We start from the raw sequence: 53,668 nt of genomic DNA on the forward strand, positions 1-53,668 counted from the left end.
CCAATCGCGGCGAAGCGGCGCGAGCCCCTGCGTGATATCCGTCACCACATCCGGGTCGGTGTAGGGGCCCGAGCTGTCGTAGACCGGCAGGGGAGGCTCTCCGGCCGTGGGGTGCACCGAAATCTCCCGCATCGGCACGCGGATATCCGGGTGCAGCGCGCCCGCGACATGGATCTTCCGAGAGCCGGGCAGCTCGCCGGTGGTGATCTTTGGGTTGGGGACGTTCATATCGGCGCTCCTCAAGCGTTCCACTCAAAAAGACACAGATGAGATTGGGCCGGGAAACCGGGGGGATTACGGGGTCTGACCCCTTCGCGCCCCCTGCAGAATGCCTCTTGCCGGTCGCCTTTGCGGCGGAGGCAGGAGGCTCTTGGCTCCCTACGCCAGTATCAACTGGGTCAGGTTCAAAGGGTCGCTTCACCGGTCAATCGACCTGTCAGCCTCTCAGTCCCCTCGGCGGGACTCCCCTGCGTGGTTACGTTGGGTAATGCGTGGTCCGCGCCGCGTCAAGGAAATCGATTCCTTCTTGCGGGGCGCTCGGTCACGGCATCGGGCTGAACCCGCTTCCGTGCCCCTGTCGGAAAGGGCTGCGCCGGGATCGACGGCGGCGTGCGGCCGCCGTCGGATTTGACCCCGGACGTGGTGCGATAACGGCCTGGAAGGCGGGGTCAGACATCCCCCGCCGGCGAGGCGCCTTTTCGTCGCATCCGCAACACGATGGGCGACAGCCAGATCGCCACGGTGACGACCCCCAGAACGGCGGCGATGGGGCGCTCGAAGAAGGCGACGAGGTTGCCGTCGGCCTTGATCATCGAGGTCATGAAGCTGTCCTCCAGCAGCCCGCCCAGAACCAGCCCCAGGATCGCGGGCGCAATGGGAAAGCCGTTCTCCTCCATCACATAGGCCACCAGCCCCAGCACCATCATCACACCGACACCGAACACGGTGTTGTTGATGGCGAAGGTGCCGACGATGCAGAACATCAGGATGATCGGCATCAGCACGTCGCGCGGCACGCGCAGCAGCTGTGTCGAGGATTTGATCGCGGCATAGCCCAGTGGCAGCAGCAGCAGGTTGGCCACGAAGAAGGTGACGAACACGGCATAGATCAGCTCGGGCTGTTCCAGGAACACGGTGGGGCCCGGGTTCATGCCCTTGACGTATAGCACGCCGATCACGATCGCGGTGATCGAATCGCCCGGGATGCCGAAGACCAGCGCCGGCACCCAGGTGCCCCCCAGCCCCGCGTTGTTGCTGGAACCGGCATCGACGATGCCCTCGACATGGCCGGTGCCGAATTTCTCGGGGGTGCGCGAGAATTTCTTGGACACGGCATAGGAGATCCAGGCCGCGATGTCTGAGCCGGCGCCGGGCAGGGCGCCGACCAGCGTGCCGATCACGCTGCCGCGCAGGAGGTTCAGCTTGTATTGCTTCAGCACACCGCCAACGCCCCTGAAGACATTGCCGAAATGGCCGTTCTCGACGCGCGCGAGGGGGCTCGTCGCGGTGACCGAGCGCAGCACCTCGGCCACGGCGAACATGCCGATCATGGCGGGGATGAAATTGACCCCGCCCATCAGCTCGACGCTGCCGAAGGTGAAGCGCGGGTGGCCCGCGGTGGGGTCGATGCCCACGGTGGCGATCAGCAGCCCGACCAGCAGCGAGATCAGACCCTTCACCGGCTCGTCGGTCGAGATGAACGCGGCCGAGGTCAGGCCCAGGCAGGCCAGCCAGAAATACTCGAAGGAGCTGAATTTCAGCGCCACCTCGGCCAGGACCGGGGCGGTGAAGCTGAGAACCACCGCGCCGAACAGCCCGCCGATCACCGCGCTGGAAAGGCCCACGCCCAGCACCAGCTCGGCCTTGCCCTTGCGGGTCATGGCATAGGCTTCCTCGGTATAGGCGGCCGAGGCGGGCGTGCCGGGGATGCGCAGCAGTGCGCCCGGCAGGTCGCCCGCGAAAATCGCCATCGCGGTGGCGGTCACGATCGCGGCCAGCGCCGGCACCGGCGGCATGAAGAAGGTCACCGGCACCAGCAACGCGGTCGCCATGGTGGCCGACAGCCCCGGAATGGCGCCCATGAACAGCCCGAACGCGCCCGACAGCACGATCACCATCATCACATAAGGGTCGAAAACCAGGCCCATGGCCTGCAAGATCACGTCCATCTTCGCCTCCTTACCAGGCGTAGTCTTCGAACACGCCCCAGGGCAGGGGCACGCGCAGGAACTGGCCGAAGAACAGGTGCATGGCCACGACCGTCACAACGGCGATCAGCAGCGATGATTTCCAATGCTCCCGTCCACGCAGCCAGATCGTCAGCCCGCCCAGCACCACGGCGCCGGTGAGGAAGAAGCCCAGCGTGTCGGACAGCAGGATATAGGCCACCAGACCCGCCAGAACGGCGAGGAAATTGCCCACATGGCGCGGAGAGCGGGTCCACTCGGCAAGTTCCAGAAGGGGCGTCGAGGACCACTCCTTCAGTCCTTTGACAACCAGCAGAACCCCGCCCACGCCCATCAGCACCGCGATCAGCCGCGGGAACATGTCGGGCCCGTAGGATTGCCCCGGCATCTCGGGGTAATCTCGGGTCAGGTAGAACAGGAGCAGCGCGAACAGGATGAAGAACAGCCCGGAGACGGCGTCGTTGAACTTCAAGGGTCGATCCTCAGGCTCGGAATGGAAAAGATGGGCGGAAGGGAAAGTCCCTTCCGCCCAGCGTTGGTCCGGCGGCGGGCTTATTTCGCCAGCCCGGCCTCTTTCATGACGCGGCCCGAATCCTCGTCGGCCTTCTGCATGAACTCATAGGCCTCGGCGGCGGGGCGCCACGTCATGCCGAAGCCACGGCCATCCATGAATTCCTTGTATTCCGGGCTGTTGTAGGCTTTCTCCAGGGCCGGAACGACCTTGGCCACGACATCCTCCGGGATGCCCTTGGGGCCCACGAACATGCGCCAGGCGCCGATCGTCCAGTCCGAGCCGGTGGCCTCTTTCAGGGTCGGGACGTCGGGGAACAGGCCAAGGCGCTCTTCGCCCATGTTGGCCAGCGGGCGTACCTTGCCGGCCTCGATCAGCGCGCGACCCTCGGCCAGCGAGGAGGTGACGAAATCGACGCCGCCGGCGACCATGTCCTTGATGGCCGGGGCCGAGCCCTGGCTGGGAACCCACGGGACATTGGCCGGATCGACGCCTTCCGACAGCATCCAGCCGGCATAGCCGAGATGCCAGATGCCGCCCTGGCCGGTGCCCGATGCCTTGAAGGTGCTGGCGGGCTCGGCCTTGATCGCGGCCAGCAGGTCGGCGGCGGTCTCATAGGGCGAATCCGCGCTCACCATCAGCCCGCCCGGGTCCAGGTTGACCTGTCCGAAGACGGTGTAGTCGGCATAGGTCAGGTCGGTCAGGCCGGCCCAGTGCATCATGGCGATTTCCACCGTCGCCACGCCCAGCGTGTAGCCGTCGGGCTTGGCCGCGGCGATCGCCGCATGGCCCACCACGCCGCTGCCGCCGGTGCGGTTGACGACGTTGACCGGCGTGCCGAGTTCCTTTTCCAGCAGGCTGGCCAGGATGCGGCCCACGGCGTCGGTGCCACCGCCCGCGCCCCAGGGCACGATGATCGTGATCGGGCGCTCGGGCCATTCGGCCTGGGCCTTGGGGGCGCCGAAGGCGGCGAAGGCCGCGACGGCCATGGTCGCGAATTTCAAAACGGAACGTCGTTTCATGGGTGTCTCTCTCCCTTTGGTGTCGTCAGTTCCAGAGCCGCGCGGCTTCTTGCGTCCGCCTGGCTTCGGTGATTCCTGGTGTCGCGGGCCGGTCCGGCCCGCCGTTGCGCGCTGCGTCCGTTGAACATCCGCGCCGCACGAAAAAATGGTATACCAAAATTCTTCACGCTGTCACCCTGTTTTGACCTGCCGTCCGCGGCGACGTCCGGGGACGGGCGGCCAAAGTCGCGCACGCGGCCCTCCGCGCTCCGGCCGCAAGCGCCTGTGACCCCGAGCCGCGGTGGGGTCGGGGCAGGTCGCGTTCGAAATAGGCGGCGTCTTTAGCGGCGCGGCCCGTCGCTGCGGCGGCTTTCCGGAGCCAGGACTGGAGGCGGGGCCGTCCGCGCCACCTCGTCGGCGCTGGCGGTGTAGTGCAAGGCGTAGCGGCCGAGGGTGATCTCACCGGACGCGCCGCTGTCCCGCAGGGCCGTGGGGTCGAGATGCGCGGCCGCCGCCCGCTCCAGTGCGGCGGCGTCATAGGCCGTGGCAATCACCAGCCACGGCATCGCCCTGTCGGGGCCGCGCAGGGATTGCTCGCGGGTCATCGGCGGCGGCGGGGCGGGCTGCAACAGATGCGCGCCGACCATCCCGCGCCGCGCGGCCAGGGCCGGCAGCACATCGCGGGCGATCCAGCCGGAGAGCTGCTCCGCTGCGCCCTGCGCAGGCACGAAGCGCAGCGCCAGGGCGGCGTTGCCGAGGCCGAATCCCGCGCTTGCCGCGATGCGGCAGAAGCCGCGCGTCATGCCGCGGAAGCGCGGCATCATCTCGCTGGTCCAGGGCGTCGGATTGTTCAGCCGGTCGAGATAGTCCTGCGATGTCGCGACATCGACGCCGCCGACCTCGTAGGTGACCATGTATCTCGGCGTGGCCGCGGTCGCCACCCAGCGCGTGGCGCGCACAAAGCCTGGCACCGAAAGGCGCTCGTGGAAATGTTCGTAACTGTGCCAGTCGTCGTGATCGGCGGTATCGCCCTCGATGTCGTAGAACAGCACCATCGCGGCGTCGCTGCAAAGCGCCATTGCCGGCCCCCTGTGATCGGTGAAAGTGGGGGCACGCTAACCTTCGGCACGAGCCGCCGCAACAGGTCGCGGGAAAGGCGGCGTCCGGCGTCGCGACCGGACCGGCGGTGGGCGTCCGCCTCGGGCGGCGCCGGCCTACAGGGTCGAATAGGCGAACACCCAGACCGACAGGATGAGCGCGGTGATCAGTGCGTAGGCGCGGTTCCATCGCAGGCCGACATGGCGCGCGCTGACCCGGGCGAAAGAGCCGATCAGAAGGGTGGTGGCGGTGAATGGCGAGGTGACGCCGCTCAGCGCCCAGCCCGAGGTGATGGCGACGATGATGGCGGTCGGGGTGACCCCCAGCGCCTCGGCCGAGGGGATCAGCGGGGCGATCAGCGTGACCGCCAGAATGGGGTTCATGCCGATTTGTCCGGCCAGCGGAATGATCCACACGAAGGAGATCAGCACCAGCGACGTGGGCAGCGCCGACAGGTCCAGCCCCAGCCCGACAAGCAGCGGTTTGAGCAGGGGCGCGCCCACGGTGCCGATGTAGCCCGCCATCATCAGAAGGACGATCTCGCCACGGTATTTCGGCAGTTCGACGAAGGCATAATCGGACAGCCGCCGCCCGAAACGCCGCCCCGGCTCCGCCTGACGCGTCTGCAGCAATACCCAGCTCAACGCGATCATCGGCACGATCAACATGACGAGGCCGACGACGCGGATCCCCGTCGCGAAATGCAGCACCACGATGCTGCTGACGAGAATCGCCAGCAGCATGACCAGCGGCAGCAACAGCGCCCAGCTGCCCTCGGGCGGTGCCGATGCCGGGCGCGGGCGCGACAGCCGCGGCTTGAATATCGAATCGAGCGCCCATCCGGTTCCGGCCATCAGAACCGACGTGACGACCCCGGGGATCACGGCCTGGGCCCAGCTGGCGCCGGGAATCAGCGCGATGGAGATCGCGACCGCAAAGGACAGGGGCGACCAGGGCAGGGTCGAGGTGAACGCCCTCTGGATCGCCAGCAGCATGCGCCGCATGCGGTGCCGCCGGATCTCCTCGTCCTGTTCCTCGTTGGCGCTGGCCGTGGCCAGGCTGCCAAGCAGGGCGATCGACCCGTAGTTCAGCAGCAGCGCGAACATCTGCCCGCCCAGGGTCAGGGCCAGATAGCGGCGGCCCGGGGGCTGCTGGGCGAGGAAACGCCCGCCACGCCGGATCGAAGGTGAGGTCTCCGCGGCGCTCCGCAACGAGGCGAGCGCCGAAAAGAACGCGGCGATGAACGCGGCCGTCCGCAGGCCTTTTTTCGCGGCGCCGGCCCAGTTCGGGTCGAAACGCGCCAGCGCGAGGGTCAAGGCCGCAGCCACCAGCACGAAGGCATATCGTCCCGGCCTGACCTGAACCGCAAGGATCGCCGTCACCAGAACGACGAGCCAGGGCAGCAGGGGCGCGGCAAATTCCCCGCCCCACTCGACCAGTACGACCAGTCCAGCGATGGCGACAAGCAGTCCGCCGGTCAGCGTGTTCAAGAAATCCGTGGCCTTCATGCCCGGCAAGTATTTGCGCGCAAAGCGAAGAATGTGCAAGCCGAACCGCGCCATCGCGCCCGGGCGGAGCCGAAAATTCGCCCTCGGCTGTGCCGCTCCCTCTTGCGGCGGACCCGCGGCGGGGCGCGTCCGAAAGGCCCGGCGGGGCTGTCACGCAGGGCGCGGGGCAAGGGCCCCGTGATGCCACGCGGGCGCAGTCCCCCCGATGCCGGATTTTTCACGTTCGGATGACGCGGGTTTGACGCGCGGTTCACGCCTCTTGGGCAGAATATGGGAACTCCGCATCAGTTCAGGGAAGGAAGGGAACGCGTCAGCGGGGGGCGGAAAATTCCCTCCCAAAGGAGATTGAAGAGATGAAACAGATAGTTTGGGCCATCGTGCCGGCATCGCTTATTGGGTTCGCGATGACGGCCGGAGGCGTCGCCGCCGACCACAAGTATCCCGAAGTGACGCGCATGCAGACGGCGCCGATCGGCCGTCCCTGCACGCAACTGGAACTGACGGCCGGCGTCGACCGGGCGCAGTGCGGCAGCCTCACCGTCGGTGGCGTGATTCAGCAGTTGCTGTCCGAGCAGGACGATTGACCGCGGTCTGTCGCCCTGCGCGGCGATCTGGTGGCGAACGGGGCCGGCTGCCGCCGGCCCCGTCCTTCTTGGGTGCGCCGTATCCGCAGGCTGTGCGCCGCCGCGCCCGCGCGCGAGGCCAGGTCCCGCACCGGCCACGCTCCGCCGGAGCCGGACGGGGGCCGTGCCGCTTTCGCGGCATCCCGCTTTGCCCGTTGACCGTTGACAGGTCTTCTGGCCGGTGCGCGAGATGCGACAATGTGCTAGAATGACCTTAATTGTTGCGCCACGGGTGACGCCGCGAGCGGCTTTGTGGAGAGCATCCCATGGACGACGAACGCGTTGAATTCCATGTCCGTGGCCCCTTCCGGGTCCAGGCCCCCGGAGGCGCGGATATCACCCCGCGGGGATCGAAGCTGCGCGGACTGCTGCTTCTGCTGCTGACCAGCACGGCCGGCAAGCGCGCGCGTGTGTGGATTCAGGACAAGCTGTGGAGCGATCGGGGGCGCGAACAGGGGGCCGCGAGCCTGCGGCAGGCGCTGGTCCAGATACGCAAGGCCTTCGGCGCCCACCGGGGCGTTCTGGCCGCCGACCGGCTGGATGTCGCGCTGAACCTCGGCCGCATCCGCCTGTGCGAGGACGGGACCGGCGAATTCGCCGAGGGCATCGACGTCCGCGACCAGGAATTCGAACATTGGCTGCTGACCGAACGCGCCCGCCGGCCTGGCCCCGAAGACGCGCCGGCCGCGGGACGTGCCGCCTGGGCGCCCGCGGTCCCGCTGCCATCGCGGCCCTGGACCATCGTGGTGCGCGCCGGGAACGATCCGCGCAACCCGTCCTGGTGGGTCGAGCAACTGGTGGCCGACGGGGTCGTGCTGTCCCTCAGAGAGACCTTCAACGCGACCGTCCACCGGAACGGCCACCGGAACGGTGCCGCCGCCGCCGAAGGCCCCGCCTGGGTGGTCGACCTTGCGAGCTTCTCGCCCGACCGCCGGAGGTTCGGGATACGGGCGGCGCTGAGCGAACAGGGGTCGGGGCACCAGTTGTGGTCCGGCTACCGGATCGTCCGGCGGACCGATGCGCCGCCCGTCGAGCACCCCGACATCCTGCAATTCACCAATGCGCTGGTGGCCGCGGTGGCCGACGGCCTGCTGGCCGGGGAGGGCCGGCTGCCGGGCGCCGTGCGCGCGGACCTGCGCTGCTGCGCCGCCATCCGCCGGCTGTTCCTGATGAAGCCCGACGAGGTGAAACGCGCCGATGAAACCTTTGCCGAGGCGTTCGAGATCGCCGGACGGGGCACCTACCTGGGCTGGCGGGCGCAGGTGCGCACCATCCAGCGCATCAAGCGTTACCGGGATGCGCTGGACGATCTCCGGGAGGAGGGTGCGCGTTTCGCGGCCCGCGCCCTGCAGCTGGCGCCGCGCAATTCGGTCGTCCTGGCCGCCCTGGCCAACACGCGGCTGTTTCTCGAAGGGGATGTCGCGGGCGGCCATGAACTCGCCGCCCGGAGCGCCCGGATCAATCCGGCCAACCCCATGGCATGGTGGGCGCTCAGTTCGGCGCAGCTGTATTCCGGCGCGGTGGATGCGGCCTGCGAGAACGCGGCAAGGGCGCGTCACCTGGCGGGGATGCCCTCTGCCACGACCTGTGCACTGCCGTTCTTCGTGGCCCCGCCCGCATTTCGCCGCGGCAATGGCAGCGCCGCGTTCGGTTGCGCAAGCCGGGTTGCGGGATCGAGGGGCGGTGCGGCGCCCGGCTTCAGCGGTCCCGCCGGGGTCGCCGATCGCGCGCCGGCCCAGGTCGGGCAAAGGGGGATGATCGAACTGAAATGCGTCCCGCCGAATTGCGCCTGAGCGGGGCTGTGGCGCGGGCCATGCCGAGACCTAATTCCATCGCGGCCGCCAGCCCTGGCAAGCGGGTTTCGGCGGTGGAAAAATTAAGGGGCCGGTTTTCGGGAAAATGGCGGAGAGACAGGGATTCGAACCCTGGGATCCCGTGAAGGATCAACGGTTTTCGAGACCGCCCCGTTCGACCACTCCGGCACCTCTCCGCGACCAAGTGGTTTGTGAGCGCGGGGTTTAGTCGGAAGAGCGGGACGGTGCAACCGCTTTTTCGGCCCGGCCGGGCAAAAGTTTTCCACAGGGCGGCGCGCCCCGGCGGCCGGCCCGCAGGCCGCCGGGGCGCGTGCGTGGACCGGCCTTTCTTCGGGCGCGTTCTGCGGGTGCAATCCGCGCGGAAAGGCGCGCCGCGCTTCCGAGGTTGCGGCTTGGATTACACCGCGCGCGGGCCTAGGGTGGGGTGTCACATGCATACCGGACCGGAGGGCCGTCTTGACCCGTTTTGTTGCTGCCTGCCTGACCCTGATCTGCCTGGCTCTGCCCGTGCGGGCCGAGCCGGATCGGCTCGATGCGCTGATCGAGGCGCTGGCGATGGACGACATCCTTGAGATCATGCGCCAGGAGGGCATCGACTATGGCGAGGACCTGCGCGAGGAGATGTTCCCCGGCCGGGGCGGCGCGGCCTGGACCGCGACGGTGGCGCGAATCTACGACGGCGCGCGTATCCGCGCGGTGATGCGCGCGGGCCTGGCCCAGGAGCTGGAGGGGACCGACCTGGACCCGCTGATCGCGTTCTTCACCTCCGAGACCGGCGCGCGGGCGATCGCGCTGGAGGTCCGGGCGCGGCGCGCGCTGCTGGACGATGCCGTGGTCGAGGCCAGCCGCGACGCGCTGGCCGCGATGCGGACGCGCGACGATCCCCGGCTGGCGCTGCTGACCCGTTTCGTGCGGGCCAACGACCTGCTCGATTTCAACGTGGTGGGGGCGTTGAACGCAAATTACGCCTTCTATGTCGGACTGGTCGATGGCGGCGCCTTCCCCTTCGAGATCACCGAGGAGCAGATGCTGAGCGATGTCTGGTCGCAGGAGGCCGACGTCCGGCTGGAGACCGAGCAATGGCTTTATTCCTACCTCGCGATGGCCTATGACCCGCTGCCCGACGCCGATCTGGAGGCCTATATCGCGATCTCGGAGACGCCCGAGGGCAAGGCCCTGAACCGCGCGCTGTTCGAGGCGTTCGACGTGCTGTTCCGGGGTATCTCGCGCGAGCTGGGCCTCGCGGCCGCGCGGCTGATCTCGGGCGAGGACATCTAGCCCGGGCCGGGGTGGGCGGCGCCGGGCATCAGCCTTGACTTCTGGACGGGTTTCCCGGATAAGCGCGGTCTCTGCCGGGCTTCGCGTCCGGCGGATTCGATTCATGTTGTCCGTGAAGGGCACGCTGTCCGAAGGCGCTGATTGGCAGGAAACACCGCAGATGCGGGGCCAAAGGACGCGGTGAAGAAAAGGAAAACCGGATGTTCGCGGTTCTTAAGACCGGTGGCAAGCAGTACAAGGTGCAGAGCGGTGACGTACTGCGCGTTGAGAAGCTGGCCGCCGAAGCTGGTGAAAAAGTCCAGTTCAACGAGATTCTGATGGTCGGGGCCACGGTTGGCGCGCCCACCGTCGATGGCGCGGCCGTGCAGGCCGAGGTGATCGAGCAGATCAAAGGCCCGAAGACGATCAACTTCGTCAAGCGTCGCCGCAAGCACAGCTCGAAGCGCACCAAGGGCCACCGTCAGCAACTGACCCTGCTGCGCGTGACCGAGATCCTGGAATCGGGTGCCGACAAGTCGGGCGTCAAGGCCGCCGTGGGCGCCGCCTCCGTGGCCAGCCTGGCCGCTGCCGCTCCGGCCCCCAAGGCCGCGAAGAAGGCCGCCGCGCCGGCCGCCGCCGCGTCCGCCGCTGACGACCTGACCAAGATCAACGGTGTCGGCCCCGCCGCCGCCAAGAAGCTGGCCGAGGCCGGCATCACCACGTTCGCCCAGCTGGCCGCGATCGACGTCGACAGCTTCGACGCCGTGAAGGTGAAGGCCGAGTGGGTCGAACAGGCCAAAGAACTGGTCGGCTAAGGATAGGAGTGAAGCGAGATGGCACATAAAAAAGCTGGCGGTTCGTCCCGCAACGGTCGCGACTCTGCCGGTCGCCGCCTCGGCGTCAAGAAATATGGCGGCCAGGCCGTCATCCCGGGCAACATCATCGTGCGTCAGCGCGGCACCAAGTGGTGGCCGGGCGAAGGCGTCGGCATGGGCAAGGATCACACCATCTTTGCGACCGTCGATGGCGCGGTGACCTTCCACAAGGGCCTCAAGGGCCGCACCTTCATTTCGGTCCTCCCGTCGGCGGAGGCCGCGGAATAAGCCGAAAACCCAAGCGGTTCGATAAAATCAGGGGGATCGGCAAAGCGCCGGTCCCCCCGTTTCATTTTTGGCCCCTGGCGGGGCGCGCGCAGTGATTTAAGATGCATTCCGGAGGAGGGAAGGCATGAAACTGGATACCATCGTCAGCCAACCGGTGATCGAAACGGGGCGGTTTTGCCTGCGTCCGCTGCGCAAGTCGGACGCGGGGCTTCTGCACATGTATGCCGGCGACGAGCGCGTGGCGCGCTACACCCGCTCGGTCCCGCATCCGATGCCGCCCGGCGCGGCCGAGGCCTTCGTCGCCCGCGCGCTGGAGGAGGGCCGGAGCGAGGATGTCTGGGCGATGGACGGCGCCGCGCAGGGGCTGGGGGAACTTCTCGGCGTGATCACGCTGGAGCGGATGGACCGCGACCAGTCGCAGATCGGTTATTGGGTGGCGCCGGCGCTGTGGAACAGCGGCATCGCGTCCGAGGCCGTGCACGCGCTGCTCGACGCCAACCCGCAGGGCTGCAAGACGGTGTTCGCCGAGGTGTTCCAGGACAATCCGGGATCGGCCCGGGTGCTGACCAACGCGGGTTTCGAATATATCGGGGATGCCGAGGCGTTCTCGGTGTCGCGGGGGGCCCAGGTGGCGACCTGGACCTATCTCAAGAAGCTGGGATGAGGCGCGCGGCGGGCCTTGAGGGCCGGCCGCTTGTCCTATATCGCCAGATCAACACATGAAAAGGGCGGGAATCCGCAATGAAATTCCTCGATCTGGCCAAGGTTTACATCCGCTCCGGCGCGGGCGGGAACGGCTGCGTCAGCTTTCGCCGTGAGAAATTCATCGAATTCGGCGGCCCCGACGGCGGCGACGGCGGGCGCGGCGGCGATGTCTGGGCAGAGGCGGTCGAGGGGCTGAACACGCTCATCGACTTCCGCTACCAGCAGCATTTTTTCGCCAAGAACGGGCAGGGCGGCATGGGCCGCCAGCGCACCGGAAAGGACGGAGACGACATCGTGCTGCGCGTGCCCGTCGGCACCGAGATCCTCGACGAGGACGAGGAGACGGTGATCGCCGACATGACCGAGACCGGCCAGCGCGTGCTGCTGGCCAGGGGCGGCAACGGCGGCTTCGGCAACCTGCATTTCAAGACCTCGACCAACCAGGCGCCGCGCCGCGCCAATCCCGGCCAGGAAGGGGTCGAGCGCACGATCTGGCTGCGGCTCAAGCTGATCGCCGACGCGGGGCTTCTGGGCCTGCCCAATGCCGGCAAATCGACCTTCCTCGCCGCCACCTCCAACGCGCGGCCCAAGATCGCGGATTACCCCTTCACCACGCTGGTGCCGAACCTCGGGGTGGTGGGCGTGGACGGGGCCGAATTCGTGGTCGCCGACATTCCCGGCCTGATCGAGGGCGCGCATGAGGGGCGGGGGCTGGGCGACCTGTTCCTGGGCCATGTGGAGCGCTGCGCGGTGCTGCTGCATCTCGTGGACGGCACCGCCGAGGACGTTGTCGAGGATTACGAGACCATCATCCACGAACTCGAGGCCTATGGCGGAGAACTGGCCGAGAAGCCCCGCATCACCGCGCTGAACAAGATCGACGCGCTGGACGACGAGGAACAGGCCGAAAAGCGCGCCGCGCTCGAGGCCGCCTCGGGCGGGCCCGTCTTCCTGATGTCCGGCGTCAGCGGCGAGGGGCTGACCGAGGTGCTGCGCGCGGTGCGCGCCCAGATCTCGGAGGACCGGCTGCGCCACAAATCGCAGGATGAGGAGCCCGAGACGTGGCATCCCTGAAGGACGCGCAGCGCATCGTTCTGAAGATCGGCTCGGCGCTGCTGGTGGACCGGGTCACGGGTCGGCTGCGCGCCGACTGGCTGGCGGCCCTCGCCGAGGATGTGGCCGCGCTGCACGGGCGCGGCGCGGATGTGATCCTGGTTTCCTCGGGCTCGATCGCGCTGGGGCGCGGGGTGCTGGGGCTGGGCACCGGCGCGCTGGCGCTGGAGCAGTCGCAGGCCGCCGCCGCGGTGGGCCAGATCCAGCTTGCCCGCGCCTATGAGGAGGTTCTGGCCCCGCACGGGCTGACCACCGCGCAGATCCTGCTGACGCTGGAGGACAGCCAGGACCGGCGCCGCTACCTGAACACCCGCGCCACGCTGGAGCAGCTGCTGTCGCTGGGCGTGGTGCCGATCGTGAACGAAAACGACACCATCGCCACCGACGAGATCCGCTTCGGCGACAACGACCGGCTGGCCGCGCAGGTGGCGGTGACGGTGGGCGCCGACCGTCTGGTGCTGCTCTCCGACGTGGACGGGCTCTATACCGCGAACCCGGCCACCGACCCCACCGCGACCCGCTTCGACGTGGTCGAGGAGATCACGCCGGAGATCGAGGCGATGGCCGGCGACGCGGGCTCGGGGCTGTCCAAGGGCGGCATGAAGACCAAGCTGATGGCGGCCAAGACCGCCACCGGCGCGGGCTGCGCCATGGCCATCACCGACGGCTTCGTCATGCGGCCCGTGACCGCGCTGGAGGAGGGGGCGAACTGCACCTGGTTCCTGCCCAAGGACGACCCGCAGGCCGCGCGCAAGCGCTGGATCGCGGCGATGAAGCCGCGCGGCACGATCACCGTCGATGCCGGCGCCGCCGCCGCGCTCGGCCGCGGCAAGTCGCTGCTGCCGGCGGGCGTGACCGCCGTCGAGGGCGATTTCGGCCGCGGCGATCCGGTCCTGATCGCGAACCCGGAGGGCGTGGTCCTGGGCAAGGGCCTGACCCGCTACACCGGCGCCGAAGCCGAGGCGATCAAGGGCGCGCAGTCGCGTGACATCGAGGCCCTGCTGGGCTATCCGGGGCGCGCGGCGCTGATACACAGGGACGACATGGTGCTATGACTGACGCTGAGAACATCCACGACATGATGACCGCGATCGGCGCCCGCGCGAAGGCTGCCGCCGCCGAGCTGGCCTTTGCCCCCGCCGAGGCCAAGCGCCGCGCGCTGGAGGCCGCCGCCGATGCGGTCTGGGCGAACCGGGCCGGGATCGTCGCCGCCAATGAAAAGGACATGGAATTCGGCCGCGACAAGGGGCTGAGCCCGGCCATGCTGGACCGGCTGATGCTCGACGAGACCCGCATCCGGGGCATCGTCGCCGGCCTGCGCGCCGTGGCCGCCCAGAAGGATCCGGTGGGCGAGGTCATCGCCGAGTGGGACATGCCCTCGGGCCTGCATATCCGCCGCGTCCGCACGCCGCTGGGCGTGGTCGGCGTGATCTACGAAAGCCGCCCCAACGTGACCGCCGACGCCGGCGCGCTCTGCCTCAAGGCGGGCAACGCCGTGATCCTGCGCGGCGGCTCGGAAAGTTTCCATTCCTCCGGCGCGATCCACGCCTGCCTGGTCGAGGGGCTACGCGCCGCCGGCCTGCCCGAGGACGCGATCCAGCTCGTCCCCACCCGCGACCGCGCCGCCGTCAGCGAGATGCTGACCATGACCGGCGCCATCGACGTGATCGTGCCCCGCGGCGGCAAGGGGCTCGTCGGCCTCGTGCAGCGCGAGGCGCGGGTGCCGGTCTTCGCCCATCTCGAAGGCATCGTGCATATCTACATCGACAAATCCGCCGACCCGAAGAAGACGCTGGACGTGGTGCTCAACGCTAAGACCCGGCGCCCCGGAATCTGCGGCGCCGCCGAATGCCTGCTGATCCATCGCGACATCGCCGCCGGCCTTGGCCAGCAGGTGCTCGACGCGCTGATGGCGGCCGGGGTCGAGGTGCGCGCGGGCGCGGGGCTGCGCGGCACGACGCCCGCCACCGACGAGGACTGGGGTCACGAATATCTCGACATGATCATCGCGGCCAAGCTCGTCGATGACGTGGACGGCGCCATCGCCCATATCCGGCGCTACGGCTCCAGCCACACCGACTGCATCCTGGCCGAGGACGCCGCCGCCGCCGAGCGCTTCTTCCAGCGCCTCGACAGCGCGATCCTGATGCACAACGCCTCCACCCAGTTCGCCGATGGCGGCGAGTTCGGCATGGGCGCCGAGATCGGCATCGCCACCGGAAAGATGCACGCCCGCGGCCCGGTGGGCGCCGAGCAGCTGACCAGCTTCAAATACCTGGTCGAGGGCGCGGGGACCACGCGCGCCTGACCCCCTTCTTCTTGGCGCAAATACTCATGGCCGCGCCGGTCTTTCCCCGCGCGCGGCCCGGGGCTCAGAACAGGATCTCGATCCGGCCGTCCCCCAGGGTGACGGCCGGCGCGCGCCCGGCCTCCGCCGCGGCCAGCGGCAGCAGGGCGAATTGGACCTCGGCGGCGGACAGGCCCGCGGCCGGCGCGGGATCGTCCAGCTGCCGCCACAGCCGCGGCTCAATGCGGATACGCGGCCCCGCGCCGATCAGCCGCCAGTGCCCGCCCGCCTCGGCCAGCCGGATCGTGCCGCCCTGGGGCAGGGCGCAGACCATCCCGAGGACCAGCAGCAGCGCCAGCTTGGCGTCGCGGCGGCCGATCGCGGCGGGCAACTCGGTGCTCAGGGCGATGCGGCCGCCGTCGAAACTGTCGGCCAGCACCGCGGCCAGTTCGGCGCCGGACAGCGCCTGGCCCTCGGTCGCCGCGCCGAAGGCGATGCGGAAGAACCGGATCCAGGCATTGGCGCTGTCCACGCTCTGGGCGATCAGCGCCAGCTCCGGCGCGACGCCGGGCGTCTTGCCGGTCAGGCTCAGCAGCTCCAGCCCATTGCCGATGGCGCCGAGAGGGTTGATAAGGTCATGACAGATGCGCGAGCCGACCAGCGCGCTGATATCGGGACGGGAACGCGTGGTCACCCTGAGACCTCACGGAAGGACAGTGACATGAACGATCTGAACGCGATGCTGGAGCCGGGCATGTTCGTCCGCCACCCCACGCGCCCGGACTGGGGGCTGGGGCAGGTGCAGTCCAACATCAACGGCCGTATCACCGTCAATTTCGTCGAAGCCGGCAAGGTGGTGATCGATGGCGCGCGGGTGGCCCTCATTCCGGTTTTCGACTCCTGAACCCTTTACTGCGGCCAGCGTGAGCATGAATTCATTAACAAAGGGTTAACAAATCCCGTTCCGCGGCGCGCAGCGCCCGGTTGCAAAATTCGCGGCGCCTGCCTAAAACCTCGGCACCCGCCGCAACCGGAGGCTTTCTTCGCCCATGCGCCCCCCTGAACCCCATTTCGAGCTGCGCCTGGCCCGGACGCCCGAGGATCTGCGCGCCGCCCAGCGTCTGCGCTACGAGGTCTTCGTGGCGGAACTCGGCGGCGATGGCGCGCTGGTCGATCACGACGCGCGGCTGGAGCGCGACGAATTCGACCCGTTCTACGACCACCTGCTGCTGATCGACACCCGCCGCGACGCGGCGGCGCTCGACCATGTGGTCGGGGTCTACCGCCTGCTGCGCGACGACCAGGCCGCGCGCCTGGGGCGATTCTATGTCGAGGACGAATACGACCTGTCGGTTCTGAAACAGAGCGGCCGCAGGCTGCTGGAGCTGGGCCGCTCCTGCCTGCACCGCGACTATCGGGGCGGCACGGCGATGTATCAGCTGTGGCAGGGGCTGGCCGGCTATGTGCTGGAGCACGGGATCGAGGTTCTGTTCGGCGTGGCCAGCTTCCACGGCACGGATATCGAGGCGCTGAGAATGCCGCTGTCCTACCTGCATCACGCCCATCTCGCCCCGCCGGAACTGCGCGTGCGCGCGCAGCCGGCGCATTTCCAGCGGATGGACCTGGTGCCGGCGGAACGGATCGACCGCAAGGCGGCGATGCTGGCGACGCCGGCGCTGATCAAGGCCTATCTGCGGCTCGGCGGGTTTGTGGGCGAGGGCGCCTATGTCGATCGCGCCTTCAATACCACCGATGTCTGCCTGGTGATGGACACCGAGCGGATGAACGCCAAGACGCGCGCGCTCTACACCAGGGGCGTGTCGCGGTGAGCCCGACCTGGGATCCGGGCGACACGCCGCCGCAGCCCGCGCCGCAGGGCCTCGACTGGCTGCGCGTGGCCTGGCGCGGGGGGGCGCTGGCGGCGATCACGTTCGGCTGCCTGGGCCTGCTGCTGCTGGTGCGGCTGTTCGAGCGGCCGCTCTGCGGCTGGCACCGCCCGGTGACGCCCTACATCACCCAGTTCGTCTGCCGCATGGCCTTCGTCATCCTGCGCATCCCGTTCACGGTGCGCGGCCACCTGATGCGCGAGCGCGGCGCGGTGGTGGCCAATCACGCCAGCTGGCTCGACATCTTCGCGCTGAACGCGCGCAAGCGGATCTATTTCGTCTCCAAGTCCGAGGTCGCGGGCTGGCCCGGCATCGGCTGGCTGGCGCGCGCCACCGGCACGGTGTTCATCAACCGCAAGGGCCGCGAGGCGCGCGCCCAGAAGGACCTGTTCGAGGCGCGGCTGGGGGCCGGCCACAAGCTGCTGTTCTTTCCGGAGGGCACCTCGACCGACGGTCAACGCGTGCTGCCCTTCAAATCCACGCTCTTCGCGGCCTTCTTTTCTGACCACCTGCGCGAGTTCATGCATGTCCAGCCGGTGACGGTGATCTATCGCGGCCCCGAGGGGGGCGACCCGCGCTTCTACGGCTGGTGGGGCGAGATGGAATTCGGAGAGCACCTGCTGAAGGTGCTGGCGGCGCGCGAGCAGGGCTCGGTCGAGCTGGTCTATCACCCGCCGCTGCGGGTGGCCGATTTCGCGGACCGCAAGGCGCTGGCGAAATACTGCGAGGAGATGGTGCGCAGCGCCCTGCCGTCCGACGGGTAGGCGATTTTTCCGCGAAAAATCGGATCGAAATTTCGCGGAAATTTCGTGCCTCAGCCCATCGCCGCGATCATTTCGCCCAGCCGGGCCGCGGGGTCGTCGCTGCGCCAGATCTCCTCGCCGATGCCGAAGAAATCGGTGACCGGGGCGAGGTCGCGGATGCTCTCCAGGCTCAGCGCGCCCTCGGCCACCACCGGCACCTCGATCATCTCGGACCACCAGGCGAAGAGATCGCATTCGGTGCGCGTGCCGTCACCCAGGCTGCTTTCGCCGACGGGACCGAAGCTGACGTAATCCGCTCCGGCCTCGGCCGCGTTGAGCCCGTCGTGGCGCGAGGTGCCGCAGAAGGCGCCGACGATGGCGTCCGCCCCCAGCGCCTTGCGGGTCTTGCGCACCGAGCGCGCGCCGTCGGTCAGGTGCACGCCGTCCAGCCCGAGCCGCTCGACCAGCTGGACGTGGTTCTCGATGGCGATGGCGATGTCGCGGGCATGGGCGACCTCGCGCAGCGCGTCGGCGGCGCGCGCGACGCGGTCCTCGTCCTTGCTGGCCAGCGCCAGCCGGACGCAGGCAATCTCATGGGTGTCCAGCACGGCGGCCAGCCGGTCGGGGAACTCCGACAGCTCAAACTCCGGCGGGGTGATCAGGTAGATTTGCGGGCGCTCGATTTCGGCCATTTCCGGGCTCCTTCACGGGTTCGCACCGCCTATAGCGGGGTTTTGCGCGCTTGGCTACGCCCGCGCAAGCTTGCCTCTGCCGGGGCGGCGGCGTATCAGGCCGCAAACCGCCCTGAACAGCCGAGATGCCCATGACCGCCCCCCAGCCCGCCTTTATCCTTGTCCGCCCCCAGATGGGCGAGAATATCGGGGCCGCGGCGCGGGCGATGTGGAATTTCGGGCTGGAGCGGATGCGGCTGGTCAGCCCCCGCGACGGCTGGCCCAACAGCCGCGCCGCGGCGCTGGCCAGCGGCGCGGGGCGGCTGCTGGACAACGCGGGTCTCTATGACGACACCGCGGCCGCGGTGGCCGATTGCGATTATGTCTTCGCCACCACCGCGCGCCCCCGGGGCCTGACGAAGCCAGTGGTCACGCCCGAACGGGCGATGGAGCAGGCCCGGGCGATGATCGCCGAGGGGCGCAAGGTCGGCGTTCTGTTCGGCCCCGAACGCGCCGGGCTGGAAAACGACGACATCGCGCGCGCCAATGCCATCATCTCGGTCCCGGTGAATCCGGAGTTCGCCTCGCTCAACCTCGGTCAATGTGTGCTGCTGACCGCCTATGAATGGCGCCGCCAGACCGCCGAATACGCGCCCGAGGTCATGGAAATGGCCAAGACCGAATTCGCCAGCGCCGTGGAGATCGAGAAGCTGGGCGACCATTTCGAACAGCGGCTGGAGGCGGCCGGTTTCTTCTTTCCCGAGGCCAAGGCCGAGGGCATGAAGATCAACCTGAGAAATCTCTGGAGCCGGATGCCGCTGACCCGCGCCGACGTGCAGATCTTCCACGGCATGCTGCGGCAAATGGTGCGCTGGAAGGAACGCGGCGACTGACTTGAAGGGGACGGGGGCGGGGCCTAGTCTCCCGCCCAAAGGGAAGGGAGAGGCATGAGCCAGAAACGGTCTATTTTCGAAGAGGTGGGAGCGGAGAAACCCGCCGGCCGCCCCGCGGCGCAGCCCGGCCTGATCGACCGCGCCCGCAAGGGCGCGCGCGGCGCGATCCGGGCCTGGCTGATGGTCCTGTTCGCGCTGGTCGTGGCGATGATCCTGGTGGGCGGGCTGACCCGCCTGACGGATTCGGGCCTGTCGATCACCGAATGGAACCCGGTCACCGGCGCGCTGCCCCCGATGGACGAGGCCGCCTGGACGGCCGAGTTCGAGAAATACCAGCAGATCCCCGAATACCAGCTTCAGAACATGCACATGACGCTGGAGGATTTCAAATTCATCTACTGGTGGGAATGGAGCCACCGGCAGCTGGGCCGTTTCATCGGGCTGGTCTGGGCGCTCGGTTTCTTCGGTTTCCTCGCGGCGCGGAAAATCCCCGCCGACTGGAGCGGGCGGCTGCTGGGGCTCGGCGCGCTTGGCGGCGCGCAGGGCGCGATCGGCTGGTGGATGGTGTCCTCGGGGCTGGGCGGCGAGAGGCTGGACGTGGCCTCCTACCGGCTGGCAACGCATCTGGGGCTCGCCTTCGTCATCCTCGGCGTGATCGCCTGGTTCGTGTTCAAGCTGGGCCGCGCCGAGAGCGACCTCATGCAGGCCCGCCGCGCGGGCGAGCGCGGCCTTTTCGGCATGGCCACGGGCGTGGTGCATTTCGCCTTTCTTCAGATCCTGCTGGGGGCGCTGGTGGCGGGTATCGACGCGGGCCGCAACTTTGTCGATTGGCCGCTGATGGCCGGGGGCTTCCTGCCGCCGGACCTGTTCGCGCTGGAGCCCTGGTGGCGGAACTTCTTCGAGGATGACGGGCTGGTGCAGTTCATGCACCGGATGGCGGGCTACCTGCTGGTGGCCTTCGGGCTGGCGACCTGGAACCGGGCGCGGCGCAGCGGCAATCTCAAGACCCGCCGCGCCTTCGACTGGATGGCGGTGATGCTGTTCGGGCAGATGGTGCTGGGCATCGTCACGGTGATGCATTCGGCGCCGCTGGCGCTGGGGATCGTCCACCAGCTGGGCGCGGTTCTGGTCTGGGTGCTGGCGCTGCGGGCGCGCTTCCTGGCGCGCTATCCGGTGGCGCAATCGGTGAGGGGATAATTGATGACCGCTTATGACGAGCTGATGGCCTACCAGCGCGAGACCGAGGCGCTGGCCGAGATCGCGGGCCGCCTGGGCTGGGACCAGGAGACCATGATGCCGCGCGGCGCCGCCGCCCAACGCGCCGAGGAGATGGGCGCGCTGGAAACGGTGCTCCATGCCCGGCGCACGGATGCGCGGATGGGCGACTGGCTGGCGGCGATCGACGACGCGGCGCTCGACGCGGTGGGGCAGGCCAACATGCGCCATATCCGCCGCTCCTACGCCCGCGCGACCAGGCTGCCCGAGACGCTGTCGGCGGAACTGGCGCGCGTGACCAGCCGCGCCCAGGGCATCTGGGCCGAGGCGCGACAGGCCGACGACGTGGCGCATTTCCTGCCCATGCTGCGCGAGGTGGTGCGGCTGAAGCGCGAAGAGGCTGCGGCGCTGGCCGATGGCGGCGACCTCTACGACGCGCTGCTCGACGATTACGAGCCGGGCGCGACGGGGGGCGAAATCGCCGCGATGTTCGACCGCATGCGCGACCGGCTGGTCATGCTGCGCGAGCGCGTCATGGGGGCCGGGCGCGCGCCTGCGGCGCTGTCGGGCCATTTTCCCGAAGCCGGGCAGATGAAGCTGTCGCACGAGATCGCGGAGCGCTTCGGCTATGACTGGCGGCACGGGCGGCTGGACAAGTCGGTGCATCCCTTCACCTCCGGTTCCGGGACCGACGTGCGCATCACCACGCGGGTGGACGAGGGCGAGCCGCTGGGCTGTTTCTATTCCACCATCCACGAGGTGGGCCATGCCTGCTATGAGCAGAATATCGCGCCGGCCTATCACGGGACCCCTCTGGGGCACGGTGTTTCGATGGGCGTGCACGAAAGCCAGAGCCGGATTTACGAAAACCAGCTGGGGCGCTCGCGCGCCTTCACCGGCTTCCTGTTCGACCGGATGAGGGACGTGTTCGGGAGCGCGGGCGCGGCGGATGCCGATGCCTTCTACGCGGCCGTCAACCGGGTTCACGCGGGCTTCATCCGCACCGAGGCCGACGAGGTGCATTACAACCTGCATGTCATGCTGCGCTTCGACCTGGAGCGGCAGCTGATCGAGGGCGCGCTGGAGGTCGACGACCTGGAGTCCGCCTGGAATGAGCGGTTCGAGCATGATTTCGGCGTGGCGGTGGACCGCCCCTCCAACGGCGTGCTGCAGGATGTGCACTGGTCGGTCGGGCTGTTCGGATATTTCCCGACCTACTCGCTGGGCAATGTCTATGCCGGATGCCTTAACCTCGCCCTGCAGGCCGCGGTGCCGGATCTGGAGGCGGAACTGGCGAAGGGGCATACCCAGGGCGCGACGGCGTGGCTGCGCGAGAATGTGCAGGGTCACGGCGGGCTCTACCGGCCGGCCGAGGTGATCGAGCGCGCCTGCGGCTTCGCGCCGAACGAGGGACCGCTGCTGGATTACCTCGACGCGAAATTCGGGGCATTGTACGGCGTCTGAGGCGTCGGGCCGGGGGTTTTGCACCCCCGGACCCCCGCAGGATATTTACGGCCAGAAGAAGCGGTTATTGCGTCCACTCGGGGGAGCGCTTTTCGAGGAAGGCGCTGATGCCTTCCTCGGTGTCGCGGTAGAGCATGTTCTCCACCATCACCTCGCCGGCAAAGGCATAGGCCTGGTCGAGCGGCATCTCGATCTGGTCGTAGAAGGCGCGCTTGCCGATCTTGACCGCGGCGCCGAGCTTGGCGGCGACGGTGTCGGCGAGGTCGCGGGTTGCGGTCCGCAGGTCGTCATGGGGGACGACGCGGTTGACGAGGCCAAGCGCCTCGGCGCGGTCGGCGCCGATGAACTGGCCGGTCGTCAGCATCTCGAAGGCGTGCTTGCGCGGGATGTTGCGGCTGAGCGCCACCATGGGGGTGGAGCAGAACAGGCCGATATTGACGCCGTTGACGCCGAAGCGCGTGCCCTCGGCCGCCACCGCCATGTCGCAGGAGGCGACCAGCTGGCAGCCCGCGGCGGTGGCGATGCCGTGGACTTCGGCGATCACCGGCTGGGGCAGGCGCGAGAGGCCGGTCATGACCCGGGCGCAGCGGGAGAAGAGATCGGCGAAATAGGCGCGGCCGCCATCCTCGGCCTGGCGGCCGGCGGTCATTTCCTTGAGGTCGTGGCCGGCGCAGAACGCCTTGCCCGCGCCGCGCAGGATCACCGCGCGGGTGGCGCGGTCCTCGGCCAATGCGTCGATCTGGGATTGCAGCGCCGCCAGCATGGCGTCGGAGAGCGCGTTGAGGCGGCCGGGCGCGTTCAGCGTCAGTTCGGCCACGCCGCCGCGGTCCTCGCGCAAAAGGATGTCGTCGCTCATCTTGTCATTCCTCCCCTTTGCGGCAAACACTACGCGGCAAAGCGGCAGGGGGGAAGAGCATGGAGCCGGTGATGGACAAGGCGGCGCTGCAGGAATTCCTGGAACGGGAGTTTCCGCAGGTGGCGGGGGAATTCACCATCGAGTCGGTGGCGCCGATGGCGCTGAGCGTGCGGCTGAACACGCAGGAGAAACATCTGCGGCCGGGCGGGACCGTATCGGGGCCGACCATGTTCGCGCTGGCCGACGTGGCGATCTACCTCGCCGTTCTGGCGATGATCGGGCCGAAGGCGCTGGCCGTGACCACCAATTGTTCGATCGATTTCATGCGCAAACCCGCGGCGGGGCGCGACCTGATCTGCGAGGCGCGGCTGCTGAAGCTGGGGAGGGTGCTGGCGGTGGGCGATGCGCTGATCCGCTCGGAGGGGCAGGAGGGGGCGGTGGCCCGCGCGGGGCTCACCTATTCCATTCCGCCGAAATAGGCGGCGAGGGGGGCGGGGGGCTGTCTGCCCCCGTCCCGGATGAAATCCGGGACTCCCCCGAGGATATTTCCGGCCAGACGAAAAGGCTGCCGTCAGGGCAGCAGGCGTTCCACATAGGCGGGAAGGGCGAAGGCGCCCTTGTGCACCCCGGGCGTGTAGTAGTCGGTCACGATGCCGGCGGCGGCGAAGCGGGCCTGGAGTTCCTCGACCGTGACCGCGCGGGCCGGGCCGTCGGTGCCCCAGCCGAAGGCCATCGGGCCGCCGGCGTAGGTGGGGACGGTGGCCATGTAGCAGCCCCAGTCGGCGAACAGCGCCTTGAAGGCGCGCAGCGTGTTGGCCAGCTCCTCGCCCTGGAGGAAGGGCACGCCATTTTGCGTCACCAGGATGCCGTCTTCGGTCAGGGCGCGCTTGGCGTGGCCGTAGAACGTGTCGGTGAAGAGCACCTCGCCCGGGCCGATCGGATCGGTGGAATCGACGATGATGACGTCGAACCTGTCCGTCGTGCCGCGCATGAAATCGGCGCCGTCCGCGATCACCAGGTTCAGCCGCGGGTCGTCGAAGGCGCCCTGGCTGAGCATGGGCAGGTATTCCCTGGAGAATTCCACCACGCCGGCGTCGATCTCGACCATGGTGACATGTTCGACCGACTTGTGGCGCAGCACCTCGCGCGCCATGCCGCCGTCGCCGCCGCCGATGATCAGAACGCGCCGCGCCGCGCCATGGGCCAGGATCGGCACATGGGTCATCATCTCGTGATAGATGAAATTGTCGCCCGCGGTGGTCTGAACCACCCCGTCGAGCGTGAGCACGCGCCCGAAGGTGCCGTTCTCGAAGACCTGCAGGCGCTGATGCTCGGTCTTGCTGTCATAGATCAGCGCGTCGACGCTGAGGCCCTGCGCGTAATGCGGGTGGAGGGTCTCGCGGAACCACACGGTCATGCGGCGGCCTCCTCGGTCACCAGCCCGTCGCCGCGCAGCAGCTCCTGCACGCGGACGTCCTCGGTGGCGAAGGCGCGCTTGAGGACATCGACGGCGCGCCACGGCTGGGCGTCGCCGCACATGAACACGTCGAAGGCGCCGTAACCGATCTCCGGCCAGGTGTGCACCGAGATGTGGCTTTCGGCCAGCACCGCCACGCCGCTCACGCCCTGGGGGCTGAACTTGTGGGTGTGGATGTGCAGAAGCGTCGCGCCGCATTCGTCCACGCAGTCGCGGAAGGCCTGCTGAATGCGGTCCTCCTCGTCCAGGCCGTGGCCGTTGACCACCTCGATGATCAGATGCGTGCCTGCGAAAACGCGGCCGTCGCGACGGATGAAGTGATCGTCGCGCGCCTCGTCGAACAGGTCACGGGTGTCGTTTGCAGCCGAATGGCCGCGGTTATCTTCCGCATGGGCGCCTGTCTCCAGACCGATCCCCAGTTGGAAGAGGTTGGCGTCCGTCATGGCGCTCCCCTTCTTACCAGCAGATTGAATCCAGTCGGTCCCTTAGCGCCCCCCCGGAAGATGTCCGAAGTTGGGATCGGTTCCGATCGTGATCGGGCATCTAAGCAACGGCGGGGATTCGATCAATAGCAAATTTGCCACAACCCCGTCCGGCGCTGCCTATCGCAAAAAAAGGCCGGAGACGAATCTCCGGCCAGGAAGAGGTTCCGTTACGGGGAAAGTCACGGCCTCCAAAAGGGTTTGCGGCTTTCCGCATGGGCCTGGCCCGGCGTGTGCCCGATGTCGCGCAGCAGATGCGGGGGCAGATCGCGCAGGCGCTGGCGGCTGCGGCGGCGCTCGGACCAGATCAGGAGGAGATAGGCCAGCCGCACCGCCACGCGCGAACCCACCGGCAGCGTAGCGCTGGCGGAAAGCTGTGCCAGGGGCGTCGGGCCGGTTGAAACTGCGGGGGTCATCGGGTGGATCTCCTGTATTGTGTTGATACAAATTCTGCGATAAGCACGATCCTGATACAAATCATAGCCCGGAAGGTCGAGGGAAACATTGTTATGGGTACAATTTGGCCTCCCGATTTCCGCGATTCTCCGGGGCCGAAATACCTTGCATTGATACAATCCCTGCGCGCGGCCGTGCGATCGGGCGAACTGGTCCAGGGCACGCGCCTGCCGCCGGTGCGCGAGCTGGCCTGGCAGCTGGGCATCACCCCGGGCACGGTGGCGCGGGCCTACAAGATGGCCACCGAGGAGGGGCTGATCGACAGTCGGGTCGGGCGCGGCAGTTTCGTGGCCGGGACCGCCGTCCCCGCGCCGGTGGTCGAGGAGCCGCTGATCAACAGCATGCAACCCGATGTGCTGGATTTCCGCGCCTGCCGGGGGTCCGATGTCGGGCAGGGGGCGCTGATCGGCGCCGCGCTGGCGTCGGTAGGCGAGGGCTGGTGCAGCATCGACTATCCCACCGCCGATACCGACCTGGCCGCGCGTCAGGCGGTCTGCGACTGGATCGGGCAGGAGCGGGCCGGCCGTCTGACGCCCGATGACATCGTGCTGGGGCTGGGGGCGCAGAACTCGGTGATGATGACGCTGCAGACCTGCCTCAGCGGCCCGGCGCCGGTGATCCTGACCGAGGAGCTGGCCTATCCCGGCATGCGGCACGCCGCGCGGCTGCTGCGCGCCCAGCTGATCGGAGTGTCGATGGATCAGAACGGCATCCGGCCCGACCGCCTGGAGGAGGCGCTGCGCCGGCATGGCGGGCAGGTGCTGCTGACCTCGGCCGAGGTGCACAGCCCCACCACCATTCGGACCAGCGCGGAACGGCGGCAGGAGGTGGCCGACATCGCGCGCCGCTACCAGTTGCAGGTCATCGAGGACGACTGCCACTGCATCACCCGCCCCGAGGCGCCCTCCTACCGCGCGCTCTGCCCCGAGCGGGGCTGGTTCGTCTCGTCGCTGAGCAAGGTGTTCAGCGCGACGCTGCGCTTCGGCTATGTCGCCTGCCCGGCGCAGATGGCGCAGGCGGCGCGGCAGGTGGCGCAGTCCACCTTCTACGGGCTGCCGCAACCGATCCTCGATCTCGGATGCGAGTTGCTGCGCTCGGGCGAGGTGGAGCGCGTGCGCCAGCAGGTGGTCGTGAGCGTGGCCGAGCGGGTCAAGACCGCGGTCAACATCCTCGGCCGCTGGGATCTGCGCTGGCGTCCCGACGTACCCTTCATCTGGCTGAAGTTGCCGCAGGGCTGGCGCGGCTCGACCTTCACCATGGCCTGCGAGGCGCGGGGCATCCGTATCAAGCCGGCGGACGAATTCGCGCTGCCTGACGGCTCGGCGCCGCATGCGGTGCGGCTGGCGCTGAACAGCTCCATTCCGGACGCGGCCTACGAGTCGGCGCTCAAGACCATGGGCGATATGCTGGCCCATCCGCCCGCTGCCGTCGATCTGTGATGGGGTAACATGATACCGAAATCACAACCCATTGTTTTGGCACATAAAATCCTGCATTGTTGCGCTTGACGCTGCGCGAGAAACGCTTAAAAAGCCTCCATCCAAGCATCCGGGGGCGCCGAAGGCCCCCCAGACCACAGCCAATAGGGCCATCGATATGAAAACCTTCTCTGCGACTCCGGCAGACATCGAGAAGAAATGGATCCTGATCGACGCCGAGGGCGTCGTTCTGGGCCGTCTCGCCTCGATCGTCGCCATGCGTCTGCGCGGCAAGCACAAGCCGTCCTTCACGCCCCACATGGACATGGGCGACAACGTCATCATCATCAATGCCGACAAGGTCCAGCTGACCGGCAAGAAGCGTGACGACAAGAACTACTACTGGCACACCGGCCACCCGGGCGGGATCAAGAGCCGCACCGCGCGCCAGATCATCGAGGGCGCCTACCCCGAGCGTGTCGTCACCCAGGCTATCAAGCGCATGCTGCCGGGCAACCGCCTGAGCCGCCAGCTGATGACCAACCTGCGCGTCTATGCCGGGGCCGAGCATCCGCACGAAGCCCAGAACCCCGAAGTGCTGGACGTCAAGTCCATGAACTCCAAGAACACCCGGAGCTGACAATGGCTGAAGAAATCAAATCCCTGGACGCGCTGAACGCCGTCGCCGGTGGTGCCGAGGCTCTTGTCGCCGAGATCGCCGAGCCCCGCGAACCCGTCCGTGACGAGCTGGGCCGCTCCTACGCCACCGGCAAGCGGAAAGACGCGGTTGCCCGCGTGTGGATCAAGCCGGGCTCCGGCAAGGTCACCGTCAACGGCAAGGAACTGAACGTCTATTTCGCGCGTCCCGTGCTGCAGATGATCCTGCGCCAGGCCTTCACCGTCGCCGGCGTCGAGGGCCAGTTCGACGTGATGGCCACCGTCAAGGGCGGCGGTCTGTCGGGCCAGGCCGGTGCGGTCAAGCACGGCATCTCGAAGGCGCTGCAGCTCTACGATCCGTCGCTGCGCCCGGCGCTGAAGGCCGCGGGCTTCCTGACCCGCGACAGCCGCGTCGTGGAACGCAAGAAGTTCGGCCGCCGCAAGGCCCGCCGCAGCTTCCAGTTCTCCAAGCGCTGATCGGCGTTTCAACGATTTCGGAAGGGGCCGCTTCATGCGGCCCTTTTCATTTTGGGGCCTCGCCGCGGCGCAGCTGGCAGGCGCGGCCTGCTCCGGCAATTGCCGGGCGGGCAGGGGTCACTCGTTTCCGGTGACCGGGCGATAGCGTTTCTCCGGGTCCGCCGCCGAAGGGTCGGGCGGCGCCGGGATCCGCGGCGGCGCGGGCTGCGGGGCGGGTGCGACCGCGGCGCCGCCCAGGGCCGCCGGCGCCGTGCTCTCCGCCCGCGCCGGACGGATCCGGGCCATCGCCTCGGCGAAGCCCTTCACCGACAGCGGGATCGCGAAGGCGCCCTGGCCGGGATTGGTCACCGATATGCTGGCGCTGCCGCCGCGCGAAAACGCCTGCAGCAGGTCCTCGGGCACCGTGCCCTCGATCAGGCAGCCCTGCTGGGTGCAGCGCGACAGCCGCACGGCGATGGAATAGCCGGTATCGGTGGCGATGGTCGCCCCCTTCTCCAGGTCGATGCCCAGCGGCAGGGCGATCTGGGTGCGCATGGCCTGGCGGGCCTCGTCCCAGGCAAAGGTTGCCACCAGGGCGATGGCGCTGCCGTTGTTGATCAGGATGCGCTGGTAGATCTGGCACTGGCCGACCGGCGCGTCGAAACATTCCAGAACCCAGTCCTGGATGTTCTCGCGGCTGTCGGGTTGCGGGTAGTCGGCGGTCTGCGCCGACGCCTGGGCCGCCGCCCAGACCAGCGCCAGGGCCGCCGCTGCGCCGGCGGCAATCGGGCGCGTCCTAGGCACCTTCCGCGCCCTCCGCGGGGGCCTTCGCGGTCTGGGTCTGGGGCGCGGGCGCGGTTTTCGCCGGGGCCGCGGCGGCGGTGGCGGATGCGGCGACCGCCCCCGCCTTGCGCTGCCGGTAGAGGGCGATGTGGCGACTCTGCTCGGCGGCGTTCTGGAAGGACCACAGCCCGTTCATCGCCCCCTCGATGACCAGGCTGTAGACGGCCAGTTCGATCGCCTGCCGCACGGCCAGGCCCACCGGCTCGTTGCGGGACAGTCCGGCCTCGATCTCAAGGATCTCATCGGCGGAGACGTAGCGGAACACGTCGCCCCGCACGAGCACGGAATAGACCGTCTTCTCGGTCATCACCGAGGTCAGGACCTCGCCGGTGTTCACGCTGACCGCGCGCAGCGACACGGTCAGGCGGTCGCGCCGGTAGCTGGTCGAGGCGCCGACGCCGAGGATCCGCGCGCCGAAACCGCCGGTCATGCTGTTGGTGTCGTAATCGATGATGCCCCCCTCGAGGATGATGCCGGCAAAGCGCAGCGGCGGCAGGACCGAGCGGGAGGTCCCGCGATAGGCGAGGTTGGTCTGGTCGATCAGGTTGCGCTCGGTCAGCAGGTTCTGCAGGCCCGCGCGTTCGACCACGTTGAACCAGCCCGCGCCGCCGACATCCTTCAGAACGTCGATGAGGACGGCCGTGCCGCCCTGGGTCACGGCCTTGGAAAAGCGTGAGAAATTGTCGGCGGGCTTCTGCTGGCCGGTCTGGTCGGAATAGCCGTAGACCGCCACGTCCACCGGGCGCCGCGGCGCGGGCAGCCGCTCCAGTTCGACCCCGATCGCGGTCTTGGTGGCGAAGGAGGGCGGCGCGCCCTGAAGCTCGGGAAGGTCGCCGGGTGCGGCGCAGGCGCCCAGCAGGGCCGCCGAAAGGATCAGGGCTGCCGCCCCCGGCGCCGATCTGAAATGGAGTTTTGGCATGGTCGTCCCGCCTTGATAATCATCAATGAAATCGACCGGCGCATGCCGAAGGCGCATGCGCCGCGCCCGTTGCCCTGTTGCGATCAGGGGTTGGTGCCGCCGGTTCCGCCCGTGCCCCCAGTGCCGCCGGTCCCCCCCGTGCCGCCCGTTCCGCCCGTGCCGCCGCCCCCCAGGCCGCCAAGGTCGATGGTGATCGGCGGAAAGGTGATCTGCGGCACGCCGCCGCCGCTGCTGCCGCCATTGCCGGTGAACTGGTTCTGGCTCTGGGCCAGGCCGAGAAGATAGTCGATGTTGTTGGGATTTCCGCCGAAGCCGGGATTGACCGGGGTGTATATGAGGTCCGTCGCGGCGGCGCCGGTCGCGCTGATCGCGGCGGCCCCGAAGAGCACCGCCGCTGCCAGAAATTTCATTCGGGGTCTCATGCGTGTCTCCAATCGGTCAGTTGAGCTTCACCACCGTGCCCGGCGGCGCGTTCCGGATGACGATGCCGCCGTTGTAGTTCTGGCCGGCCTGGCCGTAGACCACGGTGGTGCTGGTGGAATCGACCAGCGCCACGGACGCTCCCAGCCCGTCGCCCAGCTGCACGGTGCTGACCGCGTTGTCGGCACCGCGGAGGATCCCGACCAGCGAGTCGTTGTTGCTGCCGAACTGCGCCTGGGCGATGGTGCTGCCGGGCGAGTCCTCGATCACCCCCACCGCTCTGTTCGACTGGCCGAGCTGGATCGAGGCCAGAGCCGCCCCCGGGCTGTTCGTCGAATAGGCGCTGGCCCTGTTGCCGCTGCCCTGTTGCACGATGATGGAGGTCGCGCTGCGGTTCGTGCTTTCCGCGGAGCCCAGCCCGTTGGGAAGGGTGGCCGTGTAGGGATTTTGTCCGTTGGCGACAACGAGTTGTTCGAGCGAGAAATTCCCGACGCTGAACGAGAGATCCTGCGCCTGAGCCGCGGTCGCGAGACCCAGCGCCAGCAGCGCCCCCGCCACGCCGGCAGGGCAGCGCGGCCAGGGGCGCCGGCGGATCGGGCGGCTGCGTTGCATGGTCATGACGGGTCCCCACCAATCACTCGATCATTCAAAAACATCTCAAATATCCGGGAGCGCGCGCGCCCCGCTGCACTCCGTCCGCGTCGCGCCATCCGTCAATGTGACCCGCACGGTGGCCATCGCGCCTGACCTGTTGTTTACCACAATTCTGGAAAACCGTGTAGGTTCCCGACCGGACAGCATCACCGAGCCGCTTTGCTGCGACACGGAGAGGTTGCCGCCGGCGCGGATTTCGGCGGTCACGCTGTACCGCGCCGTCACCTCCCGGCCGGAATCGGCCACGCTTTGAATGACGGTGAAATCGCCCTCCACCTCGAACCGGACCGAACAGCTGAGCGCGGCCGCGGGATCTGGGGCAAGGACCAGCATGCTGGCCAGGACATGAGCGATGAAACGGCGCGGCATGGCGGCGGGCCCTTGATATCCGGGGGAAACCGGGGGCGCGGACGCCCCCGGCGTTTCCCGGGCAACCGGATCAGCGGTTGTTCTGATAGTTGACCGCTTCGTTGTTGGTCCCCGTCTGGAGGATCGCGCTCCGGTTGTTGGTGCCGAGCTGGAGATTGGCCGCCGAGTTGCTGGCCGCGCCCATCGCGCCGAAGGGCGTGCCGCCGCCGGGCAGCACCGTCGTCCCGATCGGAAGCCCGTCGCCGGTGCCGAACATGTCCGTGGTGAAGCTCTTCGTCGGGTCGATCGTGGTCAGCGACGCGACCAGGGTGGTGCCGCCCTGGTTGATGTAGGACTGGTTGGCGCCGCCTTCCTGCAGCGAGGCGACGGTGTTGTTCGTGCCGTCCTGGAAGCTGACCGAGGTGTTGCTGTTGCCCACCTGGGCATGGGCGGCAAGATTGCCCTGCTGCGCGGTGTCGCCCGACTGCAGGGCGATCGCGGCGTTGTTGTCGCCCAGCTGTGCGATGGCCGCCGCGTGATCGTTGCCGTCCTGCACGGCCGCGGCCGTGTTGCCGTCGCCGACCTGGGTGATGGCCGCCTCGTGGTTGGCGTAGGACTGGCTGACCAGGGCCGCGTTGTTGTCGCCGACCTGCAGCGTCGCCGACTCGTTCCAGCCGCCGATCTGCATGTTGACGGCGGCGTTGTCGTTGCCCAGCTGGAACTGGACGTTGCGGCTGAAGTTGCCGGCGCCGCCGGGATCGAGGCCGATGCTCGGGTTGTTGTTGGCGCCTTGGGCGTTGGCCGTGCCGCCGGCGATCACGCCGTCGCCGACCTCGGCCGAGGCCAGTTCCTGGTCGCCGCCGGTCAGGCCGTTGTCACCCACTGCGCTGGCGCCCTCGGTGGCGACGACCGCCTGGGTGCTGTCATCGGAGTTGATCGAAGATGCCTGTGTGCCTGCGGTTGCCGAGGCCTCGTCGCCGGGGCCGGTCCCGGCGGTTTCGGCGGCGAAGGCCGCCCCTGCAAGCGAGAGTACAGCCGTGGTCGTGAGAAAAATACGTTTCATGACACGCTTCCTTCCTGAAAAACGAATACGGCCCCTGCAATTTGAGCCGTGTCCCCAGTCTGCGGAAAAACCGGCGGAAGGAGTATTGGTGTTAACTGCTAGTTAATTGCTAAGTCCCTTCGTGGACTAGTAAGTTTCGACTAGTTGGTTTCAGCTAGAAATCCCGGCCTGGGCGCCGCGCCGGACGGAAAACGGTTGACCGGCATCCGCGGGCGGACCGATAGTCGGGGACAGGATGTCGCTCGGAGACAGACCATGCCGAAACTGATTTCGACCCTGGTTTTGATCGCGGGATCTGCGCTCTTCGGTGCCCAGGCTGCCGCCGATACCCGGGCCACCGTTCCCCAGATCTCCGGGGGCGACGGCGCCTTCGTCGTCCAGGTGCCCGGCGGGCAGCGCCAGATGGCGCCGATCAACCGCGGCCAGACCCCGCCGCGCCGCGCCGCACAGACGCCGCCGCCGCGCCGCGATTTCATCCTTGATTTCGGCGGGCAGGGCGCGCCGTTTACCCTGCCGTCGGTGCGCGAGGGCGTGCGGATCTCGCTCAACTGAGCACGCCACGACGGGGCTCTCTGGCGTCAGCGCGTTTACAAAACGGGCCGGTTGCGTTATTAACTTTGAATTAAGAGTTCATTTTCTGTTTTTGATTAATGGTGCATTGTGTGTTCCGGGGGGGGCGTATTTTGTGGTGTCTGGAGCATCCGGACCCGTAGACTGGGTCGTTCTATCGAATAGTCGTCTTGAGCAGATGGCGCTGGCGCGGGTTGCAGAAAAACTCCGGGGCGCGCGGGGGGCGTGTGCCGATCACGACCGCGAGTCGCTCAATGCGATGCTGCCCAAGGGCGCCGAGCCGTCGCTCATCCTGACCTGCCTGGGCCGGCAGGATCTGCAGAACGGCAGGCTGGAGGAACTGGCCGGGCGTTTCCCGAAGGCGCGGGTGGTTGTCTTCCTTCAGGCGGGGCCGCCGCCCGCTGCCATCGACATGTTGCCCGACAACGTTCGCGCCATCATGTGCTCCGATTGCACCGAGAGACAGATCTGCCAGGCGATCGAGCTGGTCGCCACGGGCTACCTGCTCCTGCCGGGCGCCTCCGGCGGCGCGCAGGCCGGCCACGGGGCGGTTCCCGGCGTGGTTCCCGCACCCGACCTTCCTGCCGTCAGGCCGCCGGAACTGACCGGGCGTGAGTGGCAGGTCTGCTGCGAGGTTTCCAAGGGCTCTTCGAACAAGCAGATCGCGCGGCGCCTGGGCATCGCCGTCAACACGGTGAACGTGCATGTCGGCTCGATCATGCGCAAGCTCGGGGTCCACAACCGGACGCAGATCGCATTGCGCATCGCCAACGGGGTAGCCCGGAAAAAGATCGCCGAGCACCGGACCGATTTTTGACGGCATGCGCGCGCCGGTGCAGTCGTCAGATGTCCCGGGGTCTGGGGCCGCGTCCCGATCCCTGCGCCGCCCGGTCACGCGTCCGGCGGCAGGACGCCCAACCCGCGCAGGTAGATGCCCAGGCCGCTTTCCAGCAGATCCTCGGGCGCGAAGGGGGCGCGGCCGCCCGGCGCGCCACGCGCGAAGAGCTCGACGATGCCGTGGCTGAGCGCCCAGATATGGGCCGAGACCATCGCCGCCGGCGGCCGCCTGTCCGGCGCGACATGCTCGGACAGGTCGCGCGCGGCGCGCTCCAGCACGGCGCTGGCGCGCCCGGCCACGCGGGCCAGTTCGGCATGCGCGTTGACCGACAGTCCGCTTTCGAACATCGCCATGTAATGGCCGGGATGGCGGCGCGCGAAGGCCAGATAGGCCCGACCCGCCGCCTCGATCGAGGCCAGCGCCGAGGGCTGGCCCTGTTCGTAGGCGTGTTCGATCAGATCGGCGAAGATCTCGTAGCCCTGCCGCGCGACCTCGGCGATCAGGTCCTCGCGCCCGTCGAAATGGCGGTAGACGGCGGCGGGGGTGACGCCGGCGGATTTCGCCGCCTCCGACAGGGTGAAACCCTGCGGCCCCTTCTCTTCGATCAGGGTCAGCGCGGCCTCGACCAGCGCCTGTTTCAGGTTGCCGTGGTGATAGCCGCGCTTAGGCATCCCAGATATCGGGGCCCCCGCAGATCGCGGGGTCGGGCGCGCCAATGGCGGCGGCGTCCTTGCCCTTGTAATCGACGCAGCCCAACACCCGCTGCATGGCCGCAATCCGCGCCCGGCGCTTGTCGTCGGAGCGGATCACCGTCCAGGGCGCGGCCTCGCTGTGGCTGCGCGCGAAGGTCTCGCGGATGGCGTCGGAATAGTCGTCCCATTTCGACAGGCCCTCGATATCGATAGGGCTGAGCTTCCAGTGTTTCAGCGGATCGGCCTCGCGCTTGAGGAACCGGCGCAGCTGCTCGGCCCGGCCGACGTTCAGCCAGAGTTTGACCAGGGTGATGCCCTCGCGCACCAGAAGGGTCTCGAAATCGGGCAGCTGGCGGAAGAAATTCTCGCGCTCTTCCGTCGTGCAGAAGCCGAAGACATGCTCGACCACGCCGCGGTTGTACCAGGAGCGGTCGAAGAGCACGATCTCGCCGCCCGAGGGGAGCTGCTCGACGTAGCGCTGGAAATACCACTGGCTGCGCTCCTTGTCCGAGGGCTTGGGCAGCGCCACCACGCGGGCCACGCGCGGGTTCATGTATTCGCGGAAACGCTTGATCGTGCCGCCCTTGCCGGCGGCGTCACGCCCCTCGAAGATCACCGCGATCCGCCCGCCGCCTGATTTCACATGGGCCTGCAGCTTGACCAGTTCGACCTGCAGCGCGCGCAGCCTGGTCTCGTATTCCGCGCGGCGCATGGGCTGCCGATAGGGGTAGCTTTCGGTCAGGATGTCCTTCTTGCCGCCGTCCTCGATGGCGCGGCGCACCGCTTCGGGGGCTTCGCTTTCGAAATAGTGGCTGATCGCGCTGTCGAATGGCAGCTCCATCGCGTCCCTCCCGTGATTGACCCGCCCAGTATGGCGAAGGCCGCGCTCAGCGCAATCCGGCGCGCGCGGCGGCGCGGTCGATGGCGGCGACTGTCGCGTCGGGGGCTGCGTGGTGGGGCATGTGGCCGATGCCCGGAAGCTCGACCAGATGCGCCTGGGCGATGGCCCGGGCCAGGGGGCGGGCATGGGTGGCGATCGGCGCGATCCGGTCGGCGGTGCCGTGCAGGATCTCCACCGGCGCCGCGATCGAGGGATAGCGCGGCGCCTGCCGGTGCAGCGCCGCGTTCAGCCCGTGGACCTGGCGCGCGTTGGCGCGCAGGCTTTCGGGGCGCAGGGTCAGCTCGGCGCCGATGTAATCCTCGTAGCCCTCGGGCGGGCTTTGCGGTGCGAAGACCTCGTGCAGGGCCTGGGAGACCAGGCTGCGCGGGGCCAAGGCCGCGATCAGCGGCACCGCCACCAGGCCGCCGGTCCAGCTGGCGGCGGCGCGGTAGAGCAGCCCCAGTTCGCCCCCCCAGGGGTTGACGGCGCCCGCCAGGACCACCACCGCCGCCACGCGCGCCGGGTGGTTCATCGCCCAGGCCAGCGCCACCGCCCCGCCGTAGGAATGGCCCACGATCACCGCGGGGCCGATGCCGAGGTCGGCGGCCGCGCTGTCCAGGAAGGCGGCCTGTTCCTCCGGCGTCTCGCCGTGATGGTGCAGGGGTGGCGTGTGGCCGAGGCCGGGGCGGTCGAAGGCGTAGACGTGGTAGCGATCCTGCAGCCGCGCGGTCAGCGAGAAGGTGAAGTCGCGGCTGTTCCCGCCCGCGCCATGGATCAGGATCACCGGCGGGCGCGGGTCGGACACATGGACATGCACCCGGTGGCCGTTGACCGTCAGCATCTTTCCCGTGGGGGGAAACCGCTCTGTCGCGTCGCTCATCGGCTGCCTTTCCGGGCGCGCCCGTTCTCAGGCGTCCTCGGTCCCGATCCTGTCGAGCTCGAAGGGGGTGCTCTGGTAGATCTCGTTGATCCAGTTGCCGTAAAGCAGATGCGCGTGGCTGCGCCAGCGGTTCTGCGGCGTCCTGGTCGGGTCGTCGCCGGGGTAGTAGTTCACCGGCACCGCGATCGGTTTTCCCGAGGCGACGTCGCGATCGTATTCTTCCTTCAGCGTGAAGCTGTCGTATTCCAGGTGGTTGAAGATATAGAGCGCGCGATGGCCCGGATCCTCGACCAGGCAGGGGCCGACCTCGTCGCTGCCCAGCAGGGTCCGCAACTCCGGCACGGCGTCGAGTTCGTCCTGCCGGATCTCGGTCCAGCGGCTGACCGGGATCAGCAGGTCGTCGGAGAACCCGCGCAGATAGGGTGAGGCCGGCGCCAGGTTGCGGTGCCGGAAACAGCCGAAGGCCTTGCGGTCCAGCATGTGCTTGGGGATGCCGTGGAAATGATTGATCATCGCCATCCCGCCCCAGCACACGCCGAAAGTGGACTGCACATGGGTCTGGGTCCAGTCGAAGACGCGCGACAGCTCGCCCCAATAGGTCACCTCGTCGAATTCGAGATGCTCCACCGGGGCGCCGGTGATGATCAGACCGTCGAATTTCTCGCCCGTCGCCTCGACCTCGGCGAAGGGGCGGTAGAACGCCTCCATGTGCTCGGCGGCGGTGTTCTTGCTCTCGTGCTCGGTCATGCGGATCAGCGACAGCTCGATCTGGAGCGGGGTGGAGCCGATCAGCCGCGCGAACTGGGTCTCGGTCTGGATCTTCTTGGGCATCAGGTTCAGCAACCCGATCCGCAGGGGACGGATATCCTGCCGCGCCGCACGCCCCTCTTCCATCACCATCACGCCCTCTTTGGTGAGGACGTCGAAGGCCGGAAGGTCGGAGGGCAGTTTGATGGGCATGGGCGGGTTCCTGTATGCGAGAGACGGTAGATAGGCCGATCAGCCCTTGGCCTCAAGGGCGCGGGCGATAAGGGCCTCGAAATCCTGCGGTGTGTGGACGCGGGCGACCTCTTCGGCGCAGACCCGGACGCCCCAGTTGTCGGCCATCGCCGCGTAGCGCGGCTGGCGGTGGGCCAGCGCGCGGGCATAGGTCCAGCGCACGAAGGCGTCGGGGTCGACCCGATCCTCGGTCAGCTTGTGGCTGTCGAGATATTCCGCCCAGGCGTCGTGCAGAAAGGCGGGCTGGTAATACATCGGCTTCGGCGCGCGGTCGAAACGGCGGATCAACTCCTCGGTATGCGCGTCCGAGCCCTCGATCCAGACCATCAGCAGGTTCTGCGACAGCGTGGTCAGAACCGGGTCCTGCGGGTCGTCGGGATTGACCACCTCGCAGATCGACCCGCCCGAGTCGCAGACGAAATGCGCGTAGCCGTAGATCCGCTGCGCGCGCTCGATGAAATGCGGCGTGTCCAGCAGGGCGGCGATCTCGGCCTGGCGGTGCTGCTCCTGCCGGCGCATGTACTCGTCGAAGGGCAGGCCGCCCTTTTCCGGGTTGCCGGGCTTGCCCAGGTAGGTCGAGAGCGGCGCGAGGTTGTTGAAGGTGATGTTGGAGGCGATGTAGATCGAATCCGTCATCAGCAGCTCGCGCAGGAAGGGGGTGCGCATCGCCTCGGCCTTGAAATTGTCGACGATATGCTCGCCCATGTAACGGGTGCCGATGCGGTAATCGACCGAGTAGTGGAACCACTCGCCCGAGGCGCGCAGCATGTTCGAGACATGGGTCTTGCCCAGCCCAGACATGCCGAACAGAAGCACCCGCTTGCGCTCCGCGCCCCGCCACTCAGCTGCCGAATTGTAGATCATCGCCGCTCCCTCGCCGTTGGCCGAGTGGTAGTCAGCCGCGCGCGGGCGGTCAAACGGAATGTCGCGCGGCGCGGCGCCTCAGCAGGCGGCCGTCGACGATGACCAGACCCAGCGCCAGCAGGGCGAACCCGGCATAGGCGCGGGGGCTCAGCGCCTCGTCCAGAACCACGGCGCCCAGCACGATCGCCACAGGCGGGATCAGCAGCGTCACCAGCAGCAGGTTGCCGGCGCCCGCCATCGCCAGCACCCGATAATAGAGCAGATAGGCCAGCGCCGTAGCCGCGACGGCGTAATAGGCGACCGCGCCCCAGGTGAGCGGGGCCAGGTCGAACCGGAACGGACCTTCCAACGTCCAGGCCAGCGGCAGCATGACCAGGCTCGCGCCGGTCAGCATGCCGGCCGCCGCCACCTGTGGCGGCAGCCCGGCCAGGGTGCGCCGCGCCCAGGCCCCTGCCAGCGCGTAGGAGAAGGTGCCGCCGATCACTGCGAGCTGTCCCAGCGAGCGCGGGTCGAGGGACAGGAGGCTCTCCAGCCCGATCGCCGTGGACACGCCGAGAAAGCCGAGGGCGACCCCCAGCATGCGGCGCGCGCTCAACCTCTCGTCGGGAAAGACGGCGGCGGCCACCACCACGCCGAAGATCGCCGTGGTGGCGTTGAGGATCGAGGTCAGGCCGCTTTCGATGTGCAGCTGGCCCCAGGCCATCAGGGAAAAGGGCACCACGTTGTTGAGCAGCCCCATCACGAGGAACCCCGCCCAGATCCGGGGCTGGCGCGGCACGCGCAGCCCGCGCAGCGCCACATGGCTCCAGAGCAGGATCGCCGCCCAGCCCACACGGTGCGCGACGGCGGTGAACACGCCAAGCTCGTCGAGGGCGAGGCGAATCGACAGGAACGAGCCGCCCCAGAGCAATGCCAGCAGGAGAAGCTCGGCCCAGGCGCGGGAGGTCAGGGTCTTCTGGACGGTCATTGCCGGGCTTTACCGCCTGGCGGCGGGGCGCGCGACCCGGAAACTGCGCAAAGAAAAAACCCGCCTTCACGAAGGCGGGCTTTCCCGATGCTCTCATCCGAGGACGAGACGATGTCAGAAAGTATAGCCGACCTTGAAGCCGAAAGCCACGCCGCTGTTGTCCTTGAACTCGCCCAGCGTGGTGCCGGCCGGGAAGGGGGCGGCGGCCTCGGTCTTGGCGTCGCCGATCCAGACGTAGCGCGCGCCGCCGGTGATCTTCATGTTGCCGTGAGTGTAGGTCGCGGCGAGGCCGACGCTGGTGAAACCGTCGGTCGGCCCGAGGTTGCCCCAGAATCCGCCCTGCGAGGGTTCGTGGCCGAGGGTGACGGCGCCCGCCCAGCTGTCGTTGAACTTGCGCCCGACGCCGAAGGTGTAGGTGATGGTGTCGTTCTTGTAGTCGACCAGCGACCTGCCCGAGGCCGCGAACAGCGCGGCCGGGGTGATGTCGGTCTTCGACCACTCCACCCAGCGCGCCGAGCCGAACAGCAGCGTGTCGGCGGCTATGCCGGTCTGGAATTCGAGGTTCAGCGACTGCGGGATCTCGGTCGAGAACCGGGTCGGGACCGGCGCGATGTTCTCGGTCGCGTTGAACTTGTGGGTGATGGCCGAGTTGTAGGTCAGCGCGATGCGCGCCGCGATCTCGGGCTTCTCCCAGGCAGCGCCCAGCACGAAGCCGGTCTCAGACGAGGTGTCGGTGCTCATCGTGTAGCCGTTGAACAGCGCCACCTTGCCCTCGGCCCGCTGGAAGCGCAGGCCGCCGTGGATGCTGAAATTCGACGGCAGCTTGTAGCGCGCCAGCATGGTCAGCGCGGTGGAATCGATGCTCGCGGTCGAACCGCCGTAGATATAGCCGGTGCCGGCCTTGTATTTCACGTCAGCCCCGATCGGGCTGTCGAGGATCAGCGCGAGGTCGATCCGATCGTTGAGCGCCGCCTTGAAGCCGAGAGAGCTGGTGGTGTAGCTGCCGGTCATGTCGCCCGAGCCCGCCGTGCCCAGCACCGGCGTCACCGCGGCCGAGTGGCTGCCGCTGACATCGGGGGCCACGCGGCCCATGCTCAGTTCCGCATAGGTGCCTTGCTGAAACAGGATCCCAACCGATTGGCTGGAGCGTTCCAGGCCCCCTGCGTAAACGGGCGTCATCATCAGCGCGGCCAGAGCCGCTCCTCCCAGGACACGAACCATTTCCCTCATCCCTGCTTGTGTATTGTTTGAGTTGCGGCCGACGCTAGCGGCGTCGATTTGCCGCCGTCAATCTCTGACGCCACGTCATAGCCTTGTTGCCGAAAACTGTTGTGATTTCTCCGCAGCGCGATCAGCGCGGGCGCCGCTCCGCCCGCAGGTTGATCACATTGGCGCCGAAGATCACCGCCCCTCCGATGAAGACCAGCATCTCCAGCGGCTCGCCGTAAAGTGCCATGCCCACCACCGCGATCACCGGCAGACGCAGGAAATCGAGCGGCATCACGATGCCGGCCGGTGCGATCGACAGGGCGCTGGTCAGGCAGAAATGCGCGAACAGCCCGGCGCAGCCGATCACCACCAGCGCCGGCCAGACCGCGGCCGAGGGCCGGGCGATGTCGCCGTCGATCCCGGCGCAGATCAGGCCGAAGCCCGCCTGCATTACGGTCAGCCAGAACAGGATGCAGGTGATGGTCTCGGTGCGCGTCAGCCGCTTGGTGAACAGCGCCGATCCGGCAAAGCCGATGGCTGCCGCCATCGCGGCGATGGCGCCGGGCTGCAGGTTGGCGGGGTCGGGGCGCGCCACGATCAGGATGCCGGCAAATCCCACCGCCGCCGCGAAGGCGCGCGTGGGCGTCAGCCGCTCGCCCACCAGCAGCGGCGCCAGCAGCGTCACCCACAGCGGCGCGGTGAATTCCAGCGCGAAGACCTGCGCCAGCGGGATCGCCGCGATGGCATAGAACCACAGGTTCTGCCCGGCGAAATGGCTGACATTGCGGATCAGTTGCAGCCGCATCCGCCGCCGCGAGATCTGGCCCAGCGTGCCCGCCATGCCGCCCACCGCCAGCACCAGCGCGACGCCGACCAGAGAGCGGTAGAACATCAGTTCGAAGGTATCCAGCTCGGCCTGCACCAGCCGGCCGGCCACGGCCATGGTGGAAAAGGAGGCGATCGCGCCGGTCATCCAGAGCGCGGCCTTCGCCACCTGCGGTGTGTCGCTCATATCTTGCCTACCTCGTGATAGCGTCGGCTTTGCGCCGTTCCCGCATCCGTTCGCTGCCGCCCATCCGACTGACATCAAACGCCGCGCGGCCCCGGACCTGTTGTCCTGTCGGGCCGTCGCGGCATGACCGCGAAGCCCGGATGTTTCAGTGGAAGGCAACCTGTCCCGTCGCGGCTTACGCCCGCAGCCAGAGGGCCGTGGCATCCGCGGACACCGGGGTCCAGATCACCGCTCTGCCGCACGGCGCGCCTCAGGGGATACGGCGGTCGGACAGGCCGGCCCGCGTGATCTCCACATGGCGCCGGCGTCTGCCGTAGCCAAAAACACGCGATGTCGCGGGGCTGAAGAAGCAATCCATGTCCTCGAACCCCGCCTCGATCATCCAGCGTTCCAGACAGGAGGCCGAGGGAAGGAACCAGTTCCACCCGCCGCGGTTCAGCTTGGTGACATCCTCACCTTCGGTGTCGTGCATGACGCGGTTGCCGTCGAAGCGGCAGATGTTGCGCGGGTCGTTCAGCCCAGCGCTTTCCACAAGGATCTCGCCCCCGTCCTTGAGCGCGTTGAAGAGGCGCCGCAATGCGAGAACCGGGTCCGACAGGTGATAGATCACGCCGGGGAAGTAGGCGATGTCGTATTTTTTCGAGGTTTCCAGGTCGTAGAGATTCGTGCCTTCGCAGGAAATCCCGTCCTGCTCGTAGACGTCCTGGGTGAGGATCCTGGCCGTGCGCGCGTATTTCTGGACCTCTTCCAGGGCCAGGACATTGGCGGCGCCCATGGCCTTCAGCAGCAGGGTGGTTCCCCCGGTCCAGCACCCGACGTCGATCACGTCCTTGCCCTCGAAATGGGTGTCGGGCAGCCCGTAGCGCACCAGGAATTGCGCCATGAGATTGATGTGGCGGTTGCCCATGCGCCCGGTCACCGAGAAGTCCTCGCTGAAGCGGTGGTTGTGTCCCCAGTGAAACTTGATCGAGAGATCGCGCTGATTTTCCGTGGATTTCAGCCCCTCGATCTCGGGGTCGATCGTCCCCTGCTGATCGGTGAGCTGTTTCGCAAGCGCGAGTTTCGCGGGATCGGTCAAGGCGGTGAAGGAATCGAACCGGGACTTGAGCCGGCCTTGGACGGCCTTGACCCGTTCGATGTATTCCTTCTTCTGCGTTTCGTCGTCCATGCAGAAACCGTCCTTTCTCAGGGGGCTTGTTCCGTGTCCGGGTCGTTCCGGGCGCCGCCGGTCACTCCCATTCGATGGTCCCCGGCGGCTTCGAGGTCACGTCATAGGTGACGCGGTTGATGCCCTTGACCTCGTTGATGATCCGGGTCGCGGTCTCGCCGAGGAAGTCGTGGCTGAACGGATAGTAATCGGCCGTCATCCCATCCACGCTCGTGACCGCGCGCAGCGCGCAGGCGTAGTCATAGGTGCGCCCGTCGCCCATCACGCCCACGGTGCGGACGGGCAGGATGGCGACGAAGGCCTGCCAGATCTCGTCGTAAAGCCCGTGCTTGCGGATCTGGTCGATGTAGACGGCATCGGCCTTGCGCAGGATCTCCAGCTTCTCGCGGGTGATCTCGCCGGGGCAGCGGATGGCGAGGCCGGGGCCGGGAAAGGGGTGGCGGCCGATGAACTGCTCGGGCAGGCCGAGTTCACGGCCCAGCGCGCGCACCTCGTCCTTGAACAGCTCGCGCAGCGGCTCGACCAGTTTCAGGCCCATCTTCTCGGGCAGGCCGCCGACGTTGTGATGCGACTTGATGGTGACCGAGGGGCCGCCGGAGAACGAGACGCTCTCGATCACGTCGGGGTAGAGCGTGCCCTGCGCCAGGAACTCCGCCCCCTCGATCTGGTTGGCGTATTTCTGGAACACGTCGATGAACAGCCGGCCGATGGTCTTGCGCTTGACCTCGGGGTCCGACACGCCGTCCAGCTCTCCGAGGAACAGGTCGCTTTCGTCGGCATGGATCAGCGGAATGTTGTAGTTGTCCCGGAACATCGAGACGACTTCCTCCGCCTCGCCCTGGCGCAGCAGCCCGTGATCGACGAAGACGCAGGTCAGCTGGTCGCCGATCGCCTCGTGGATCAGCACCGCCGCGACCGAGCTGTCGACGCCGCCCGACAGGCCGCAGATCACCCGCTTGTCGCCCACCTGCTCGCGGATCAGGCGAATCGCCTCGTCGCGGTAGGCGCCCATCGTCCAGTCGCCGGTGAAGCCCGCCAGGCGCACGAAATTCTCGTAAAGCTTCTTGCCGTTGGGCGTGTGGTGCACCTCGGGGTGGAACTGGACGGCGTAGAACCGGCGCGCGGTATCGGCGGTGATCGCATAGGGGGCGTTGGGCGAGGTGCCGTAGACCTCGAAACCCGGCGCGATCTGCGAGACATGGTCGCCGTGGCTCATCCAGACCTGCTCGTCGCCCGCAGCGAACCAGCCGTCCAGCAGGTCCAGCGACCCGTTCTTGGCGGTGACATAGGCGCGGCCGAACTCGGCGGTGCCGTGGCCCGATTCGACCTTGCCGCCGAGCTGGGTCATCATGACCTGCTGGCCGTAGCAGATGCCGAGGATCGGCAGGCCCATCTCGAACAGTTCCTGCGGTGCGCGCGGACTGCCCTCGCGGGTGACGGAATCGGGGCCGCCCGACAGGATCACCGCCTTCGGCGCCATCTCGCGGATGAACCCGGCGGTGACGTTCTGGAAGGGGTGGATTTCGCAATAGACGTTCAGCTCGCGCAGGCGCCGCGCAATCAGCTGCGTGACCTGGCTGCCGAAGTCGATGATGAGAAGGCGGTCGTGAGAGGTGCTTGTCATGGCAGGCTCTTATGCAAGCTGCCGGATTCTTGCAAGAGCCCCCGCACCGATTGGGCGCGGGGGCGGGGTGGTTTTACCACTTGTAGGTCATGCCGAGGGCCAGTTCGTGCTGGTTCATCCGCACTTTCACCGGCTGGGTCGGGGCCAGCGCCGGGTTGGTGCCGGTCACGCTGTTCTCGAAGGCATGGGTGTAGGAGCCGGTGACGCCCCAGCCGTTCTCCAGCTTGTAGCTGAAGCCCATCGAGGCATGCCACTGCGGCGTGGCCGGCGCGAGCAGGTTGAACAGGGTCTCCTGCCTGGGCGCGAATTGCGACGCGTAGGACAGGCCGCCGCGCAGCGTCAGCCGGTCGTTGGCCTTGTAGCTGGCCGCGACCCGGTAGACATCCATGTCCTTCCAGCCGAAGCCCGGGCCGTTGGCCGCGCCGAAGGGCGCCACGATCGCGGCCGAGCTGTTCGCGATCGCCTTCACATCGCCGTAGAAGATGCGCTGATACTCGGCGCTCAGCGTCAGGTCGGGCTTGGCGGCGGGGCGGAAGGCCGCGCCCAGGGTGGCCACGGCGGGGATGTCGAAATCGCCCCGCTCGGCGAAGAGGCCCGCGTATTTGTCGAACCTCTGCATCTCCATCTCGCTGCGATAGGAGGCGCCGAAGCTCCACTGTGCGTTCGGCTCGTAGAGCACCCCGAGATTGAAGCCGAAACCGTTGGACCAGTCGTCGCCGTTGTTGCTCAGCGCGGCCGGGTTCGACGAGAACATGCCGAAATTCTCAAGGCCGGTGGCGCTGAACCGCTGGACGGCGAAGATCGGGGCGACGCCGAGGGTCAGTTTTTCGGACAGCTGGTGGCTGAAATTGGCGGCGAAGAACGCCTGCTCCAGGTTCACGCCCAGTGGCGAGGTGCCCGCGGGGCCGTAGCCCGGCACGAAGACATTGGTGCCGTATTCGGTGTTCATGCCGCCATTGCCGAACATGAACAGGCCCAGCGCGCTGCGCTCGCCCAGCTTGAAGTTCACCCCGCCGCAGGGGATGAGAAACACGTCGTTGCGGCTCTTGAAGGTCCCGGTCTGCAGGCCGCCGACGCCGGACACGGTGAAGCCGCGATCAGGCGCGAAGGTGGTCAGGCAGAAGCCCGCCTGGTTGCCGACCTTCAGGCCCATGGCCGGGTTCAGCGCCAGCCCCAGCACGCCGTTGGGCACGGCGACGCCGGCGCCGGCCATGCCCTTCGACCCGCCGCCATAGCCGTTGGCGATATAGCCGTTGGTCGCCTGTGCCGCGCCCGCCATCCCTGTCACAAGACATGCCATGCCTGCGGCGCGGGCCAGCGTGCGCCCGCGCGTTCTCACGTTTATCATACGGTCTCTCTCCCTTGTGGCGCGGCCTCCCAGCCGCGCCTCTCCCTAGTGCACGCGCGGGCTGCGCCTTGGCAACCCGCGCGATGTTGTTGGTTTCCCATGTGACATATTTTCACATTCATATCTGTGTGCAACGGTTTTCTTCACGCCGCCGTGAATGTCGTTTTCGCGATGGAAAGGCCGCATTTCGGCGTCGTCCGTCCGGGGGATCGGCTATACCCGATGCGCACCGGGCCTGTTCGGCCCGGAAGACAGGAGGCCCGGACATGGAAGAGGCACGCAGCAGACGGCGCGGCGGCGGCGGCGCGGCGCGGCGCGCAGAGCGCAGCGCGCCCCGGATCGAGGCCGCGAAATTCATCGAGAGGAAGATCCCGACTCTCGACCTGCTGACCGAAGAGGCGCTGGCCATCATCGAGGACAACGCCGAGACCGTGCTCGAAGAAATCGGCGTGGCCTTCGTCGAGAATCCGCAGGCGCTGGAGCGCTGGCGCCAGGCCGGCGCCGATGTGCGGGGCGAGAGGGTGCGGATCCCGCGCGGGCTGGCCCGCCGGCTGTGCGCGACGGCGCCCGCGCGCTTCACCCAGCACGCCCGCAACCCCGCCCGCAGCGTCGAGATCGGCGGCGACTCGCTGGTGCTGGCCCCGGTCTACGGCCCGCCCTTCGTGCGCGACCTGGCCGGCGGGCGCCGCTACGCCACGATGGAGGATTTCCGCACCTTCGTGAAGCTCGGCTACATGTCGAAATACCTGCACCATTCCGGCGGCACGGTGTGCGAGCCGACCGACGTCGCGGTGAACAAGCGCCACCTCGACATGCTGCACGCCCACATGACGCTGTCCGACAAACCGTTCATGGGCTCGGTGACCGAGCCCGCCCGCGCCCGCGATTCGGTGGAGATGTGCGAGATCCTGTTCGGCCGCGATTTCGTCGCCGAGAACACGGTGATGACCTCGCTGATCAACATCAACTCGCCGCTGACCTTCGACGCCACCATGATGGGCGCGCTTGAGGTCTATGCCGCGGCGAACCAGGCCTGCATCGTCTCACCCTTCATCGTCGGCGGCGCGATGGCGCCGGTCTCGGTGATGGGGACGCTGACGCAGGTGCTGGCCGAGGTGCTGGCGGGCGTCGCCTATTCGCAGCTGGTCCGGCCCGGCGCGCCGGTGATCTTCGGTGCCTTCGTGACCTCGATCGACATGAACTCGGGCGCGCCCACCTTCGGCACGCCGGAGGCCAGCCAGATCCTCTACGGCGCGGGGCAGCTGGCGCGGCGGCTGGGGCTGCCGTTCCGGTCGGGCGGCGGGCTGTGCGGCTCCAAGCTGCCCGACGCGCAGGCGGCCTACGAATCCGCCAACACGCTGAACGCGGCGCTGATGGGGGGCGTCAATTTCATGCTCCACGCCTGCGGCTGGCTGGAGGGCGGGCTGGTGGCGAGCTTCGAAAAGTTCGTCATGGATGCCGACCAGCTGGGCGCGCTGCACAAGCTGGCGGCGGGGGTGGCCATCGACGAGGCGGCGCAGGCGATGGATGCGATCCGCGAGGTCGGACCGGGCGGCCATTACCTCGGCTGCGCCCATACCCAGGCGCATTTCAAAGAGGCGTTCTGGCGCACCGATCTGCTGGACTACAAACCCTACGAGACCTGGGACGAGGAGGGCGCGCGCGACACCGTGGCGCTGGCCGCCGCACGCCTCCGCAAATTGCTGTCCGAGTATCAGCAACCCGCCCTCGACCCCGGCATCGCCGAGGCGCTCGCCGGCTATGTGGCCGAGAGGAAGGCGTCGATGCCCGACGCCTTCACCTGACCGGCCGGCGGCTCAGGCCCCGTCCCGGCGCGGGGCGGGCGGCAGCAGCCGCGCCTCGGCCATCAGCGCAATCAGCACGTCCACATGGCGGCTGATCGAATAGCTGGCGTCGCCCGCGCGACGGGTGGCTTCCAGCCGTTCCTCCTGCTCAAGCAGACGGTCCAGCGCCTGGGCGGGCGCAAGCAGGCGCGGGCTGTCCACCAGCCGGGCCAGATCGCGCTCGCGGCGGTATTCCTCCATCCCCAGCCGCGCGGCGCGGATCAGCAGGCGCGGGCGGCGCAGGGCCTTCAGAACGGTCAGCGGATCGGACATCGGGACGCTCCTTCGGATATGTGTTCCGAGCCCAGAATGATGCAACGCTGGCGGGTGTTGCGCCCGGGCGGAGAGCAGCGCGCGGAGCTTTCAGAAATGTTTATGAATTAGAAACAATTATTTCCAACGACGAAAACGTTAACCTGCCGGTAACAATGACAACCCTAGCGTGAACTCCACCTGTGGATAAATTCACCGCGGCGGCAGGCCAGGATCGAAGGAACGCAGCGCAATGGGAAATCCCGCTTCGCCGGACAGCTCACATGCCGTCGCGCCGCCGCCCTGGCTGCCGCAGCCGACCTACTGGTATCTGGCGCATACCGAGGCGGGGCAGTCGCTGCGCGCTCTGGCCCGCAGCGCGGGGTGCCATGCCTCGACCATCCTGCGCCATGTCCGCCGCCTCGAGCAGCGCCGCGACGACCCGCTTTGCGACAGCGCGCTGGCCCAGCTCGGCCGGCAGCTGTTTCCCGTCCCCCACCCCCGGAGCCGAAACGAGGATTGCCAAGCCATGACTGCATTTGCCAGATCGCCCAAGACTCTGACCGACGGCGCCACCCTCAACCGTGAGGCGCGGCGCATCCTGCGCCGGCTTTGCGAGACCGGCGCCTTCCTGGCGATCGCGCCGGAGATGGACAAGGCCGTGGTGCTGAAACAGATGGGTCAGGACGCGGCCACGCGGATCGGGGTGCTCGACCGTGCGGTGGCCGAGGCCTTCGTGCTGAAGGACTGGATCAGCTGCGCCAAGCCCGGCCGGGTTACCACCTACCGTATCACCCAGGCCGGCCGCAGCGCGCTGAAGCGGATGCTGGCCGAGGAGGCGCCGGCGGCCGCCGGCTTTTCCGAGGCCGCGCGGCCCTTCGCCGACCAGCACCGCGACTGGGGCACGCGCGTGGTGATGGAGCCGGGCGCCGAGGCGCCGCGCGCGCTGCGCGCCAACCTCGCGGAATCGCCGCTGGCGCTGCTGGCGCGGCGGCGCGACCGCAACGGGCAGCCCTTCCTGACGCCCGACCTGGTGGCGGCGGGTGAGCGGCTGCGCGAGGATTTCGAGCTGGCCCAGATGGGCCCGCGCGTCACCCAGAACTGGGACCGTTTCCTGACCGGGGGCGAACGCGGCAGCTTCGCCGGCGCGGGACCCGCGGAGGGGTCGCGCGGCGCGCGCGACCGCGTCACCTCGGCGCTGCGCGACCTCGGACCGGGGTTGGGCGACGTGGTGCTGCGCTGCTGCTGCTATCTCGAAGGGATGGAGGCGGCGGAGAAGCGCATGGGCTGGTCGGCGCGCTCGGGCAAGGTCGTGCTGCGCATCGCGCTGCAACGGCTGAAGCGCCATTACGAGGAGCTCAGCGCCGCCGGGGCCGATCTGATCGGCTGATCAGCCGCCGACCCACATGCCCACCAGATAGGCCACCGCGGCGCAGAGCCCGCCGACCAGCACCGTCTCCAGGATCGACCGCGCCGGCGCGTCGCCGGTGGCGTGCCAGCGCAGCACGCCCAGCGCCACCAGCGCCGAGAAGGTCGCGAGAAGCGACAGCTGGAACGTGGCCGGGGTGGCGGGCCACAGGAAATAGGGCACCAGCGGGATCGCCCCGAATACGAGGAAGGCGAAGAGGGTGAACAGCCCGTTGGCCGCGGGCCGCTGGTCGCGCGGGTGGCTCAGCCCGTGGGCATAGGCCATCATCATCTCGGCCATCACCTGCGGGTGGCGGGCCAGGATCGCGCTGGCGGCCTGCGCGTCCGACGAGTTGAGCCCGCGCTTGCGGAACAGCTCCGACAGGCGCGCGCGCGCGGCGGGCGTGTCCTGGGCGATGGCGCGCAGCGTCTCCCTGTGGCGCATCCGGTAGAGGTCGTGCTGCGAACGCAGCGACAGGAACTCGCCCAGCCCCATCGAGACCCCGTCGGCAAAGAGGTTGGCCAGCCCGAAGACCAGCACCGCCAGCGCGCCGATCTCGGCCGCGCCCTCGGACCGCGCACCAGCAAAGCCGGCGACGATGGCGAAGGTGGTGACGATCCCGTCATTGCCGCCGAAGACGATCTGCTTGAGGAATTCCTGCACCCGCCCGAAGCGGGGCCCGTCTGCTGCCATTCCGGCACCTCCCTGGCCTTGCCGTCGCACATGCTAGACCCGGCGGCGGGGCATTGAAACCGGATTTGCGCCCGGCTGCCCGGGGGCGCGCGCGCGGCGCGGGGGCTCCGGGGGACGAGGCGCGCCGGAACGCAAATCGCCCCGGCCGATGACCGGGGCGATCGTGGGATATTCCGGGCCTCAGGCCGCCGCTTCGGCGTTGGCCGCGACCAGCCAGTTCAGCACGGTCTCGGGCGAGGAGACGCCATAGGGATCCTCGGGGTGGTTGTCCGACAGGCCCGGCTCTTCGAACCATGCCTCGACCACACCGTCGTTGATCACGGCCGCGTAGCGCCAGGAGCGCAGGCCGAAGCCGAGGTTGTCCTTGCGCACCAGCATGCCCATGCGGCGGGTGAACTCGCCCGAGCCGTCGGGGATGACCTGGACGTTCTTCAGCTCCTGCGCCTCGGCCCATTTGTTCATGACGAAGCTGTCGTTGACCGACATGCAGTAGATCGCGTCGATGCCCTGCGCCCGGAAATCCTCGAAGCCGTTCTCGAATCCCGGCAGCTGGTAGGTCGAGCAGGTCGGGGTGAACGCCCCCGGCAGCGAGAACAGGACCACGCGCTTGCCCTTGAAGTAATCGTCGGTGGTCATGTCCTGCCAGCGGTAGGGGTTCGGGCCCGCGATGCTGTCGTCGCGCACGCGGGTGTGGAAGGTGACCTGGGGCAGCTTGTAGCCGGTCTTCATCGGATTCTCCTGTCAGGGTTGGGAAATGCTGCGATGCAGCTTCGTTCGGGCAGCGAATTAGAAGAATTCCAGATCGTTGCCAATGGCAAAGCCGCCGCCGATCCGCGAAAATGCCCCGCGAGAAGCGCAAAGCCGGTTTGCATCCGGAGAAGGGGCATTGGTTCCGGGCGCGGAGTCTTCTATACAGGGGCGCGAAACGAGGAACCCGCCATGCGTGATCTGAAAATTCCGTCCGAACGCCACCCCGAAAAGGCGCACCGCCCCGACAACGCGCAGCCGCGCAAGCCCAGCTGGATCCGCGTCAAGGCGCCCAGCGGCACGGGCTATCAGGAAACCCACAAGATCATGCGCGAGCATAACCTGGTGACCGTCTGCGAGGAGGCCGGGTGCCCCAACGCCGGCGAATGCTGGAGCCAGGGCCACGCCACCATGATGATCATGGGCGAGATCTGCACCCGCGGCTGCACCTTCTGCAACGTGGCCACCGGCAAGCCGGACGTGCTGGACGCGTTCGAGCCGGGCCGGGTCGCCGACGCGGTGGCCAAGCTGGGGCTGAAACATGTGGTCATCACCTCCGTGGACCGCGACGATGTCGCCGATGGCGGGGCCGAGCATTTCGCCCAGACCATCCGCGCCGTGCGCCACCGCTCGCCGACGACCACGATCGAGATCCTGACGCCCGACTTCCTGAAATGCGGCCCCGAGGCGCTGGAGGTCGTGGTCGCGGCGAAACCGGACGTGTTCAACCACAACCTCGAAACCGTGCCGGGGCTTTACCCCGAGGTGCGGCCCGGCGCGCGCTATTTCCACTCGCTGCGGCTGCTCCAGCGGGTCAAGGAGATCGACCCCTCGATGTTCACCAAGTCGGGCATCATGGTGGGCCTCGGCGAGGACCGGCAGGGGGTGCTGCAGGTGATGGACGACATGCGCGCGGCGGATATCGATTTCCTGACCATCGGCCAGTATCTGCAACCCACGCCCAAGCATCACCGGGTGGATCGCTTCGTCACCCCCGAGGAATTCGCGGCCTATGAGAAGGCCGCCTATGGCAAGGGCTTCCTGATGGTCTCGGCTACGCCGCTGACGCGCTCCTCCTATCATGCGGGCGACGATTTCGCGCGCCTGCGCGCGGCGCGGATGAAGAAGCTCGGCCAGGCATGACGCCGGAGCGGCGGGCGCGGCTGGCGGCCCTGCGCCATGAGCTGCACCGTTGTCCCGAGCTTTCGGGCGAAGAGGCGGCGACCGCCGCGAGAATCGCCGAGTTTCTCGCGCAACATCACCCCGACGCGCTGCTGACCGGGCTCGGCGGTCACGGCGTCGCGGCGGTGTTCGCGGGCGCGGCGGCCGGCCCGACAGTGCTGATCCGGGCCGAGTTGGACGCGCTGCCGATCGAGGAGATCTCCGACGCCGATCACCGCTCCGCCGTGCCGGGCAGGGGGCATCTGTGCGGCCACGACGGCCACATGGCCATGGTCGCGGCACTGGCCGAGGATCTGCGGGAGCGCCCCGCGTGCGGCCGCGTCGTGCTGCTGTTCCAGCCCGCCGAGGAAACCGGCAAGGGCGCGCGCGCGGTGCTGGGCGACCCGCGCTTCGCCGTGCTTGCCCCCGACTACGCCTTCGCCTTGCACAACACGCCCGGACTGCCGCTGGGCGAGGTGCGCCTGTGCCGCGGCGCGGCCAACTGCGCCTCGCGCGGGATGCGGGTGCGGCTGGCGGGAAGGACGTCGCACGCCGCAGCGCCTCAGGACGGCATTTCGCCCATGCAGGTGATGGCGCGGCTGATGCCGGGGCTGGTGGCGCTGGGGCCGGGCGGGACGCTGGACGAAGGTTTCGCGCAGGTGACCCTGACCCATGCGCGGCTGGGCGAGGCCACATTCGGCGTCGCGCCGGGCGCGGGCGAGATCTGGGCCACGCTGCGCACCGTGACCGACGCGCGGATGCAGGCCCTCTGCGCCGCGGCCGAGGCGCTGGTGCGGCGCGAGGCCGGGGTCGAGGGGCTGAAGGTCGAGATCGGATATGACGACATCTTCGACGCCAGCACCAACCACCCCGAGGCCGTGGCCGCGCTGGAACGGGCGCTCATCGCCGAACAGACGCCGTGGCAGCCCGCGGATGGGCCGCAGCGCTGGTCCGAGGATTTCGGCCGCTTCGGCATGGGCGCGAAGGCCGCGATGTTCTGGCTGGGCGCGGGCGAGGGGCAGCCGCAACTGCACAATCCCGATTACGATTTCCCCGACGCGCTGATCCCGATCGGCGCGGGCATCTTCCGCCGGGCGATCCGGCAACTGCTGGGTTAGCGCGCGATCCGCCCGCGCGGCGTGCCCTCCAGCGTCAGCCAGTCGGGCCAGCCGAAAAACCGCTCCAGTGCGACCAGCAGCAGGCAGAGCGCGACCACCCCGAGCACCAGCTTCACCCGTTTTTCGCTGGGCGGGTTGCGCGCCCAGCGGGACGCGCGCAGCAGCCAGCGCATGCTCATCCGGTGAACCTCACCTTGCCGATATAGGGCAGGTTGCGGTTGTGCTGGGCGTAGTCGATGCCATAGCCCACGACGAATTCGTCGGGGATCTCGAACCCCACCCAGTCGGCGCTGACCAGCACCTCGCGGCGCGACGGCTTGTCGAGCAGCGCGCAGACCTTCAGCCGCCGCGGGTTGCGCCCGCCCAGCAGGTGCAGCACATGTTTCAGCGTGTAGCCGGTATCGACGATATCCTCGACCACCAGCACGTCGCGCCCCTCGATCTCGCCGCGCAGGTCCTTGAGGATTCGCACCTCGCGCGAGCTTTCGGTGGCGTTGCCGTAGGAGGAGGCCTCGAGGAAATCGACCTCGACCGGCAGGTGCAGCTCGCGCACCAGATCGGCGATGAACACGAAGGAGCCCCGCAGCAGCCCCACCACCACCAGCTTGTCGGTATCGGCGAAATGGTCGTGGATCTGGTGCGCCAGCGCCTCGACCCGGGCCGCGATGGCCTTGGCCGATATCATCTCGTCGATGACATAAGGTCCCTGTGTCATGGCCACCCCTTGATTTTCCGTGGTTCGTAGCCGAAACCACGCCCACTGTTAACAAGAAACGCAGGCCATGCCGACCCATTCAGAGACCCGCAGACTGCCCTATACCGCCGCCCAGATGTACGAGTTGGTGGCCGACGTGGCGTCCTACCCGAAATTCCTGCCCTGGACCGCGGCCGCCCGCATCCGTTCGCGCGCGCCCATCGCGGGCGGCGGCGAGGTGATGGAGGCCGACCTGGTGATCTCGTTCAAGGTGTTCCGCGAACGCTTCGGCAGCCGGGTGACCCTGTGGCCCGATCAGCGCCGGATCGACACCGAATACCTGGACGGGCCGTTCAGGTTCCTGAAGTCGAACTGGAGCTTTCGCGATCTCGACGAGGGCGGCTGCGAGGTCGCGTTCTTCGTCGATTTCGAATTCAAGAACGCGGTGCTGCAAAAGGTGATCGGCGTGGTGTTCCACGAGGCGATGCAGCGCGTTGTCAAGGCGTTCGAGGCGCGGGCGGAGGCGCTCTACGGCTGAGCGCGGCGCGCCGGAAAACGCCTGTGCCTCCGGCG

59 protein-coding genes, 1 tRNA gene, 1 pseudogene and 1 riboswitch are annotated in these 53,668 nt (G+C 68.1%); of the genes and pseudogenes, 26 read left to right on the forward strand and 35 right to left on the reverse strand.

What is annotated here, in order from left to right; all coding sequences use genetic code 11:
- The 6 genes and pseudogenes from KCI33_RS02040 to KCI33_RS02065 all read right to left on the reverse strand — a co-directional run.
- A pseudogene (locus KCI33_RS02040) lies at nt 1–228 on the reverse strand (phosphomethylpyrimidine synthase ThiC); the annotation flags it as partial.
- A 129-nt stretch (nt 229–357) separates the two neighbouring features.
- A riboswitch (TPP riboswitch) is annotated at nt 358–479 on the reverse strand.
- 189 nt (nt 480–668) lie between these two features.
- Entirely contained in the window at nt 669–2,168 is a 1,500-nt protein-coding gene (locus KCI33_RS02045) for a tripartite tricarboxylate transporter permease (RefSeq protein WP_212523087.1), read from the reverse strand.
- Nucleotides 2,169–2,178: 10 nt separating this feature from the next.
- A complete protein-coding gene (locus KCI33_RS02050; RefSeq protein ID WP_212523088.1) occupies nt 2,179–2,658 on the reverse strand; it encodes a tripartite tricarboxylate transporter TctB family protein in 480 nt (159 codons plus the stop codon).
- A gap of 80 nt (nt 2,659–2,738) precedes the next feature.
- Nucleotides 2,739–3,719 (reverse strand): tripartite tricarboxylate transporter substrate binding protein, encoded by a 981-nt coding sequence (locus KCI33_RS02055; protein ID WP_249138865.1) that lies wholly within the window; start codon nt 3,717–3,719, stop codon nt 2,739–2,741.
- A 320-nt stretch (nt 3,720–4,039) separates the two neighbouring features.
- Nucleotides 4,040–4,777 (reverse strand): hypothetical protein, encoded by a 738-nt coding sequence (locus tag KCI33_RS02060; RefSeq protein ID WP_212523089.1) that lies wholly within the window; start codon nt 4,775–4,777, stop codon nt 4,040–4,042.
- A 135-nt stretch (nt 4,778–4,912) separates the two neighbouring features.
- Nucleotides 4,913–6,286, reverse strand: coding sequence for a hypothetical protein (locus tag KCI33_RS02065; protein ID WP_249138866.1), 1,374 nt, complete (start codon nt 6,284–6,286; stop codon nt 4,913–4,915).
- Nucleotides 6,287–6,657: 371 nt separating this feature from the next.
- On the opposite strand from KCI33_RS02065, the gene KCI33_RS02070 reads away from it, so the two are divergent.
- Nucleotides 6,658–6,888, forward strand: a complete 231-nt coding sequence (locus tag KCI33_RS02070) for a hypothetical protein (protein ID WP_212523091.1) — start codon at nt 6,658–6,660, stop codon at nt 6,886–6,888.
- Between the two features lie 305 nt (nt 6,889–7,193).
- Nucleotides 7,194–8,720 carry a hypothetical protein gene (locus KCI33_RS02075; RefSeq protein WP_212523092.1) on the forward strand — a complete coding sequence of 509 codons (1,527 nt, stop codon included), beginning with the start codon at nt 7,194–7,196 and terminating at the stop codon, nt 8,718–8,720.
- Nucleotides 8,721–8,827: 107 nt separating this feature from the next.
- Here the strand turns inward: KCI33_RS02075 and KCI33_RS02080 are convergent.
- Nucleotides 8,828–8,917 (reverse strand) — tRNA-Ser (locus KCI33_RS02080).
- 280 nt (nt 8,918–9,197) lie between these two features.
- Between KCI33_RS02080 and KCI33_RS02085 the strand changes: the two genes are divergently transcribed.
- From KCI33_RS02085 to KCI33_RS02115, 7 genes are all read left to right on the forward strand, one after another.
- Nucleotides 9,198–10,019: a DUF2059 domain-containing protein gene (locus tag KCI33_RS02085; RefSeq protein ID WP_249138867.1), complete on the forward strand. Its 822-nt coding sequence runs from the start codon at nt 9,198–9,200 to the stop codon at nt 10,017–10,019.
- 200 nt (nt 10,020–10,219) lie between these two features.
- The gene (locus KCI33_RS02090; RefSeq protein WP_212523093.1) at nt 10,220–10,813 is read left to right on the forward strand and encodes a 50S ribosomal protein L21; all 594 of its coding nucleotides are present in this window, start codon (nt 10,220–10,222) and stop codon (nt 10,811–10,813) included.
- An 18-nt stretch (nt 10,814–10,831) separates the two neighbouring features.
- The gene (gene rpmA / locus KCI33_RS02095; protein ID WP_212523094.1) at nt 10,832–11,101 is read left to right on the forward strand and encodes a 50S ribosomal protein L27; all 270 of its coding nucleotides are present in this window, start codon (nt 10,832–10,834) and stop codon (nt 11,099–11,101) included.
- 124 nt (nt 11,102–11,225) lie between these two features.
- Nucleotides 11,226–11,765: a GNAT family N-acetyltransferase gene (locus KCI33_RS02100; protein WP_212523095.1), complete on the forward strand. Its 540-nt coding sequence runs from the start codon at nt 11,226–11,228 to the stop codon at nt 11,763–11,765.
- 77 nt (nt 11,766–11,842) lie between these two features.
- A complete protein-coding gene (gene obgE, locus KCI33_RS02105) occupies nt 11,843–12,880 on the forward strand; it encodes a GTPase ObgE (protein WP_212523096.1) in 1,038 nt (345 codons plus the stop codon).
- Nucleotides 12,868–13,974 carry a glutamate 5-kinase gene (gene proB, locus KCI33_RS02110; RefSeq protein ID WP_212523097.1) on the forward strand — a complete coding sequence of 369 codons (1,107 nt, stop codon included), beginning with the start codon at nt 12,868–12,870 and terminating at the stop codon, nt 13,972–13,974. Before obgE ends, proB begins: the two co-directional genes overlap by 13 nt.
- Nucleotides 13,971–15,227 carry a glutamate-5-semialdehyde dehydrogenase gene (locus tag KCI33_RS02115; RefSeq protein ID WP_212523098.1) on the forward strand — a complete coding sequence of 419 codons (1,257 nt, stop codon included), beginning with the start codon at nt 13,971–13,973 and terminating at the stop codon, nt 15,225–15,227. The genes proB and KCI33_RS02115 overlap by 4 nt, the downstream gene beginning before the upstream one ends.
- Nucleotides 15,228–15,291: 64 nt before the next feature.
- Here KCI33_RS02115 and KCI33_RS02120 read toward each other — a convergent pair whose 3' ends face one another.
- Complete coding sequence (locus KCI33_RS02120; RefSeq protein WP_212523099.1) at nt 15,292–15,900, reverse strand: histidine phosphotransferase family protein; 609 nt, start codon at nt 15,898–15,900, stop codon at nt 15,292–15,294.
- A gap of 27 nt (nt 15,901–15,927) precedes the next feature.
- Here KCI33_RS02120 and KCI33_RS02125 point away from each other — a divergent pair, with 27 nt between their 5' ends.
- The 3 genes from KCI33_RS02125 (at nt 15,928) to KCI33_RS02135 (ending at nt 17,856) form a co-directional block, all read left to right on the forward strand.
- Nucleotides 15,928–16,110, forward strand: a complete 183-nt coding sequence (locus KCI33_RS02125) for a DUF3553 domain-containing protein (protein WP_212523100.1) — start codon at nt 15,928–15,930, stop codon at nt 16,108–16,110.
- Nucleotides 16,111–16,255: 145 nt separating this feature from the next.
- The gene (locus KCI33_RS02130; RefSeq protein ID WP_212523101.1) at nt 16,256–17,035 is read left to right on the forward strand and encodes a GNAT family N-acyltransferase; all 780 of its coding nucleotides are present in this window, start codon (nt 16,256–16,258) and stop codon (nt 17,033–17,035) included.
- A complete protein-coding gene (locus KCI33_RS02135; protein WP_212523102.1) occupies nt 17,032–17,856 on the forward strand; it encodes a lysophospholipid acyltransferase family protein in 825 nt (274 codons plus the stop codon). The genes KCI33_RS02130 and KCI33_RS02135 overlap by 4 nt, the downstream gene beginning before the upstream one ends.
- A gap of 50 nt (nt 17,857–17,906) precedes the next feature.
- Here KCI33_RS02135 and KCI33_RS02140 read toward each other — a convergent pair whose 3' ends face one another.
- Nucleotides 17,907–18,527, reverse strand: coding sequence for a thiamine phosphate synthase (locus KCI33_RS02140; protein WP_212523103.1), 621 nt, complete (start codon nt 18,525–18,527; stop codon nt 17,907–17,909).
- 125 nt (nt 18,528–18,652) lie between these two features.
- Here KCI33_RS02140 and KCI33_RS02145 point away from each other — a divergent pair, with 125 nt between their 5' ends.
- The 3 genes from KCI33_RS02145 to KCI33_RS02155 are packed head-to-tail and all read left to right on the forward strand — an operon-like array spanning nt 18,653 to nt 22,078.
- Nucleotides 18,653–19,399: an RNA methyltransferase gene (locus KCI33_RS02145; RefSeq protein ID WP_212523104.1), complete on the forward strand. Its 747-nt coding sequence runs from the start codon at nt 18,653–18,655 to the stop codon at nt 19,397–19,399.
- 54 nt (nt 19,400–19,453) lie between these two features.
- Nucleotides 19,454–20,596, forward strand: coding sequence for a heme A synthase (gene ctaA / locus KCI33_RS02150; RefSeq protein WP_212523105.1), 1,143 nt, complete (start codon nt 19,454–19,456; stop codon nt 20,594–20,596).
- Nucleotides 20,597–20,599: 3 nt separating this feature from the next.
- Nucleotides 20,600–22,078, forward strand: a complete 1,479-nt coding sequence (locus KCI33_RS02155; RefSeq protein WP_212523106.1) for a carboxypeptidase M32 — start codon at nt 20,600–20,602, stop codon at nt 22,076–22,078.
- 64 nt (nt 22,079–22,142) lie between these two features.
- Here the strand turns inward: KCI33_RS02155 and KCI33_RS02160 are convergent, their stop codons facing one another.
- The gene (locus tag KCI33_RS02160; RefSeq protein WP_212523107.1) at nt 22,143–22,934 is read right to left on the reverse strand and encodes an enoyl-CoA hydratase; all 792 of its coding nucleotides are present in this window, start codon (nt 22,932–22,934) and stop codon (nt 22,143–22,145) included.
- 59 nt (nt 22,935–22,993) lie between these two features.
- Here KCI33_RS02160 and KCI33_RS02165 point away from each other — a divergent pair, with 59 nt between their 5' ends.
- Nucleotides 22,994–23,413, forward strand: a complete 420-nt coding sequence (locus KCI33_RS02165) for a PaaI family thioesterase (protein WP_212523108.1) — start codon at nt 22,994–22,996, stop codon at nt 23,411–23,413.
- 92 nt (nt 23,414–23,505) lie between these two features.
- On the opposite strand, the gene speE is transcribed toward KCI33_RS02165, so the two are convergent.
- The 3 genes from speE to KCI33_RS02180 form a co-directional block, all read right to left on the reverse strand.
- Nucleotides 23,506–24,351 (reverse strand): polyamine aminopropyltransferase, encoded by an 846-nt coding sequence (gene speE, locus KCI33_RS02170; RefSeq protein ID WP_212523109.1) that lies wholly within the window; start codon nt 24,349–24,351, stop codon nt 23,506–23,508.
- Nucleotides 24,348–24,854 (reverse strand): adenosylmethionine decarboxylase, encoded by a 507-nt coding sequence (gene speD / locus KCI33_RS02175; RefSeq protein WP_212523110.1) that lies wholly within the window; start codon nt 24,852–24,854, stop codon nt 24,348–24,350. Before speD ends, speE begins: the two co-directional genes overlap by 4 nt.
- 221 nt (nt 24,855–25,075) lie before the next feature.
- Nucleotides 25,076–25,309 carry a DUF1127 domain-containing protein gene (locus KCI33_RS02180; RefSeq protein ID WP_212523111.1) on the reverse strand — a complete coding sequence of 78 codons (234 nt, stop codon included), beginning with the start codon at nt 25,307–25,309 and terminating at the stop codon, nt 25,076–25,078.
- A 150-nt stretch (nt 25,310–25,459) separates the two neighbouring features.
- Between KCI33_RS02180 and KCI33_RS02185 the strand changes: the two genes are divergently transcribed.
- From KCI33_RS02185 to rpsI, 3 genes are all read left to right on the forward strand, one after another.
- Nucleotides 25,460–26,788, forward strand: coding sequence for a PLP-dependent aminotransferase family protein (locus tag KCI33_RS02185; protein WP_249138868.1), 1,329 nt, complete (start codon nt 25,460–25,462; stop codon nt 26,786–26,788).
- Nucleotides 26,789–26,945: 157 nt separating this feature from the next.
- Nucleotides 26,946–27,407, forward strand: coding sequence for a 50S ribosomal protein L13 (gene rplM, locus KCI33_RS02190; RefSeq protein ID WP_212523113.1), 462 nt, complete (start codon nt 26,946–26,948; stop codon nt 27,405–27,407).
- Between the two features lie 2 nt (nt 27,408–27,409).
- The gene (gene rpsI / locus KCI33_RS02195; RefSeq protein ID WP_212523114.1) at nt 27,410–27,901 is read left to right on the forward strand and encodes a 30S ribosomal protein S9; all 492 of its coding nucleotides are present in this window, start codon (nt 27,410–27,412) and stop codon (nt 27,899–27,901) included.
- 117 nt (nt 27,902–28,018) lie between these two features.
- Here the strand turns inward: rpsI and KCI33_RS02200 are convergent, their stop codons facing one another.
- From KCI33_RS02200 to KCI33_RS02225, 6 genes are all read right to left on the reverse strand, one after another.
- Complete coding sequence (locus KCI33_RS02200) at nt 28,019–28,684, reverse strand: invasion associated locus B family protein (protein ID WP_212523115.1); 666 nt, start codon at nt 28,682–28,684, stop codon at nt 28,019–28,021.
- Nucleotides 28,677–29,642 (reverse strand): CsgG/HfaB family protein, encoded by a 966-nt coding sequence (locus tag KCI33_RS02205; protein WP_212523116.1) that lies wholly within the window; start codon nt 29,640–29,642, stop codon nt 28,677–28,679. The genes KCI33_RS02200 and KCI33_RS02205 overlap by 8 nt, the downstream gene beginning before the upstream one ends.
- Before the next feature lie 83 nt (nt 29,643–29,725).
- Nucleotides 29,726–30,052 (reverse strand): curli assembly protein CsgF, encoded by a 327-nt coding sequence (locus tag KCI33_RS02210; RefSeq protein WP_212523117.1) that lies wholly within the window; start codon nt 30,050–30,052, stop codon nt 29,726–29,728.
- A gap of 28 nt (nt 30,053–30,080) precedes the next feature.
- Nucleotides 30,081–30,680 (reverse strand): hypothetical protein, encoded by a 600-nt coding sequence (locus KCI33_RS02215; RefSeq protein WP_212523118.1) that lies wholly within the window; start codon nt 30,678–30,680, stop codon nt 30,081–30,083.
- 39 nt (nt 30,681–30,719) lie between these two features.
- Entirely contained in the window at nt 30,720–31,085 is a 366-nt protein-coding gene (gene csgH, locus KCI33_RS02220) for a curli-like amyloid fiber formation chaperone CsgH (RefSeq protein WP_212523119.1), read from the reverse strand.
- Nucleotides 31,086–31,155: 70 nt separating this feature from the next.
- Entirely contained in the window at nt 31,156–32,127 is a 972-nt protein-coding gene (locus KCI33_RS02225) for a hypothetical protein (RefSeq protein ID WP_212523120.1), read from the reverse strand.
- 255 nt (nt 32,128–32,382) lie between these two features.
- Here KCI33_RS02225 and KCI33_RS02230 point away from each other — a divergent pair, with 255 nt between their 5' ends.
- Together KCI33_RS02230 and KCI33_RS02235 are read left to right on the forward strand one after the other, a co-directional pair.
- Nucleotides 32,383–32,679, forward strand: a complete 297-nt coding sequence (locus KCI33_RS02230) for a hypothetical protein (protein WP_212523121.1) — start codon at nt 32,383–32,385, stop codon at nt 32,677–32,679.
- A gap of 196 nt (nt 32,680–32,875) precedes the next feature.
- Nucleotides 32,876–33,514, forward strand: coding sequence for a response regulator transcription factor (locus KCI33_RS02235; protein WP_212523122.1), 639 nt, complete (start codon nt 32,876–32,878; stop codon nt 33,512–33,514).
- Between the two features lie 74 nt (nt 33,515–33,588).
- Here KCI33_RS02235 and KCI33_RS02240 read toward each other — a convergent pair whose 3' ends face one another.
- From KCI33_RS02240 to KCI33_RS02290, 11 genes are all read right to left on the reverse strand, one after another.
- Nucleotides 33,589–34,206, reverse strand: a complete 618-nt coding sequence (locus KCI33_RS02240) for a TetR/AcrR family transcriptional regulator (protein WP_212523123.1) — start codon at nt 34,204–34,206, stop codon at nt 33,589–33,591.
- On the reverse strand, nt 34,199–35,068 hold the full coding sequence (gene ppk2, locus KCI33_RS02245) for a polyphosphate kinase 2 (RefSeq protein ID WP_212523124.1): 870 nt from the start codon (nt 35,066–35,068) through the stop codon (nt 34,199–34,201). Before ppk2 ends, KCI33_RS02240 begins: the two co-directional genes overlap by 8 nt.
- Before the next feature lie 46 nt (nt 35,069–35,114).
- Complete coding sequence (locus tag KCI33_RS02250) at nt 35,115–35,987, reverse strand: alpha/beta hydrolase (RefSeq protein ID WP_212523125.1); 873 nt, start codon at nt 35,985–35,987, stop codon at nt 35,115–35,117.
- 27 nt (nt 35,988–36,014) lie between these two features.
- Nucleotides 36,015–36,947: a homoserine O-succinyltransferase gene (gene metA / locus KCI33_RS02255; RefSeq protein WP_212523126.1), complete on the reverse strand. Its 933-nt coding sequence runs from the start codon at nt 36,945–36,947 to the stop codon at nt 36,015–36,017.
- Between the two features lie 39 nt (nt 36,948–36,986).
- Entirely contained in the window at nt 36,987–37,850 is an 864-nt protein-coding gene (locus KCI33_RS02260; protein ID WP_212523127.1) for an ATPase, read from the reverse strand.
- A 49-nt stretch (nt 37,851–37,899) separates the two neighbouring features.
- Entirely contained in the window at nt 37,900–38,817 is a 918-nt protein-coding gene (locus KCI33_RS02265; protein WP_212523128.1) for a DMT family transporter, read from the reverse strand.
- A gap of 114 nt (nt 38,818–38,931) precedes the next feature.
- A complete protein-coding gene (locus tag KCI33_RS02270) occupies nt 38,932–40,038 on the reverse strand; it encodes a hypothetical protein (RefSeq protein WP_212523129.1) in 1,107 nt (368 codons plus the stop codon).
- 130 nt (nt 40,039–40,168) lie between these two features.
- The gene (locus tag KCI33_RS02275; protein WP_212523130.1) at nt 40,169–41,038 is read right to left on the reverse strand and encodes a DMT family transporter; all 870 of its coding nucleotides are present in this window, start codon (nt 41,036–41,038) and stop codon (nt 40,169–40,171) included.
- A gap of 250 nt (nt 41,039–41,288) precedes the next feature.
- Nucleotides 41,289–42,206: a DUF1698 domain-containing protein gene (locus tag KCI33_RS02280; RefSeq protein ID WP_212523131.1), complete on the reverse strand. Its 918-nt coding sequence runs from the start codon at nt 42,204–42,206 to the stop codon at nt 41,289–41,291.
- 61 nt (nt 42,207–42,267) lie between these two features.
- Nucleotides 42,268–43,830 carry a glutamine-hydrolyzing GMP synthase gene (gene guaA / locus KCI33_RS02285; RefSeq protein ID WP_212523132.1) on the reverse strand — a complete coding sequence of 521 codons (1,563 nt, stop codon included), beginning with the start codon at nt 43,828–43,830 and terminating at the stop codon, nt 42,268–42,270.
- A 73-nt stretch (nt 43,831–43,903) separates the two neighbouring features.
- A complete protein-coding gene (locus KCI33_RS02290) occupies nt 43,904–45,178 on the reverse strand; it encodes an outer membrane protein transport protein (RefSeq protein ID WP_212523133.1) in 1,275 nt (424 codons plus the stop codon).
- Between the two features lie 266 nt (nt 45,179–45,444).
- Between KCI33_RS02290 and KCI33_RS02295 the strand changes: the two genes are divergently transcribed.
- Nucleotides 45,445–46,983 (forward strand): trimethylamine methyltransferase family protein, encoded by a 1,539-nt coding sequence (locus tag KCI33_RS02295; protein WP_212523134.1) that lies wholly within the window; start codon nt 45,445–45,447, stop codon nt 46,981–46,983.
- Nucleotides 46,984–46,995: 12 nt separating this feature from the next.
- On the opposite strand, the gene KCI33_RS02300 is transcribed toward KCI33_RS02295, so the two are convergent.
- Nucleotides 46,996–47,295, reverse strand: coding sequence for a DUF6477 family protein (locus KCI33_RS02300; RefSeq protein WP_212523135.1), 300 nt, complete (start codon nt 47,293–47,295; stop codon nt 46,996–46,998).
- 232 nt (nt 47,296–47,527) lie between these two features.
- On the opposite strand from KCI33_RS02300, the gene KCI33_RS02305 reads away from it, so the two are divergent.
- Nucleotides 47,528–48,664 carry a DUF6456 domain-containing protein gene (locus KCI33_RS02305; RefSeq protein ID WP_212523136.1) on the forward strand — a complete coding sequence of 379 codons (1,137 nt, stop codon included), beginning with the start codon at nt 47,528–47,530 and terminating at the stop codon, nt 48,662–48,664.
- Here KCI33_RS02305 and KCI33_RS02310 read toward each other — a convergent pair whose 3' ends face one another.
- Nucleotides 48,665–49,375: a VIT1/CCC1 transporter family protein gene (locus KCI33_RS02310; RefSeq protein ID WP_212523137.1), complete on the reverse strand. Its 711-nt coding sequence runs from the start codon at nt 49,373–49,375 to the stop codon at nt 48,665–48,667. It abuts the gene before it with no gap.
- A 180-nt stretch (nt 49,376–49,555) separates the two neighbouring features.
- Entirely contained in the window at nt 49,556–50,104 is a 549-nt protein-coding gene (locus KCI33_RS02315; protein WP_212523138.1) for a peroxiredoxin, read from the reverse strand.
- Between the two features lie 210 nt (nt 50,105–50,314).
- Between KCI33_RS02315 and lipA the strand changes: the two genes are divergently transcribed.
- Nucleotides 50,315–51,265, forward strand: a complete 951-nt coding sequence (gene lipA / locus KCI33_RS02320) for a lipoyl synthase (protein WP_212523139.1) — start codon at nt 50,315–50,317, stop codon at nt 51,263–51,265.
- Nucleotides 51,262–52,401 carry an amidohydrolase gene (locus KCI33_RS02325; protein WP_212523140.1) on the forward strand — a complete coding sequence of 380 codons (1,140 nt, stop codon included), beginning with the start codon at nt 51,262–51,264 and terminating at the stop codon, nt 52,399–52,401. The genes lipA and KCI33_RS02325 overlap by 4 nt, the downstream gene beginning before the upstream one ends.
- Here the strand turns inward: KCI33_RS02325 and KCI33_RS02330 are convergent.
- Both KCI33_RS02330 and hpt read right to left on the reverse strand, forming a co-directional pair.
- Complete coding sequence (locus KCI33_RS02330) at nt 52,398–52,580, reverse strand: hypothetical protein (protein WP_212523141.1); 183 nt, start codon at nt 52,578–52,580, stop codon at nt 52,398–52,400. The genes KCI33_RS02325 and KCI33_RS02330 overlap by 4 nt on opposite strands.
- Nucleotides 52,577–53,116, reverse strand: a complete 540-nt coding sequence (gene hpt / locus KCI33_RS02335; protein WP_212523142.1) for a hypoxanthine phosphoribosyltransferase — start codon at nt 53,114–53,116, stop codon at nt 52,577–52,579. Before hpt ends, KCI33_RS02330 begins: the two co-directional genes overlap by 4 nt.
- A 67-nt stretch (nt 53,117–53,183) precedes the next feature.
- Between hpt and KCI33_RS02340 the strand changes: the two genes are divergently transcribed.
- Nucleotides 53,184–53,633 carry a type II toxin-antitoxin system RatA family toxin gene (locus KCI33_RS02340; protein ID WP_212523143.1) on the forward strand — a complete coding sequence of 150 codons (450 nt, stop codon included), beginning with the start codon at nt 53,184–53,186 and terminating at the stop codon, nt 53,631–53,633.
- The last annotated feature ends 35 nt before the right edge of the window (nt 53,634–53,668 follow it).

The sequence above is a fragment of the Actibacterium sp. MT2.3-13A genome (assembly GCF_018139985.1).
Lineage (GTDB): Bacteria > Pseudomonadota > Alphaproteobacteria > Rhodobacterales > Rhodobacteraceae > JAGSOU01.

Bases quoted from the DNA above. Each gene is read 5' to 3' on its own strand.
- KCI33_RS02295 (WP_212523134.1), top strand. From the start codon at position 45,445: ATGGAAGAGGCACGCAGCAGACGGCGCGGCGGCGGCGGCGCGGCGCGG.
- KCI33_RS02260 (WP_212523127.1), bottom strand. From the start codon at position 37,850: ATGATCTACAATTCGGCAGCTGAGTGGCGGGGCGCGGAGCGCAAGCGG.
- KCI33_RS02310 (WP_212523137.1), bottom strand. From the start codon at position 49,375: ATGGCAGCAGACGGGCCCCGCTTCGGGCGGGTGCAGGAATTCCTCAAG.
- speE (WP_212523109.1), bottom strand. From the start codon at position 24,351: ATGACCGTGTGGTTCCGCGAGACCCTCCACCCGCATTACGCGCAGGGC.
- KCI33_RS02215 (WP_212523118.1), bottom strand. From the start codon at position 30,680: ATGACCATGCAACGCAGCCGCCCGATCCGCCGGCGCCCCTGGCCGCGC.
- obgE (WP_212523096.1), top strand. From the start codon at position 11,843: ATGAAATTCCTCGATCTGGCCAAGGTTTACATCCGCTCCGGCGCGGGC.
- KCI33_RS02060 (WP_212523089.1), bottom strand. From the start codon at position 4,777: ATGGCGCTTTGCAGCGACGCCGCGATGGTGCTGTTCTACGACATCGAG.
- rpsI (WP_212523114.1), top strand. From the start codon at position 27,410: ATGGCTGAAGAAATCAAATCCCTGGACGCGCTGAACGCCGTCGCCGGT.
- KCI33_RS02205 (WP_212523116.1), bottom strand. From the start codon at position 29,642: ATGCCAAAACTCCATTTCAGATCGGCGCCGGGGGCGGCAGCCCTGATC.
- speD (WP_212523110.1), bottom strand. From the start codon at position 24,854: ATGACGGACGCCAACCTCTTCCAACTGGGGATCGGTCTGGAGACAGGC.
- KCI33_RS02140 (WP_212523103.1), bottom strand. From the start codon at position 18,527: ATGGCCGAAATCGAGCGCCCGCAAATCTACCTGATCACCCCGCCGGAG.
- KCI33_RS02290 (WP_212523133.1), bottom strand. From the start codon at position 45,178: ATGATAAACGTGAGAACGCGCGGGCGCACGCTGGCCCGCGCCGCAGGC.
- KCI33_RS02240 (WP_212523123.1), bottom strand. From the start codon at position 34,206: ATGCCTAAGCGCGGCTATCACCACGGCAACCTGAAACAGGCGCTGGTC.
- KCI33_RS02100 (WP_212523095.1), top strand. From the start codon at position 11,226: ATGAAACTGGATACCATCGTCAGCCAACCGGTGATCGAAACGGGGCGG.
- KCI33_RS02160 (WP_212523107.1), bottom strand. From the start codon at position 22,934: ATGAGCGACGACATCCTTTTGCGCGAGGACCGCGGCGGCGTGGCCGAA.
- KCI33_RS02115 (WP_212523098.1), top strand. From the start codon at position 13,971: ATGACTGACGCTGAGAACATCCACGACATGATGACCGCGATCGGCGCC.
- KCI33_RS02045 (WP_212523087.1), bottom strand. From the start codon at position 2,168: ATGGACGTGATCTTGCAGGCCATGGGCCTGGTTTTCGACCCTTATGTG.
- rplM (WP_212523113.1), top strand. From the start codon at position 26,946: ATGAAAACCTTCTCTGCGACTCCGGCAGACATCGAGAAGAAATGGATC.
- csgH (WP_212523119.1), bottom strand. From the start codon at position 31,085: ATGCCGCGCCGTTTCATCGCTCATGTCCTGGCCAGCATGCTGGTCCTT.
- KCI33_RS02280 (WP_212523131.1), bottom strand. From the start codon at position 42,206: ATGGACGACGAAACGCAGAAGAAGGAATACATCGAACGGGTCAAGGCC.
- KCI33_RS02300 (WP_212523135.1), bottom strand. From the start codon at position 47,295: ATGTCCGATCCGCTGACCGTTCTGAAGGCCCTGCGCCGCCCGCGCCTG.
- rpmA (WP_212523094.1), top strand. From the start codon at position 10,832: ATGGCACATAAAAAAGCTGGCGGTTCGTCCCGCAACGGTCGCGACTCT.
- KCI33_RS02090 (WP_212523093.1), top strand. From the start codon at position 10,220: ATGTTCGCGGTTCTTAAGACCGGTGGCAAGCAGTACAAGGTGCAGAGC.
- KCI33_RS02225 (WP_212523120.1), bottom strand. From the start codon at position 32,127: ATGAAACGTATTTTTCTCACGACCACGGCTGTACTCTCGCTTGCAGGG.
- hpt (WP_212523142.1), bottom strand. From the start codon at position 53,116: ATGACACAGGGACCTTATGTCATCGACGAGATGATATCGGCCAAGGCC.
- KCI33_RS02055 (WP_249138865.1), bottom strand. From the start codon at position 3,719: ATGAAACGACGTTCCGTTTTGAAATTCGCGACCATGGCCGTCGCGGCC.
- KCI33_RS02180 (WP_212523111.1), bottom strand. From the start codon at position 25,309: ATGACCCCCGCAGTTTCAACCGGCCCGACGCCCCTGGCACAGCTTTCC.
- lipA (WP_212523139.1), top strand. From the start codon at position 50,315: ATGCGTGATCTGAAAATTCCGTCCGAACGCCACCCCGAAAAGGCGCAC.
- KCI33_RS02145 (WP_212523104.1), top strand. From the start codon at position 18,653: ATGCCCATGACCGCCCCCCAGCCCGCCTTTATCCTTGTCCGCCCCCAG.
- KCI33_RS02125 (WP_212523100.1), top strand. From the start codon at position 15,928: ATGAACGATCTGAACGCGATGCTGGAGCCGGGCATGTTCGTCCGCCAC.
- KCI33_RS02165 (WP_212523108.1), top strand. From the start codon at position 22,994: ATGGAGCCGGTGATGGACAAGGCGGCGCTGCAGGAATTCCTGGAACGG.
- KCI33_RS02235 (WP_212523122.1), top strand. From the start codon at position 32,876: ATGGCGCTGGCGCGGGTTGCAGAAAAACTCCGGGGCGCGCGGGGGGCG.
- KCI33_RS02230 (WP_212523121.1), top strand. From the start codon at position 32,383: ATGCCGAAACTGATTTCGACCCTGGTTTTGATCGCGGGATCTGCGCTC.
- KCI33_RS02305 (WP_212523136.1), top strand. From the start codon at position 47,528: ATGGGAAATCCCGCTTCGCCGGACAGCTCACATGCCGTCGCGCCGCCG.
- KCI33_RS02275 (WP_212523130.1), bottom strand. From the start codon at position 41,038: ATGAGCGACACACCGCAGGTGGCGAAGGCCGCGCTCTGGATGACCGGC.
- KCI33_RS02155 (WP_212523106.1), top strand. From the start codon at position 20,600: ATGACCGCTTATGACGAGCTGATGGCCTACCAGCGCGAGACCGAGGCG.
- metA (WP_212523126.1), bottom strand. From the start codon at position 36,947: ATGCCCATCAAACTGCCCTCCGACCTTCCGGCCTTCGACGTCCTCACC.
- KCI33_RS02210 (WP_212523117.1), bottom strand. From the start codon at position 30,052: ATGAAATTTCTGGCAGCGGCGGTGCTCTTCGGGGCCGCCGCGATCAGC.
- KCI33_RS02270 (WP_212523129.1), bottom strand. From the start codon at position 40,038: ATGGTTCGTGTCCTGGGAGGAGCGGCTCTGGCCGCGCTGATGATGACG.
- KCI33_RS02315 (WP_212523138.1), bottom strand. From the start codon at position 50,104: ATGAAGACCGGCTACAAGCTGCCCCAGGTCACCTTCCACACCCGCGTG.
- KCI33_RS02250 (WP_212523125.1), bottom strand. From the start codon at position 35,987: ATGAGCGACGCGACAGAGCGGTTTCCCCCCACGGGAAAGATGCTGACG.
- KCI33_RS02130 (WP_212523101.1), top strand. From the start codon at position 16,256: ATGCGCCCCCCTGAACCCCATTTCGAGCTGCGCCTGGCCCGGACGCCC.
- ctaA (WP_212523105.1), top strand. From the start codon at position 19,454: ATGAGCCAGAAACGGTCTATTTTCGAAGAGGTGGGAGCGGAGAAACCC.
- ppk2 (WP_212523124.1), bottom strand. From the start codon at position 35,068: ATGGAGCTGCCATTCGACAGCGCGATCAGCCACTATTTCGAAAGCGAA.
- KCI33_RS02340 (WP_212523143.1), top strand. From the start codon at position 53,184: ATGCCGACCCATTCAGAGACCCGCAGACTGCCCTATACCGCCGCCCAG.
- KCI33_RS02330 (WP_212523141.1), bottom strand. From the start codon at position 52,580: ATGAGCATGCGCTGGCTGCTGCGCGCGTCCCGCTGGGCGCGCAACCCG.
- KCI33_RS02325 (WP_212523140.1), top strand. From the start codon at position 51,262: ATGACGCCGGAGCGGCGGGCGCGGCTGGCGGCCCTGCGCCATGAGCTG.
- KCI33_RS02075 (WP_212523092.1), top strand. From the start codon at position 7,194: ATGGACGACGAACGCGTTGAATTCCATGTCCGTGGCCCCTTCCGGGTC.
- KCI33_RS02265 (WP_212523128.1), bottom strand. From the start codon at position 38,817: ATGACCGTCCAGAAGACCCTGACCTCCCGCGCCTGGGCCGAGCTTCTC.
- guaA (WP_212523132.1), bottom strand. From the start codon at position 43,830: ATGACAAGCACCTCTCACGACCGCCTTCTCATCATCGACTTCGGCAGC.
- KCI33_RS02070 (WP_212523091.1), top strand. From the start codon at position 6,658: ATGAAACAGATAGTTTGGGCCATCGTGCCGGCATCGCTTATTGGGTTC.